Consider the following 57,671-nt stretch of genomic DNA (forward strand, 5'->3'; position numbering starts at 1 on the left):
AGTAGAATACAATATTCCGATTCTTTTAATCGAAAGGATAGTGACGGTGTTGCATCTACAAAATACTCAGCATGGTTTGAAAAATAATCGGAATACATCAAATAACGGAATATGCCCTATCCTCCCAACCGGCAAGAGCCAGCTATATTTTAACCAAAAATTACGAGTTTAAGGACTCAACCAAATTTGACAATTCCAGTAAAAATAACTTGAAAAACGATCGGCGAAAAGAAATAACGCAATTTCTAACAAGTTAATTATCGAGGAAAATTTTAGGCTTCCCTAATTTAGTAAGCACATTAATGTGTGGTAAGATTAAACTATATCTAGATGAGCAAATTTGGAAATAATATCGTATTAATAAATATAGGAAACTCTAGAATCCGAATACCCCTTAAAGACGCTGCCCCTTTTCAAAAATTTCCTTTACCTCTCTAAATCACAATCTTTAGAAAAAGGGTGAAAATCTATGCATTCTTTTCCAAAGAATTTGCTAATCATTATTGCCATTTTTTTAATTGTTGTTTCGATACTCAATTTTGACTTTAACATGGTTCAATTTGAACCCGTGCAATCTATTTCCATAGGAGAAATAAACAATCAGAATCTGCCAGAAGGCTATGATGTAACTATGATACGAGAGAGTGATCTTACCGACAAATCAGAGTTAGTAAAAGGGCTATACCAAAATCATAAGTATGTTTTGATCTATAATGAGGATGGTACCTTAAGTATCGAAAAAGCCTTAAAAGCTCTCGGCCCCTCGGGCGGGAGTCAGGAAAACAATCTGGAATGGAAGCCTATTGCTGTAGGGTTTATTAAAAAGACAGATGGCAATCCCCTGGTACACAACTTCTATTCTAAAGCAGAGTTAGACATTAGGAAGCATCCTCGTCAAATGGAACAACTTTTAAGCAAAGACTTAATGGACGCAAACCAAAGCCAAGAAAATAAATCTGCAGTAACAACAAACTCCGTTAGTACCCAATCCACAACCCCCGGTCCTTGGGATTGCTCAAACACTTATTTTGATCCACCCTGGGGAAACGTAACTTTAACCAGGCATATGGAACCACAAAGGGTTAATGACAATACTAAAACAGTATGGACAATCCATCAGTATATTACTACAAATCCAGGGCATAACGTCTATAACTATGATTCCAGTTATTCTTCAAATGCTTATACCGATTCAATGACATTTAGGGTATCAAAGTATGACATCTATGAAGAAATTACATCTATAGGATCTAATTATTCTGAAAAAAACTTTCCCAATGCTAGTTTAACTTATCCCGGGCTTCCAACTATAGGCTGGAGTCGGCAACAAGCAAGTATAACGATCCATAATGAGTCGTACTTACCAAACTTCGCCCAATGGTTTCAAATGTTTGCCAATTCAGCAAGACAACAAAGTTATCAGTCTGAATTCGGTGAGAGGATGACTATTACCTCAGGTGTAATGCGGGTTGATTATACTGGAGCAGTTAATTGGGTTAATCTTTACGAGCCTGATCATACGACAAGCTTTGCACCCAGTGATTTCGTTCCCGATTACTTATAGTAAAAGAGGCACGCCCAAAAGAGGTAAACACCGTGTAACCGGAACCGCTGGATCACGTACCAAAGACGACGTAAAGATTGCAGCCCATACAAGCGCTACCAACAGTGCATATGAAGTTCTTTCCTCGTATACTTCACAGTCAATAGGATCTTTTGGTATAGATACTGTTATGTGCGGATACTATTCTGTTCCTCAACCGTAAGCATAATTGAATTGTGGGGAGAGGCTTAGGTCTTCTCCCTTCTTTGATAATAAGATGACCTTCATGAAAGGAAGTCCGCTGATGAAAACACGAGGTTTTCTTTTTATTCTTTTTTCTCTGCTGCTCTTATTAAACGGATGTTCAACATCGAGTAGCCAGAATCCCGTTGTTGCTCAAATGGCAATAGAAACCATTCATTATGAACTACCATACAACTTTTCTATTGTGCAAACGAAGGGTTCTTCTACCTATATTAATGAAAAACCCTCATACTCTGGGATCTTTGATTTGGTTGTTCAGGACGGTAAAGGAGCGGAAACCAGCCGCAAGTCCCTTAACCAATACTTTGGGAATATAGAACTAACCATTGTCGGTCCGGTTAACCTTACAGTTAACGATTACAATGCAGATAACTTGCTCGATATCGCCATTGGCTTTGCCGCCGGTGATGGCAGCGAGGAATATAAATATGTAATATTCAGTGTTGGAAAAGATGGCAAGCTTTTTTCATTGCCGGTAAAAGGTTATAAGGAAAACGGATTTGTTTATACGGCCGCTGGCAGCTGTTCGATTGCGTTTACTCAAACAGGTGGCACTGGAGAAGGGAAGAGTCCTAGTATATTGATTGGTGTAGAAAAGCAGGGCGGCGGTTTTGAACCTGCCAAGTATACCTGGGACGGAAAGCAATTTAAGTTTCAACAAGAAAATCCTTTCATTATTTCACAGGCGGAATTGATTCAAAATGGGCAGAGATGTTTTATAAAAGTCATACAGACTGAATACAAAAAACCTCTTACACCTGATGAACCGGGCTTTAGTATCGATGGAAGCATGTACCGGGGCCGTTTTGACCTCCTCAGCCAAGATAGCGCCGGCAAGGTTACCAGCCGAATACCGCTCAACACATACTTTGGCAATGACGATCTGGGCTTTGGAGGAAGTTATCCTCTTGTGTTCGAGGATTATAATACAGACGGCAATTATGATTTTGCAATTGGCCGGCCAGTCAAAAACAGCCCGGAATTTCAATATCTTTTATTCAGTATCAATCCAGAGGGAACAGTTTATAATCTGCCGGTTGTTGGCTATAAGGAAGATGGCTTTGTTTACAGCGCGGGGGGAGAAGCAAGATTTCCTTTACTGAAAGATGGAGAAACCGGTTTCGAAGTCACTCTCAGCAATATGGCTGGTAATGGTTTTACCCAGGGAAAATATGTATGGAACGGCAGTGAGTTTATTTTTACTGACTCCGACTGAATGGAGGCTGGAGTTGATACTTAATGAAAAGGTTTCTTGTATGCTACAGCTGGTCAGACCCTATTACATTTTAGTCTATGGTTATGCAGGTGCGTATGAAATAAACGACGGCTACTTATTGAGCGTTCATTAGAAAAAGGAGGTGCGCCTAATGTTAACTTTTCTTAAGCATAACATCCTAAAATTTGCGGGGATTGCCTTAGTTTTAATGCTTAGTCTTAGCGAATCTACGGCTATGGCTAATAAGATATCTATTCCTATTGAGAACAATCCTGGCACTTTCCCTGAATCTATTGAAGAATCAGTAATAGACCCTGTATACTCTCCGGATGGTACGATGTTATCTTTTTCATCAAACACAGTTAATTCAGGAGCTCTCTGGCTGCAATCAAACTCTGGATCTCCAAGCCAAATATATCAAAGCAAGAAAAAGCTCTATTCCACAATCTGGTCACCGGACGGTAATAATATCGCATTTCTGGAATCAGAGGATGAGACAGGTTCAGGTTATTTACCTAGCAAGGTTTTAATTTATAATCTTAGATCAGGCCTGGTAACTGATACTGGGGCAATGGTTAATGGCTATAAGCGTTTTGAATATCAAGATCCTGTCCTCGAATGGAGCCTTGATAGTAAAAAAATGTTAATCTGTTCCAATCCAATTGTGGTCTGGGATACTGATTCTTTAACCACAATTCAGATTACCGAACCCGGAGCCAAGGTTCAATTAGCCTCTCTTTCACCATCCGGTAATAAGGTTGCCTATAAAAAATGGGGAGATAATGGTGAAGATATTCTGACTGTATATGATCTAAGAGAATTAAAATCCTCTGTTATTTCAAGAACGCCCTTCTATAAGATAGTGGAATGGCATGCCCCGGCTCCTCAATGGCTTGATGAAAACAATTTAGTAATGGAAGTTGAATATCCTGACGGTCGTTTAGGAATAAATAAGGTTAATTTAACCGACAAAACATCAACCAAAATCTCATATCCAGCTTCAAATCCTCAAGTGGCTCCTAATAAAGAATACTTGGCTTTCATCCGCCGAGATGATAAATCTGCTGGAATATTTGAAAACGCAACTTTGGACTTAAACACAATGAAAACCTATAATATTCCTGAAAGTACAGGGCAAGTCATGAAATGGTCAAAGGATAGCACAAAATTATTATTATGGGATCTTGAAAAAGCCATGGTTGTTACTAAAGAAGGTAAGATGCTTAAATCGCCTGTACCGGTAAAAATTTACGGTTGGGCCCCGGCTTGGGCCCCCGATGGGTCACATTTAGTCATATCTGGCAAAGAAAATGGCAAGACCAAAATGGATAAGTTACTAATTCCCTAACAAAAGTCTATAAGTATATCTCTTTATAGTTCTAAAAGGGAATTACATTATGAAGAAAGCCCGGGAAATCCCGGGCTTTCTTTTCCTAAAGAGCAAGTTCAAACAAGGAAAACGTCTATGTAAAGAATTGTTTTTATAAGCGACAGCAATCTGAAATCCGTTGCCTGGAAAGGACTCTTATTTTTTGTCTCAATCGAATTCCTGCAGTTTTTGGAAAACATATTGAACTTATCTGGCTATATTGCACGGAGGTTCGATGTTAATGATGTTATCCTAAATATCACAGGTGTACTTTTGGAGTTTGCCCTGTTCCGTATGCTTCCTTGGGCCTATTATAAAAGCATGTCCCCTAAAGATACAGTGGAAGGGGTATGGGAACATATCCATACAGTCCTGACAAAGGGTAAATGAGTTATCTTATTTGGCAATGAAGGAGAGTGACCAGACCGATACGAATTTGGAGGGGTTATCTGTTACTTATGCTTGTCCTGCAAGAAACTTATGCGGACTGCGCAGCTACATCGTTAATCCGGATAAGGGGATCGAGATCCAGCCTTGGTCTTGAAACAACTATCTGGTCATCTTTGGCGGACTAAAAAATGCGACTTATATACTGAGGAAAAAATACAAAGAACTTCAGAAGAAGTTCAATCTTACTTAAGGCTCTACCCGGGACAAACCCCGGGTATTTGGTGTTCCTTTTGCAGAAAACAGATTTATCATCTCTGAGGGTTAATCCGCGACCTAGGCCCAATGTCTATTCTTTTTATACGACTGTCTTCGGTCAACTCCTGCGTATTTATCTCCAAGTTAAGAACAAATTCATCGCCGATCTCGAAAATCCAATATTTTGTATTAGAGCTGTCGCGGAAATTTTCGTCCATCGGATAATGGGCTTTATAGTAGTTAATCGCTTCCATGGCATTGCTTCCGGCACCATAACCTTCTGAGGTTTCATAGCCTTCTCCGTCCATTCGAATTCTCCATATTTGGTGCGTTTGCATATTGTTGAAAATATCGATGCCTTTTCCTAATATCATCTTGTCCCTGCTTCCGATAGTTTCTCCATAATGGATGAAACCCCGCTCTCCGGCCCTTATCTCATAATAATTCAATCCTAAAGCAGCAATGGCTTTCTCTAACGGTTCTCCAATCTTAATTCCTTCTATGCTGATTGGAAGATCGAGTTTAGAATAATCTTGACCTGTATACAGGTAATCTTCAAGATATTCAACTTTGAGAAATCCATAATTGTTTCTCCCTCTTTCAGCTGCAGGAAACTCGACTAAGGCCCAGTGTTCATTATCTCGATTTCTTACAGTACTAATGACCGTTACCTCTGAAGAGAAGCCTCTATTCAGTTCCGGAGCATTTGAATAAGGTAGTGCTCTCAACGGTTCATCACCATTATAATGTTTATACCCTAACATAGTTTGAATTTCATCTTCCTGGTAATAGTAATTGTCTAAAAAGTACTGATAGTCAGTCCTGGTTAAGGCAACCAGATTATCTTTAAGGCGTTGATTTTCCTGCCTTAACTGGTTTAGCTCTTCCTCAAGCTTGGTTAGCTGAGTTTGATATTCATAAATGTCCAAGTCTTTATGTAGACTTTGGTCTTGGATTGTTTCATTACTGCCGGTATTAGTGGCACAGCCGTTTAACAATGAAAGTGATAAATTAAACAATAGTATAAAAATCAAAAATGCAGATTTTTTAGTCCTCACAATATTTATCACCCTCCACTAATCCGATTGTCAAATCGAAATCAAACCTAGTAATAATTATTAAAAATATTGAATCTATATATTTATTCACAGGGGAGAAATGCCTGTCATAAGGAAAGAAAACTGGAGCTGGTATATCAAGATAATTGGGCCGGGATTTAGGTTTTCTAATCCCGGCCGCTAAATATCCTATTATTTAGACCCAGGTGTAGAAAATACTGTATGGGCTGTCAGATGATAGTATATTGTCATCCGAGGTATGACAGTAAGTCTGGGATTGATTATGATAAACCTGTAAATGAAGGTGTATCCCATCTGTATTTACGTTTGATTCTTTTCCTATAATTTGACCAGCATTAATAGTACTGTAAGGCGAAATATTCACCATATGCATGTAGAAAATTCTGTAATTGACTGCATGAGTGGTTTCAGTAGAACTGATTGCTATCTGACCCCAGGTACTGTCTCTTTGTCCTAAAGACCCATCTACAACAGCCAGTAAATTCTGGCCCTCTGGAGTCCCGTTAAAATCAATTCCTTCGTGCGCACCTGTATGAGCCAGCGAATATGTGCCCCACATATTTGTGGCGTAATATGACCCCCCCGAAGGATAAATTGCCTCAAAAATTTGCTGGGCATCCGCTCCATACATATCGCTATTAATTCCTACATGAGTTTGAGAAGTTTCATGGAACCAGTCATATCCATATCCGGGAACGTAGCAATAATAATAGGTTGCCCCATCAATTATTTTAGAAGTGGCTGAAATTCTAAAACTGGCCTTATTATTGGAATCTTTTTTGTTACGTTCTATTCCTTTTAACGTTTTTGCATAAGTTTCCTTAAACTTGTAATAACCAAGCAAATATTCTTTTATTTCGTCATCCGACAAATTCAGGATCGCTTGATAATTATTGAAATCCTTGAGCATGTATCTTGCGTCAGCTAGAGTAATACCTCTTCCTCTAAATTGATTAATTTGTTCTGGCATAGGTCTATATTTTTCATCATCTTTAATTTTACTATATTTATAGTATTTACCGTAAGTCCAGGTAGACAAATCGAGATTGTTTAATTCCGGATAAATTACCTTCGCAGCCTTAATCACCTCAGGACTTAAGTTCCAAGTATCTTTAAGTTTTAAGAAGTCCCCCCTATCCATTGAATCTATTTTCATTGGATCATAACCTTTTGACAATAATACACTCTTATCGCTAAGGGTTAGCGGATTTGTGTCATGGAGGCTATCAATATCAATATTTATCTTGTCAATTCCTAATGAAGTTGGTAATTTCTTAATTAATTTATAATCGATATTAATATCATTTATGTCAATTGCTTTACCTGCTAGGAAAGGATTTTTATTGAAATCTATTTGAGTTTCTAAAGCTTGAACGTTTGAGTTAAAGCCGAAAACTAAGCCAAACCCTAATATACTCTCTTTCCATGTCTAAAAAAGTTTAATGAGTAAATGCCTATGTCAAAATAGAATCAATGTATGTCCATTACAATTTAACAACTTGTGTTTTTGGCACCAATAATTTTAGGAGGTGGTATTTTACCACCTCCTAAAATTTCACGCTTAGACATCCAGTACTTTCCTGGGATCTTCAAGTGATATAGATACACCCGTCACTGAATCCAATATCCATTGAACTACCGGGCAAGGTTGACCACACTCTCTCCGGCAGTGGCCAGTTCTTACACTGTGACAGCCCGCCCGCTTACGGCCGTAACCATTTCTGACGCGGATATGGTATCCAGCCTTAAATCCGGCCCTTCCTTTGGCTCTTCGCCTCGTATGTCCGCATCAAGAGCAAGATAAGTAGCGTGACTATAATAATGACCGTGATTAAGGCATTGACATCCGGCGAAACCCCTGTTTTGACCTTATTGAAGATATAGATGGGAAGAGTCACACTGTCTATGCCTGTGGTGAAAAAGCTGACGATGACATCGTCGAGCGAGAGCGTGAGCGCCAACATGGCCCCGGAGAGGATGCCCGGGGCGATAATGGGCAGGGTGACGCGTAAAAGGGTGTGGAGGCGGGTGGCCCCCAGATCCATCGCGGCTTCTTCCACGGACATGTCATAGCCAGCAATCCGCGATCGCACCGTCACCACGACGAACGGCATCGCAAAGGTGACGTGCGCTATGATTAGCGTCAGGAGACCGAGACTAAGGTTTAGAATGTGGTAGAAGGCCAGAAGTGAGATGCCCATGACAATCTCGGGAATGACAATGGGAATATACAGAAACGAATCGACAATTCCTTTGCCCTTAAATTCATACCGGTACATGCCGATAGCGGCCAGGGTGCCAATTATCACTGATATGACGACGGTGGAAATGGCAACGATTACGGTATTTTTCAGGGAGGACATGAGACCGGTGTTCTGCAGCATGACGCCGTACCATTGGAGGGTAAAACCCTGGAAGACGATGTTAAGTTTCGACGTATTGAACGAGAAGAAAATAATGACGACAATGGGCAGGTAAAGAAAGATATAAATCAGTGTGAGAAAGACCATCGTCAGGAGCTTGGTTAATTTGTTATGTTTTTTAATCAAAAACCTCGCCCCCTTAAGAAGTTATATTTTCAATTCTGCCGCCGAAGTGATTGTACAGCCTGATCAGTATGATGGTAAATACAATCAAGAGAATCGACAGCGCAGCGCCGAACGGCCAATCCCTGGCTGCAAGAAACTGGTTCTTAATGAGGTTGCCAACCAGTACGGAATTGCCGCCCCCCAACAGATCGCTGATGAAAAAATAGCCCAGCGTCGGGATAAATACTTGAATGCAGCCGGCAAAGATACCCGGAGCAGTGAGCGGGAGTGTCACCCGCAAAAAGGCCCGGCCTGGTTTGGCGCCGAGATCGTTCGCGGCCTCCAGCAGGGAGTGGTCGAGCTTCTCGATGGAGCTGTAAAGCGGCAGCACCATAAAAGGAAAAAGGGTATAAACCATGCCGACCATGACCGCGCCGGTGGTATAGAGCATTTGCAGCGGCTGGGAGATCAAGTGGGCGGATTGAAGTATGGTATTAAAGGTGCCGTTGGTACGCAGCAGCATAATCCAGCCGTAGGTGCGTATGAGCGAATTGGTCCAGAAAGGCAGCATAATAAGCGTCAATAGAATATTTTTGTTGCGGCTGCTTGCCCTGGCTATGATGTAAGCGAAGGGATAGCCTATGATCAGGCAGAGTGCGGTCGTCGCAAGTGCGATAAGAATAGATACAAGGAAAATGTTTAAGTAGAGGGGGTCGAATATCCGCAGGTAGTTCTCAAAATTAAAGCTGGCCACAACCCCGCCGTAGGTGCCCTTCTTCAAAAAGCTTATTACAAACACATAAACAAGAGGAGCAGCGACAAAAATCAGGAGCCAAAGGATGGCCGGACCTACCATTAGAATGAGCGGAGCAAGCCGGGAAAGAGGGATATGTTGCCTTTGAGGGTTTGCATTGGGTCGCAGCCGGATCTCGGGAGTAGTCGCTGTGCTCATGCCCTCACCTCGATTTTCGGCACCTGCTCGCTGAGATTATAAATTCTCTCCTCATTGGCGTGCAGAATAACGGTGTCTTCTTTTTCCCAATAGACCCAAACAGTTTCCCCAGGCGGGATCAGCGGCGTACCCGTGAGCGAGCTCATGATCAGCTCTTGTCCATCAGGCAGCTCGATAATCGTCTTGATGATCGAGCCGACATAGATATGCTCTTTGACCACGCCTTTGAGGTTGAAGCCGGGCACAGCAGCAGCGGCGCATTTAAGCTTTTCAGGGCGCACCGAGATATACACCGCCTCGTCCTTTGTGAACCCTGTGGCCTTGACCACGGCGTAGCCTGTTTCAAAGACAACCTTAAGGTTGGCGCCGTCTGCGATTTCCACCGCAGCTTCGAGGATATTCGATTCGCCTATGAAATCGGCTACGAACTTGGTTGCAGGCTGGTTATAGATCTGATCGGGTGAACCGATCTGCTCCAGAATACCGTTGTTCATCACGGCGATGCGGTCGCTCATGGTTAAGGACTCTTCCTGATCGTGCGTGACATAGATAAAAGTGATGCCGAGCTTGCGCTGAAGGTGTTTGAGCTCGACTTGCATCTGTTTGCGAAGTTTCAGATCCAGTGCGCCGAGCGGCTCATCCAGGAGCAATACTTTAGGCCGGTTGACTAAGGCTCTCGCAATGGCAACACGCTGTTTTTGGCCGCCCGACATCTGCGAGGGCATCCGTTGCTCATATCCTTCCATCTGCACCAAGGAGAGCATCTCGGTTACACGCTGACGAATTTCCTGTTTATTTACTTTCTTCTCCGTCAGTCCAAAGGCAATATTGTCGAATACATTCATATGGGGAAACAAGGCATAGCTCTGGAACACGGTGTTGACGTTGCGCCGGTAGGGTGGTTTGTTTACGACATTTTCGCCCTCTATCATGATCGTGCCGGTCGTTACGTCCTCAAAGCCCGCAATCATTCGCAGTGTCGTGGTTTTGCCGCAGCCGGAAGGGCCGAGCATCGTCAAAAACTCGCCCTCCCGTATCCGCAGGTTCAAATTTTTCACAACCTTGTTTTCACCGAATGATTTATCCACATTGTGCAATTCAACCATAACCTTCTCAGACATTGGTGCCATGTATGCGCCTCCCTTACTGCTTTGATCCAGGCTTATCATGCTCGATAATGGCTGATTAGCCCTTGAATTCCGTCCAGATCCGGTCGAATTCACCCAGGGAGCTGCCGACATCGTCAAGCAGTTCGCTATTCTTGATTTTATCGAACGGGATGTTGCTGGCTGGGTTGTCAAGGTAGTCTTTTGATAAGAGCGAATGCGCTTCTTTGTTAGGATTAGTGTATGGGTACTCGTCGGAAAGGATCTTGCTCACCGCTGGGTCAAGCATGTAGTTGATAAAGAGCTCAGCTTCCTTCTCGTGCTGGGTACCTTTAACGATAGCGAAATTGTCAATGGTAAGCCCCGAAATGCCTTCCTTAGGCCAAATAATTTCAATATCCGGGTTCTCTTTAATTGCCAGCGCCGCCTCGCCGTTGTAAATTAGACCGACCGAGCACTCGCCGGTGATTAAGGCTGTCTTGGGGCTGTCGGCATCAAATACCTTGATGTTGGGCCTAAGCTTTTTCAGCCAATTTTCGGCATCTTTAAGATCATTGGCACTGGTAGCGTTGAGCGAGTGACCCGTGGCCAGCAAAGCTGCCCCGATGATAGGCCGCTCATCGTCCACAACGACTATCTGGTTTTTCAGGGAAGAATCAAGCAGGTCATTATAACTTTCTATGGGCTTTGTTACCTTTTTGGTGTTGACCGCGAGCACGACCGGACTTGAAAGATAGGGAACCGTGTATTGATTCCCAGGGTCGAAATCACGGTTGAGAAAGCTTTCGTCAAGATTCTTGAAGTTTGGAATATTGTCCTTATTAATGGGCTGGATTAGGTTTTGGGCAATCATGGCCTTCACAACATAGTTGCTCGGCACGACCACATCATACTCCGAGAGCCCGCCCGCCTGAAGCTTGGCAATCATCTCCTCGTTTGAGGAGAAGTTTGCCATCTTGACGGTGATGCCATACTTCTCTTTGAAAGAATCGAGTACCGACTGAGGGGTATACTCAGTCCATTGGAAAAAGTTGATCTGTTTAGCATAGCTGTCGTTGGACGAGGTGTTACTTGATGTGGTGTTACCAGACGTGGTATTTGCGGAGCCGCAGCCTCCGAGAAATACCAATCCAATCGCCAACAACGCCATCATAACCAGGGATAGAATACGTTTCATAATCTTTCCTCCTCTTTATTTGGACTTGCCTTTTAAAAATCAGCAAGCCTCATCTAGAAACGAATATGCTGAATGTTTTTAATTTTATAGCAAGATAAGTGCCAAACCTCTAAAATCTAATTGTTATTGCAATAGTGGTAATATTGCGAAACATCACATTAGATTTTTATGCACTGTTGAATAATTATTCATTCATGTATAAAAAGATGGTAAACACGGATATAATGACTTAATTTACAAGCTAATTTTATAAAGGACCCCTTTCATTTAAAGGGACCAAACTTATTTTCAAATGGACTCTACAAAAGGATGGGTTAGATACCCCGTTTTTAATAATTGATCAGTTTGAATTATGCAGTGGTGAATATCACTTTTTCTTCATTTTATTGTGTGCCAGATAAAAAGGCAAGTGTCGGAAATAAGTGTGTCTAAAATAAGTGGTTTGAAAATGATTAAGAGGTGGTAAACATACCACCTCTAGTTTGACTCTTCCAGCTCATAAGGGGTTTCCTGATACACAAAGTAATTGAGCCAATTGGAGAAAAGTAAATTCGCATGGGAGCGCCACTTATGCACCGGAGTTCGACCAGGATCATCCTGCGGAAAATAGTTCTTCGGAATCTTAATGTCAAGTCCTTTGGCAAGATCCCGCTCGTATTCAGCTTTTAAGGTATTCAGGTCGTACTCTGAATGGCCGGTGACGAAGATCTGACGGCCATCGGAAGACGCAGCCATGTAAACTCCTGCTTCGTCCGATTCGGCCCAGATCTCTAACCCCGGCACCTTCTTCAGATCCTCGCGCCGCACTTCCGAATGGCGCGAGTGCGGGGCATAAAATTCATCGTCAAACCCACGTAAGAGTTTTAAGGCATTCGGGCTGGTCTTGTGAATTTTGTGAGGGAAAACCCCAAACATTTTCTCAGGAAGCGGATGCTTCGGTACACCATAATGATGGTAAAGCCCGGCCTGCGCCCCCCAACAGATATGGAGGGTGGACGTCACATACGTGCGGGTCCACTCCATGGCTTCCTGGAGCTCTGGCCAGTAAGTCACTTCCTCGAACTCCAGCTGCTCAACCGGAGCCCCGGTAATAATCATGCCGTCAAATTTCCGCCGCCTCACGGCACTGAAGGTGGTATAGAACGTGTCCAGGTATTCTTGGGCCGTGTTTTTCGACACATGGCTTTCCATGTGCAGAAGGGTGATCTCCACTTGCAAAGGGGAATTGCTTAACAGCCTGAGAATCTGAGTTTCAGTCACATCTTTATTGGGCATTAGGTTGAGAATCGCTATTTTCAAAGGCCGAATATCCTGGTGATACGCCCTGGTTTCAGCCATGACAAAAACATTCTCGGAATTCAAAATCTCCATCGCCGGCAAATGATCCGGTATTTTTATCGGCATATCCAATCACTCCTAGCCGCTTAGAGTCTACTTCTGGCTGGCGCGGAGTGCCGTATCAAGATCCTCAAGCAGATCATCAACGGTCTCCAACCCGATGGACAGGCGAATCATATCCGGGCTCACCCCGGCCTTAAGCTGGGACTCCTCATCCAGCTGCTGGTGGGTGGTGCTGGCGGGATGAATCACCAGGGATTTGGCATCCCCGACATTCGCCAGATGGGAGAAAAGTTCCAGGCTGTTAATAAACTTCTTGCCTTCTTCCAGCCGGCCTTTGAGTCCGAAGGTGAGGATAGCCCCTGCGCCCTTGGGCAGATACTTTTGGGCCAGGGAATAATACGGACTTTGTTTAAGGCCGGGGAAGTTGACCCAGGTCACCAATTCATGCCGTTCCAGAAATTCGGCCACCTTCTGGGCATTTTCCACATGGCGCTCCATCCGCAGATTCAAGGTTTCCAACCCTTGCAGCAGCAAAAAGGCATTGAACGGTGAAATGGCAGCCCCCGTATCCCTTAAAAGCGTCACCCGGGCCTTGATGATATAAGCCAAAGGACCGACCGCTTCGGTGAAAACCACTCCATGATAGCTGGGATCAGGCTCAGACAGCCCGGGGAATTTGCCGTTGTTCCAATCAAACTTGCCGGAATCCACAATCACCCCGCCGATAGAGGTGCCGTGCCCGCCGATGAATTTGGTCGCGGAGTGCACCACGATATCCGCTCCATGCTCGAACGGCCGGCAGAGATAAGGTGAGGCAAATGTGTTGTCCACGATTAAAGGAATCCCATGTACATGGGCAATCCCAGCAATCTCCTCCAGGTCAGCCACATTGATGCGCGGGTTGCCGATCGTCTCTACGTAAAGCGCCTTGGTCCTGTCAGTGATGTGCGCGCGAAACTCCTGCGGGTTGTCCACATCGACAAAATGAACGGTAATCCCTAATCTGGCAAGGGTATTGGCCAGTAGGGTATAGGTGCCTCCGTAGAGGGAACTGGAAGCCACAATTTCGTCCCCGGCCCCGGCAATATTTAGAATGGAATACGTAATCGCCGCTTGTCCGGAAGCCGTAGCCAAAGCCGCGACACCCCCTTCCAGGAGAGCCACTCTTTGTTCGAATACATCCTGGGTTGGGTTCATAATCCGGGTATAGATGTTGCCGGATTCTTTCAGGGCAAACAAGTTTGCCGCATGGTCCGTGTCATTAAAGACATAGGATGAAGTCTGATAAATTGGCACTGCCCGGGAATTCGTAGCCGGGTCCGGTGTTTGCCCTCCGTGGAGAGCCAGGGTCTCAAAGCCAAGTTTCCGTTCGGTTGTCATCTCATTTTCCTCCTCATAATAGTAACGCTAATTTGCGCCGGAAAGCTTTTTTCGGCAGAAAGAGTAAAAGCCTCTTCTGAGAGAAGAGGCTTACTGCACACTTAAGGCAATTACCGCTCTCATCTCTCAGAACCTAGGTTCTGCAGGAATTAGCACCTTGCAGCATACGCTTGCCGGTTGCCGGGCATCATCGGGCCAGTCCCTCAGCCGCTCTTGATAAGAGGTTGTATTTAGTTTGGTTATGCTCTGGAAAAAGTATAGGGCCTAATCCCTACTTTGTCAATAGGTTTAATTAATTTTCTTTGTCCGAATTTCCTCCTGCACCAAAGCAATGAAGTCCTCAAGGGACATTTTCTCCCCGGAATTCCCTTGGCCATAGCGGCGGACAGCCACGCTCTTTTGCTCTTCTTCCTGATCCCCGACAACCAGAGCAAAGGGGATTTTTTCCGTCTGGGCTTCCCGGATCTTGTAATTGATTTTTTCCCGGCGCTTATCCACTTCCGCCCGGATCTCAAGTTCGACCAGCTTATCCGCTACCTCCTTGGCATAGGCATGGTGCCGTTCACTGATCGGCAGCACGCGCACCTGCACCGGGGCCAGCCATACGGGGAAGGCTCCGGCGTAATGCTCTGTCAGCAGGGCGATAAAGCGCTCGATGCTGCCGTAGACTACGCGGTGAACCATAACCGGGCGGTGTTTCTGCCCGTCTTCCCCGATATAGGTCAAATCAAATTTTTCCGGCATCTGGAAATCAAGCTGAATGGTTCCGCATTGCCAGGTGCGGTCTAAGCAGTCTTTCACGTGGAAATCGATTTTCGGCCCGTAAAAAGCGCCGTCCCCGGGATTGATCTTATAGTCCATACCTTTGGCTTCAAGCGCCTCCTTGAGGGCATTGGTCGCCATCTCCCAGGTCTCATCCGAGCCCATGGAATCTTCCGGCCTTGTAGACAGCTCGACATGATACTCGAAACCGAAAACTTTATAAAAATAATCCACCAATTCAATAACCCCGATGACTTCGTCCTTGATCTGGGACGGAAGCATAAAGATGTGGGCGTCATCCTGGGTGAAGTTGCGCACCCTCAGCAATCCGTGCAGAGCCCCGGACAGTTCATGCCGGTGCACCAGCCCCAGCTCACCTATGCGCAGGGGCAGATCCCGGTAACTGCGCAGCTTGGTCTTATACATAATCATGCCGCCGGGGCAGTTCATGGGTTTTACTGCATAATCCTGGTCATCGATTTCCGTAAAATACATATTCTCCTTATAGTGGTCCCAGTGGCCGGATTGTTCCCACATAATCCGGTTAAGAATGATCGGAGTCTTAATCTCCTGATAACCCCGCTTTTGGTGCTCCTTGCGCCAGAAATCTTCCAGGGTATTGCGCAGAATCATTCCTTTGGGATGGAAAAAGGGGAAACCCGGTCCTTCATCATGCAGGCTGAACAAATCCAACTCCAGCCCCAGCTTGCGGTGGTCGCGCCGCTTCGCCTCTTCCAGCTTAAAGAGATAGTCTTCGAGGTCTGAAGCTTTGGCAAAGGCCGTCCCGTAAATCCGCTGCAGCATTTTGTTCTTCTCACTGCCGCGCCAGTAGGCACCGGCCAGGTTTTGCAGCTTAAAGGCCTTAATCAGGCCTGTCGCAGGGATATGGGGCCCGGCGCAGAGGTCGGTAAAGTTCCCCTGCGTGTACATGGAAATGGTGACTCCTTCCGGGAGGTCTTCAATCAGCTCGACTTTATACTTCTCCCCACGCTCCCCGAAGAAAGCCAGGGCTTCGGCACGGGATACTTTCCGGCGTTCGTACGGATAGTTTTCCTTGGCCAGGCGGCGCATTTCCGCTTCGATTTTTTCTAAATCTTCCGGAGTAAACACATGCTCAGAATCAAAATCATAATAAAAGCCGTTGGCAATCGCCGGGCCGATACCCAGCTTCGTCCCCGGGAACAAATTCAGCACAGCCTGGGCCAGCAAGTGGGCACTGGAATGGCGCAGGACTTCGAGCCCATCCTCATTGTCAAGGGTAATAAGCTCCACGGACGCATCCTCCTCGAGCGGGTAAGAAAGGTCATGCACTTCCCCATTGACTTTCCCGGCCACACTTGCTTTGGCCAAACCGCGTGAAATCCCTTCCGCAACCTCTTTTAAGCTTGTCCCCCGCTCCACCTCGCGTACGGAACCGTCTTTCAGACTAACTTTAACCATTAAACTCAACTCCCTAACTTAATCTCCAAACATCGATAACTTAACCGTAACTTGAAAACTAAAAAAACCCTCATCCCTATAAGGGACGAGAGTTGCTCCCGTGGTTCCACCCAAATTATCCGGACATTCTAAATCCTGTCCTTCCTCAAACCCCTTAACGCGGGCAACGGCTGAACTTACTCAAGTTTTCAGTTCAACGCTCCAGGGCGGTCTTCACTTGCAATTTCGTGAGTGATGCTTTCAGCCACGGCATCCCTTCTCTGGCACGAACTTCTCAAGTTACTCTTCCTGTCTTAGCTTTAAGATATTAAGTTACGTGGAAAATAGGCTTTTGAACTGTTGCTCCAAAGTTTGTCTAAGAATATTTTACTACACCGGGAACTGTTTTTCAAAATATCTTCTAAACTTTCTTTTAAAGTTTCCTACGTTATCACTGCCCCGAAAAAAGGCAAGGGACAATTACTTAGCGAACCGTCCGAGAATCCTGAATGCTGACTCCTGCGCAGTATGAATATCCTATCTCTATCACCTGAGATCATAGCTCCTCGCAAAAGGAGCAGCCGGTGCAATAGCTTACTCTGTCCTCGAATACCTCTTTAATCGTTTGCAAGGTGTCCCTGTACCCTTCAAAACAGATATGGAGCACCACCTGTTTCGGAGCCGCAGCGATCAGTGCACTGATGAGCAGATCTTCATAAGAGAAATCGCTGTTTTGCCCGTCCAGGGGAGAGTCCTCTAAAAACTCCTGCGTGACTTTCACACCCTGATCGTTGTACAAATGAAAACTTCCAAATGAATTAATCACTACGTGCATGGTCTCAAGGCGTGGGATTTGCGTATCCAGAAAGTACTTTAAAAGGCGGATAAATTCCAAATACTCTTTCTGGAGCACATAGTCATCCACTGCATAAGAGACAGCCTTGTCCAACTCTTCTTTATACTGATTTGCCCGGAAACGCAAAAACCCCTCAACGTCAAAAGCTGAAGCACTGTCCAAACTCGCGAGGATTTGTTCCACCAAATGAGTTTTGCGGTGGACCCGGTATCCTTGACCCTGGACCGTGTTGAGGCGCTCCATGGCCTTGGCTACGACATCTTCGCTCTCCCTGTCTTTCAAGCGGTATTTGTGCCGTATCATCCGTTTCACATAATCCGGCTCCCAGTGATTTAGAATAATCTCAGCCAAGGCATTGGCGAGATAATATCTATGGATTTTGGTCAGCGTCTGGGATTCTTCCGGGCCGCTGTCTTCTAAATTAAAATGACAGTTAAAAAAGGAATGCCCCCCCTGGCGCGTCTCGACAAATAGGATGGGGAGATTTTCTTCATCGCGCAATTTCAGGAGACGATCACATAGGCTCTCCCGGTAGTATTGTGTTCCAAGCTGCACTGAATTTTCCACCGATATCCCTCCGTAGTAGAGTATATGACCTGGTTTGAGTCATATTTCGTTTTTGCCCCTGGGAAGGAAAATTTCCTTAACAAATTTTCTGTCCAAAGGGCACCACGGCACATACTACCTACTATTTCCGAATCGGTGGTCTCTTATTCTTATTCAGCTGTTAAGGTAATTTACTAAACCTCAAAAAAGTAAGCCTCCTGGACTAAACTATTAATCCAGAAGGCTTTAACCTACCAAGCTTGATATTTTTTAACCTATAACTCACCCTTAACAATTTCTGTGAAATCTGACCAATCCTCAACTTTGAACGCCCTAATATCCCGTACTGATTTCTTAAACCAATCGATTTTTTGAAGCTTATTTATTGCTCGGTAAACATTCGCTAAGTTATTATCACTGACAGAGATATAAAGACTGCCCTGAGTCCATTCAAATCCAATGGATTCCAGTTCCTGCCTTATTTCCAGGTATGCATTTCCATACGACTCACCGTAGTATTTCTTTAATTCATCTACTTTCATATCAAATGCGAGAGCATACATAGAGCGCCCTCCCTTCAAATCCTTTAACATATACTACCATTCCTTTCTTGAAGAATCAATAGTAATTGCTTATTATCACCAAGAAAACGATTATATATACATGAAAGGAACCCATTTCCTTCGGATTAGGGTTCCTGTTGATAGCGGTTTAAGAGCCGGTTCTATTTCCCGGCGCCTGCTAAGAGCTCTCTTACATAGTTCGGCAAGGCAAAACTCCCTTTATGAATATCGGTGTTATAGTACTTTGTTTTGAGCCCAAGACTGTTCCAAGCCTGCTCGTCGAGGTCGGCCACTGGATCGTACTTTTTTGAGGCAAAGCCAAACAGCCAGTGCCCCGAGGGATAGGTCGGAATATGCGCCTGGTAGACCCGGCAGACCGGAAAGAATTCCTGAATCCGTTGATGCGCTCTTTGCATGGATTTAGCATAACTGTCATAATAGGGGCTTTCATGCTGGTTGACGAGAATGCCGTCTTCTTTCAACGCTTTATAGCAATTTCCGTAAAACTCCCTGGTAAACAGCCCTTCTCCCGGCCCAAAGGGATCGGTGGAATCCACGATGATTAAGTCATAGGTGTTTTCCTTGGAACGAACGAATTTGAGCCCGTCTTCAAAATACAGCTTCACTTTGGGATCATCCAACTTGCATGCGGTCTGGGGTAAATATTCCTTGCAGACGTCGACCACCATTTTATCAATTTCCACCATATCAATATTTTCTATACTTGTGTAGCGAGTCAATTCCCTTACCGTTCCGCCGTCTCCGGCGCCAATGACCAGGACATTCTTAATTTTAGGATTCGTGGCCATCGGGACGTGGACAATCATATCATGATAGATAAATTCATCCTTTTCCGTCACCATCATTAAGCCATCCAGAGTAAAAAAAGTCCCGAATTCTTGTGCCTTAAAAACATCAATTCGTTGAAATTCACTTTGTCCCGAATAGAGATGCTTATCCACTTTAATAGAAAACCGTACATTATCTGTGTGCTGTTCCGTGTACCATAACTCCATGATTTATTCCTCCACAATCCTGATATTTTCAAGAGACATGTCCTCTGTCCCTGTCAGAGAACTACCCTTAGCCTTAGCATAAGTAATATATTCGATGATTTCAGCGGTTATCCGTTCTCCCGGAGCCAAAATCGGAATACCCGGCGGGTAAGCCATGACAAACTCCCCGCTGATACATCCTTTGCTATCTTTCATCGCAACCGAATGCTGATCGGCATAAAAGGCCTGCTGCGGCGCCAACACCACCTCCGGGCTAATATACTCATAATCAAGCATTCCCTTTTTATCCCTGATGTACAATCTTTTAATTTCAGACAACGAAGAAACAAGGCGTTCTAAGGCCAACGCCCGATCTCCAACAGAAAGAATCGCCAGGATGTTGCCGATATCACCGAATTCAATCTGAATACCGTAATCATCACGGAGAATGTCATAAACCTCAATTCCAGCCAACCCTATGTCCCGCGTGTGAACAGCCAGCTTGGTCCGATCAAAATCATAGACGGAATCTCCATTCATCAGTTCAGAAGCGAAAGCGTAGTATCCGCCGATTTTATTGATTTCATCCCGGGCATAGTCGGCAAGAGTACAGACCTTTTCAAAAATAGTCCGGCCGTTTAGAGCCAGGTTGCGACGGGAAATATCCAGGGAAGACAGCAGTAGATAGGAACCGCTGGTGGTCTGGGTTAGGTTAATCATCTGCCGCACATGCCCGACGCCTAAACCCTGATTGATGAGTAAAAAGGAACTCTGGGTTAACGATCCCCCGGTTTTATGCATGCTGACAGCAGCCATGTCTGCCCCCGCTGCCATCGCACTGGTGGGCATGTTTTCGCCAAAATAGAAGTGTGTTCCATGAGCCTCATCTACCAGAACATGCATATGATGCTCATGGGCAAGGGCTGTGATTCTTTTTAAATCCGAGCAAATCCCGTAGTATGTAGGATTATTGACAAAAATCGCCTTAGCGTCCGGATTTTCATGAACGGCCCTTTCGACGTCATCCAGGGACATCCCTAACGGTATACCCAGCCTTGTATGAATACCGGGATTCACATAGACAGGTATTGCCCCACTGATGATCAAGGCGTTAATGGCACTTCGATGGACATTGCGCGGCATGATAATTTTATCGCCTTGTTTGCATACACTCAAAATCATAGCCTGTACCGCTGAGGTTGTGCCATTAACCATGAAAAAGGCATGATGCGCACCAAAAGCAGCTGCAGCCAGTTCTTCAGCCTCTTTAATGACAGAGACGGGATGGACAAGATTATCCAACGGTTTCATAGAATTAACATCCACCGCAAGACATTTTTCCCCAAAAAATTCTGCCAGTCCGGGATTCCCTCTGCCTTGCTTATGCCCAGGAACATCAAAGGGCACCACTCGTTTCGATTTATATTTAAGCAGGGCTTCATAAATCGGAGCCTTGCTTTGCCACTCAGAATGCATACAAATCACCGCCTTTTAGCCCTATTCAAGAGCATGCTGAAAGTAACAAAGTAAATATATTAAAGAAACTGTTTAAAGTCAATGCAATGCCCTTATACCTTAACGCTGCCTTGGCGGCCGGTCAGAGGTACGCAAAAAGCTTCTCCGAAGAGAAGCTTCAAGTATCATATGGTGGGTTTGAGAGGACTCGAACGTACACAACCCAAACCCAAACCCGCTTGTACCAAGGCTCCCAGAAAGTTTGGCAGACTTTGGCAGACTTGGGGAAATACCTTATTTTAGAAGTTTATTAATATCACCAGCCTTTTTAAGGCATGGCTGTATGTCCCTGCAATAGTTCCGGTACTTTCCTAATTGTTCGGCAACACTGGTAAATGATGCACCTACGTCCCACATTATCGAATCAACGTCATGTCTTAAATCATGAATTCGATTATAATGAAGCCTTTTTCAAAACCTTATTTTTTGCTGTCCATCCTCACTTTAGAAAACACAAAGTCATTATCATTAGTCCTTTTTACAAGTGCCATTAATAGCTTATGCTCAAGAAGCTCTTTAACTGTTTCTTCATTAAGTTGAAGCTCTCTCTTGCTATTTTTGGTCTTGGTATCTTTCAAATATCTTGACCGGGAATTAACAGCCTCAAGTGACACTCTAATCTTTATTTATCCTTTTCTTATTTAGGTAAGAGTGTTTGGTAATATATATTTTTAACGCTATAGATGCCAAATACGAAAGTCTTAAAAAAACCAGGAAAATAATTAGATAAGTAATTGGTAAAGCAAGAATAAAAAGTGTGTTCATTCAATCACATCCTTATTGAGGAAAGGTTGGAAGATATACAAGAAGTCTAAATTAGTTTAATTAGTTTTAAACCCCTGAATAAGTAGCCCATGAAGTTCCGCCATTGATAAAGAAGTCTACTTTACAGGTAAATTGAGCTGCCCCTTGGTAAACAATATATTGCCAAGTAAGTCTTGCATTTGCATAATAATAGAAGGATTGATACTGTGTTGGTATGGTTAATTCTTCCCCTGTACAAGTACCCAAAATAGACCATTCATCAGCGTCAGAAACACTAATAATATAGCCATAACCACCTGGATTTAGGGCGTAAGCACATTCAAACCCTCCACCAGACAAAGTACCATCCATTTGTATCCAGGTATTACGGTAAATATATGGCTCGGAGCTAACAGTATAATTACTCGAGTACATTAATAATTTATTTGCTTCATCTACCCCGATTGCATCAATTAATTCTTGTTTGTTCTCAAGTGTAATTGGTATCTCTTTATTTACAGTCATGGTATTCTTAATGTATGAACCATCTGGGAAAACATACTTTTTAATAGGGTTGTTTGGATCTAATTGGAAAAAATATTCTGGAACTGAAGCGAGTTTAACCGGATCCATAGAATCTAGAGGAATACCTTTTTGCAACTTGTTAATAAGTGATGTTTGCTGAAGCTCAGATACTCCCTCATGAGTTAATTTTATTTTTAATTCAGCAATTTGCTTATCTGTATAAGTAGGGTGAGATTTAGACTCAGCAAAAGCTGGTGTTGTGGTTACCAATAAAATCAATAACATTGCAATAATTATTGTTAGAGTTGAATTAGTTTTTTTTATAACTTGCCTCCTAAAATAATCTATCCCAACCTTTCCAATAAATATATTATCACATAATATATTAACTAATTTATCTTATAATGTCACGAAGATTGTTATATTGTCGATATTGAAAGCCAAAAGCTTCTCCGAAGAGAAGCTTCAAGTATCATATGGTGGGTTTGAGAGGACTCGAACCTCCGACCCCCGCGATGTCAACGCGGTACTCTAACCAGCTGAGCTACAAACCCATATTGGTGCCGAAGACCGGAATCGAACCGGTACGGGCTTTAGGGCCCGCGGGATTTTAAGTCCCGTGCGTCTGCCAGTTCCGCCACTTCGGCATAATTGTTTGGAGGCGGCACCCAGATTCGAACTGGGGGATAAAGGTTTTGCAGACCTCTGCCTTACCACTTGGCTATGCCGCCAGCTAAATAAGACAATGCGTTTTCTTCATTCCAAGGCCAGCAGAAGTCATTTTTCCACTTACGCGCCTAGAAATACTCCTAAATAAAAAGAAGATAAGAAAACTGGAGCGGGTGACGAGATTCGAACTCGCGACTTTCACCTTGGCAAGGTGACACTCTACCACTGAGTTACACCCGCATGGTGCCTCAGGACGGAATCGAACCGCCGACACGAGGATTTTCAGTCCTCTGCTCTACCAACTGAGCTACCGAGGCAGGTATGGCGACCCCGATCGGACTTGAACCGACGATCTCCTGCGTGACAGGCAGGCATGTTAACCACTACACCACGGGGCCATGGTGGGCGATGACAGGATCGAACTGCCGACATCCTGCTTGTAAGGCAGGCGCTCTCCCAGCTGAGCTAATCGCCCAAGTGACGAATTTTAGTATACACAAAAATACTTTGCCTGTCAAAGGCTTTTTACGGGATAATTAATCCAAATTTTAGTGATTTTTGCGTTTTTTAATTATTTGTTTGCAACAAAACCTAAAATAACTTCACGCACCAATTTTGCCGCTAATAGCGCAGTTCTTTCACTGCTGTCAAGCGCGGGTGACACTTCTACCAAATCGAACCCCACAACCTTAAGCTCGGACAAAGCGTGAACTGCTTTTAATATCTCCCGTGAGCTCGCTCCTCCCGCTTCCTGAGTTCCGGTTCCTGGAGCAAAGGCCGGATCCACCACATCAATATCAAGACTTACATAGACCGGTTTGCCCTTTAATTCGGGAAGCACGCGCTGAAGCGGTTCCAGCACATCCTCGATGACGAGATGGGTATGCTCCTTGGCATAGAGGAACTCTTCCCTGGTGCCTGAGCGAATGCCGAATTGATATACATGTTTAGGCTTTAACATCTCCGCCACTTTACGCATCACGGTGGCATGGGAATTGATTTCCCCGAGATAATCTTCACGCAAATCGGCATGGGCATCGAAATGAACTACACACAATTCAGGGTATTTCTCAGCGAAAGGCTTAATCAACGGATAACTCACCAGGTGTTCCCCGCCAAGGAAAATAGGGAACTTACCATCGTCAAGGATCAGACGCGCTGCGCTTTCAATGATGTCCAAGGACTTTGGGACATTCCCGAAAGGAAGAGCCAAATCGCCCAGATCACAATAAGAATAATCGGCCAAATCTTTATCCTGATAGACACTGTATTCTTCGATTCCAATCGAGACATTGCGAATGCTTAAAGGACCAAGGCGGGTCCCGGGGCGAAAGCTCACCGTAAAATCCATCGGAATTCCCAAAATCACCGCATCCGCTTCCTCGTAAGAAGCTACTGCGCCCATGAATAACCCCGGCTTGTCGATAAGTTTCATCAGATCTTTTTGTGCCATCGGTTCTCTCCCATTAGAATATCAGGAGGAAGGCACGGCCTTCCTCCTCTAATTTACGCTCAGGCTAGTTGGTAGATACTCTCTTCTCCCGTATAACGTCTTCATAGCTGATCGAGCGCGTATGCTTGGTATGGGACCATTCTTTGTCCTTCCGGTTCAAGAATCCTAAGAAGACAATCGGAATCCAGCTATAGATAAAGATCGGATATAAGATTAAACCGAGGTAGGACCGCCAAGGCAATCTGTCTAAGGCCAACGCGGCAACAGGGTAAACATATTGAATTGCGGATAGAATCTGCCAGCCGGTCCAGGGCATGACCATCGAGAAAATCTGAGCGTATTCCGGAAGAAAAGCAGAAACAAGATTCGTCAGCATAAAGAAAGTTGCAATCATGACCAGAGCCGGTTGGAACAGGTGAACGGCAGCATCGATATACATAATTTTTCGTTCGCGTATTCCTTTAATAACCAGAGGAATAAGATAACGCCCGGCTACATCCACCTGGCCTTGGGCCCAGCGTTTGCGCTGGCGCCAGGATTGGGCGAACGTCAGCGGCTTCTCATCATACACAACCGCATCATGGGCCCAGGTTGTTTTGATCCCGTGGGAAAGAGCCTTCATGCTGAATTCCAGGTCTTCCGTAAGGGAGGTAGCCCCCCAGCCCATTTGTTTTAAGACATCCGTTGAAATACACATCCCGGTTCCGCCCAAAACGTTGGACAGCCCTAAGTTATAGCGGGAAAGCTGCAGCAGGCGGTTGGACAGCCAGAATGCGATCGAAAAGGTGTTAGTAACCCAGGTGTCAAAAGGATTTTTGGAATCCAGATAACACTGAACGATTTTATCCCCCTGACATAGTTTGGAGTTCATCTCGATTAAGAAGTTTTCTTTCACCAGGTTGTCCGCATCAAAGATAATGACGGCGTCATATTGGCGCTCCATTTGAAAGAGCCTGTTAAACATCCATTCCAAGGCATAGCCTTTGCCTTTTTTGACATTGTTAAAGCGCTGATGGACATAAGCCCCGGCCCTGCGGGCGATAAGGGCTGTTCTATCCGTACAATTGTCCGCCACCACAAAGACGTCAAACAGTTCCCTGGGATAATCCATCTGAAACAGGTTTTCGACCAAAGGTCCGATGACCTGTTCCTCGTTATGGGCGGCCACAACCACCGCAAATGATTTTTCCGGGATTAAAATCTTATTTTCCCGTTTGCGGTAAAGGCCGAACATAGAAAGCACGAAATAATAAAATGTAAAAAAGATAATCACAACTTGAGTGGGAACCATTATGACATTAAAAAAATCGGTGCCGGTTAATCCCGAAAACGAATCCACGTTCTCAAACCTCCCCTTTAACCGTTAAAATTCTATCATAGCAATTTCCAGAGTGCAAGAAACAATTCCAAAATTAGCCACGAGTTGGCGGAAGAGTTGTCCGCCTTTTTACCCAAGGTTGTCCCCTCTATATGTATGAGTCAAATAGCCCGTTAGAACTATTGGGCTAATATTATCATGATCAAAATGATAAAATAATAATTCTTGCTAAAAGTTAAGGAAAAATTAAGGAAAATTAACGAATCAGAAAGTTGAAACCTAACGTTTAGACGTCAGCTTGACTATGATAAAAACAATCAAAGAAGTACAGAATATGAGAAACACAAAACTGGCTTTTAAGCTAAAGGCAACGGAAGACCAATAAACCTTACCGACTTGTGAACCCGCTACCCAAGGGATAAGGTTGCGGAAGACTGCGGCCAGCCCCTGCCAAATCATGATCATAAAAACAATCCCGGATATTAAAGCTATTATGCCCACGACTCCAACCGGAGTATCCAAAGGCCAGCGGCGTAATAAATCCCTTTTTAACCAATAAAATTCTACCGCCAAATCCTGAAAGATCTTCCTCAACATAAAACCTCACCTCTTGATAGTTTATGTGCGGAAGGTGCCAGACAGAATTTCGCCGCACTGATGTATTAACTTTAACGAATTTGTCTATAACTAGAGCCAAGGGGGTAGATAGTCATGCCAAAAATGAGTGAAGACGGCAAATTCGTGCATTGTGCGTTTTGCAACCAGAAATTCCGTTTTCAGTATGACGCACTCCAGCACGAAAAAGAAAAACATGCAGATCAAATGTAAACCTGCATGCCACTTGCAAACAACGATTCGCTGAACTCATCCAACACTTTATTCCTGCAAAGAAAACTCGGCTTGCGCCACGTTAGTCCCGGTGGGACTAACGCACTTGTTGCTTTAGCGAAGGCGGAAGCCCGTTAGTCCGTGAACGACTAACGCACTTGTTTAGTTGCACTTGTGCCACCCAAAAATTATACTTTCTGATTGGTTGAGAAACTTCGGTACCTTCTTTGTGCTTAAGCCACTTGGCTTAAGCATTTTCTTTCTAGGCGAGCCGATTCTAGGCAGCTACCACCTGTGACACAATGATGGCAATCCCTATGAGTAAGCCGGCAATTACAATCGCCACCGCACTGTTGTTTTTCTCCAACTCCTTATTAAAATCCAAGGGAATCAGTTTATCAAAAAGTAAGTACCCTACCGCCAGGATCAGAATTCCTACTACTCCGAATAAAATGCTTAGGCCCAAATTTCCTAAGATAGCAGCTAACGACATATCTAACACAACTCCCTCCAACTACCATTGATTTCCTATATGATTTATTATTCCATAAGCCGGCTCATTATTCAAGCCTTATGTAGATCAAAACATAGGCCCTGTTCTTTACTCGCAGCGAACAGGGCCTATATCTAAGAAGCAATAAATTACTTTATCCCGTAATCCCCAGTTTGGCCAAGGTTTGCGCAGACGGGCTGCCGTTTTCATCCCAACCGCGCAGCTCATAATACTCCTTGAGCATCCGCTCGAATTCCTCCCGGGGCAGCAGCTTGCCGGCTGTGGCCCCGGTTTTCAGCGTTTCCTTGAAAATCCGTTCCGGGAGATTGTCTTCCTTCTTGCTAAAGCCCTCCCGGACATTGAACTGCCTGGCTAGATTTACGATCCGTTCCCCTGCCCGGCTTAAATCCTCTTCCCTGATTTCTCTTCCCAGCACTGCGGACAGCATTTGGGCCATGGTCTCCAGGGATAGGGCCCAGAAATCACACAGAATCAGGGAAAACTTAACGGCATTGTAATGCTGCAGATCCATAACCAATTGGGCCTTGCCCTCAATCGTAAAGGGATCCCTCTCCCCATACGCTTCCTCTGCCACCGGCCACGCCCGCATATGGCAAGCGCCCCGGTCGGAGGTAGCGTAAGCAAGCCCCATGCCCCAGGAGCCCCGCGGTTCATACCCTGGGAACTCCAAGCCTTTGACATGCATGGCAAACTCACTGCCGCCGTATTTCTGCGCTAATTTTTTGACCCCGAGGGCTAAATCCGCGCCGATTCCGTCCTTGTGAGCGATTAATTTCGGTACATGCAAATACCCTTCGCTATCCCCGAATCTGAGGCCGAAGTCCTTGATCCCTTTTTCAGTCAGCTCCATGGCAAACGCGGTCACATTGCCCGCCGATATCGTATCAATCCCGTAATTATCACATAAGTCATTGAACTTGATGATAGCCTCCAAATCCTCGATGCCGCAGTTGGAGCCGCCGATGGCCAGGGTTTCGTATTCAGGCCCCTCGACCGAGGCCCGGCCTGTCTTGGAGTAGTTGCCGCAGCCCAAGGCACAGCTTAAACAGCCTTTTTTCCCAGCCCGTACGTTCTTTAAGGAATCGGAATTGATGTTTTCAAAAGCTGCGAAAGTTCCCTGCTGAAAATTGAGCGTGGGCAAAATGCCCGTATTCTGGGATAGATCCACCAGCATGGGAGTGCCGTCTGTAAAAGCCCAGAGGTTGGTATCCGTAAGGGTATCCGTGCGCATGAAATCTTTGACCAAGGCCGTGAACTTATGGATATCCGGCACGGTGACGCTGCCGTTCCCGCGCACAGCCACTGCTTTCAGGTTTTTGCTTCCCATGACCGCTCCAACCCCGCCGCGGGCCGCCTGCCTGTATAACTCGGATGTGATGCAGGACATGGTGACCAAGTTTTCTCCCGCCGGCCCGATGGCCAGGACTTTAATCTCTTCACTGAGTTTGGCCCTTAAAGCCAATTCCGCATCCTGAGCCCCCTGACCCCAGAGGTCAGCGGCATCCCGCACCTCAACCAACCCATCTTCAATATAAAGAAAAGACGGTGCCGGCGCTTTTCCTTCTAATATAACCGCATCATACCCTGCGAACTTCAGTTCCCCGGCGAAATGGCCGCCAATGGAGCAGTCCAGAATCGTCCCGGTTGCCGGGGATTTGGTGATAATCCCGAGCTTGCCGGAGACGGGCACAACCGTCCCGGTAAACGGGCCGGTCATCAGGATCAGCTTATTTTCTGGAGACAGCGGATCAACCCCGGGTGCAAGTTCTTCATAGAGATACTTGATACCAAGTCCCTTGCCGCCGAAATAATCACGGGCCCACTTCTCATGAAGCGGCTCAATCGTGTGAGCGCCGGTTGCAAGGTTTACCCGGAGAACCTTCCCTTGATAGCTCATCTTAGCCCACCTCCCCATTGGTTAAGGCATTGTGCGGGCACCACTGGACACATTCGGGTGCACCTTTACACAGGTCACAGACTGCAACCCCGTGATCCCGCGCTTTGATGATCCCTTCGGGGCAGGCCTCAAGACAGAGCCCGCAATCCGTACACTCCTTTTCCCGGAAGGACAGCCTATCATTTTCGTACGAGATGGCCCCGGACGGACAGGCAGCTACACATGCCAGGCAGAGGGTGCAGACTGCACTCTTGATATTGAGCCCGGACCGGTCGTACACCGACACGATCCTTAAGCGCGCCAGTTCCGGATTAAACACCCCTTCTTTAGCCGCGGAACAACCCAGCTGGCACAAACGGCAGCCGATACAGTTTTCACTATCCAATTTTAAGGCCACAAAGACATTCCTCCCTTGCCGAAAATTTTTATGCATTTGGAATCAGCCCCAGCTCCAACGTTTCAATTCATCCCGTATTGGTTTTCCCGGGAGAATACTATCTTGCAGTTTTTCATTTTCCACTACAACTTCACCGTTGACCACGACATAGTCTATGCCTTCCGGTGTTAAGTCGGGTTGCCCAATTCCGGGGTAATTGGCCCTGTCTGAAATTGTGTTAAGGTTGAAAATAACAATATCGGCATCACAACCTGTTTTTAAGCGACCCTTAGTGTATAAACCAAGTCTGTTTGCCGGCAGCAGCGTGCATTTTTTCACGGCTTCCAGCAAAGATAAGGCTCCTTGCTCTCTGACCATTTTTTGAAAGAACCTCGGGTATGTCCCTACGTCTTGGGGATGCCCCGTACCGGGCGTTGGTGATCCTACCGCACCATCGGTAGAAACCATGACATATTCCGGTAATAAGGCTTCATACACTTCTGCTTCCTTGCAGGCAAAAGCCACCACCACATCATCTTTATAGTTAGCCCGTAATTCGTCGTAGATTTCCCTGGTACAACGCTGTCCGGCATATTTTCCGGTTGCTACAAACAGATGGTTGAAATCACAGCCCCACTTTTCAAGGCAACCTTCGTTGTAGACAGCTGATCCGATAAATGTACCAAAGGCATGGTACATTCCGCTGTCTGCGCCTATGTCAAGACCTTTTTCAACTGCATCATTCAGTACCTCAAGGGCTTCCTTCATCATGCCCATACCGACTTGATACACTAAGTGGGATACCTGAACCCGTGCGCCAGTCAATTCTGCAATCCGTACAACCTCCTTGACAGCGCCAATCCCAGCCCAAGAGTCTGTGCGCGTATGGACAGCAACAAGTTTGTCATTCTTAGCCGCAATATGACTGAGAGCTAACACTTCCTCAATAGAAGCCCCCGGGGAATACTCCAGGCCAAAAGACAGGCCAATGGCGCCTTGGGCAAAAGCAGCTTCTAATAGTGCCATCATCTTCTTAACTTGTTCCTTTGAGGCTGCCTTATAAGGATCCGTTGCCCCCACTTCTTGCCTGAGGGTTGTATGCCCTATCATCATAGCCTGATTAAGCGGAAATTTGCGAGACCCTAATTCCGCAAAAAAATGTTCCAAGTTAAAGACACCGAAGCCGCAATTACCGCCGACTGAAGTGGTTATTCCCTGAAGAACCGCACACTGAGCGGAATATAAATAGCCATCGATATGAGCGTGGATATCTATGAATCCGGGGGTAACAATATTCAATCCTGCGTCAATTTCTTTTTTCCCGTGTATGTCATCCCTTGTAATAGCCGCAATTTTTCCATCATTAATCCCAATATGACCTACAGTCATTTGGTTCCTTTCAGGGTCTACCAATGTCCCGTTTTTTATCACCAGATCAAATTCACTCAAGCTAAAACCTTCTTTCCAACTTAATTTATCTTAGGTATCCTGAAGCATAAGTTAGAATTTAGGTAAACAGTGCAGGCTTTATTATCTTTGGGTAAATCCATCATATGTCAAGATTGGTTTGTACAGATCCGGTCTCCGATCTCTAAAAATGCCCCATTCGATTCTTTTCGTTTCAATCAGATCTAAATCAAACTCAGCCACTAATACTGTTTCTTCAGAAGAATCTGCTTCCACTACTTTATCGCCTTGAGGTCCGGCAATAAAGGAGGAACCATAGAAAGTAATGGTCGAGTCGTCAATGGTTTCTGTTCCGACCCGATTAGAAGCCAGTAAAGGTACTAAGTTGGCTGCTGCGTGGCCTTGCTGGGTAATTTGCCAGTGTTCTTTTGAATTGATCGAGGGATCATGCGGTTCTGAACCGATGGCAGTCGGATAGAATAATATTTCAGCTCCCTGAAGCACCATACACCGCGCCGCTTCTGGATACCATTGATCCCAACAGATGCCAACGCCTATTTTCGCATAACGCGTGTTCCATACTTTGAAACCGGTATCCCCCGGATTAAAGTAGAATTTTTCTTCATAGCCGGGTCCATCGGGAATATGGCTCTTGCGATATATACCCAAAATCTTGCCATCTGCATCAATCACAGCAACCGCATTATATCTGGCATTGTTATTCTTTTCATAAAAACTTATAGGCAGTACGACTTGTAACTCTGCGGCTAGCTTTTGAAAACGCTGAATAGCTTCAGAGCTCTCAAGTTCGGAGGCAAACTTGTAATACTCGCTTTTCTCTTGCTGGCAGAAGTAAGGAGTCTGAAACAATTCCTGAATTAGAATAATTTGGGCTCCCTTGAGCGCCGCCTCTCTCACCAGCTTTTCTGCTTTCCGGATATTTTCTTCTACCCCCCAGGAGCAACTCATTTGCGTTGCAGCTACAATTACTTTGCGCACAGACGTTCCTTCCTTCTCTTATCAAAATTCTAAATGAAACTTCGTATTGCACCGTACAATTCGGGTTTTCGTAGTTTTAAATAATCCAAGGCTGGATCTAAAACCTTCTTTTCGCCTGTGTCCAAATCAGATACATAAAGACCGGGGGCGCGCTGGGGCTCTAACAGCCATTGACCGTTCGGATGGGCAACACATGAACCTCCGCAAAAATCAAGATCCTTTTCTAATCCTGTCCTGTTTGCATAGACAACAAAGATTCCGTTTTCCATTGCCCGCGCCATGGCATAAACCTCATGAAAGCGGGCATAAGGAGCCATATTGTTGGTGGGTAAGAGCAGAATCTCTGCGCCCTCAAGCGCGGCGATTCTTGCCCCTTCAGGAAACTCAAGGTCAAAACAAACCTGAACCGATATTTTGCCCCAAGGAGTATTCCATACCGGAAAAATGTCGCCTGGAGTAAATAACTCCGATTCTCTGCCAAACAGATGGACTTTTGCGTACGTGCCTATTACCCCATCTCCGGTGATCAACGAGGCCGCATTATAAAGCTTTTCTGCACGAAAAGAGGGATGTCCGCATAAAATCCCCACTCTTTCCCGCTGTGCAAAGCTTACCAAGCGCTCCAGCCATATCTTTTCATCCTCTGGGGTAGGTTTCTTCTCCCACAATTCAGGAAGGTAACCTGTAATAAACAGTTCAGGATAAACAATCAGATCTAGGGCGAGCCCGTTTTTACCTGCCCTGACAGTATAGTCTTCGATTTTCCTAAATGTAGCTTCAATGTCACCAAGAACCGGTGAATCTTGAACCAAGCCAAACCTTAGTTTCATAAAGATTTCACCTCTATTCCTCCAACTTCATTTCCGGCGGTAACTTTCTAAAGAAATTAGTTCTGACAGCCAAAACAACGATACCAAGAATTACCCAGATAAGCCCCAACTCTTTGGAACTGATATCCAGGTTGTACCAGATGCTAAAGCAAATCAAGGCGCCGAGGACCGGACCGACAAGGTATTTAAATATATCCGTTCCTGAACGCCGTTTATTTTTTATAAAGTAATGCACAATTACCGAAATATTCACCATTACAAACCCCAGCAAAGCCCCGAAATTGACTAACGAGGCTGCTGTAGCCAGGCTAAAAAACACGGCACTCAAGCTAATCACAGCAATCAAGAAAATATTATTTGTCGGAGTCTTGTGTTTCGGATGCAAATAAGAGAAAAACCTTCTGGGTAAAATTCCGTCACGGCCCATTCCGTACAAGATCCGAGAGGCAGATGCCTGGGAGGCCATAGCTGATGCCAGACAGCCCACTACATACGCCCCGGTAAAAAAGTAACCCATAAAAGAACCCGCAACCTTGTTAATGATTTCATAAGCCCCGGTATCTACGTTCTTAATTTCGCTCCAGGCAGTCGGCCATGCCAATTGCGTAAAATAAGTAACCAGAATAAACACGATACCGGCTCCGACACAAGTAATAATAATTGCCCGGCCCACATTTTTTTCAGGATTAATAGCCTCCTCCGATACCGTTGACACTGCATCAAATCCCAGGAAGGAGAGCGCAAGAATGGCTGCGCCGGAGAATATGATTCCCCAACCCATACCTGGTTGATTAAATTCAGTGGCATTGAAGAAAGCACTCCAGTCAAAGAAGGTACCGGCTCCACCACCGACCGCTAAATATCTAAATATGAATATCAGCAATGCAACAATGAATATGATCTGGATCCAGATGATGCCGCTATTAACCCAAGTGGTTAATCTAATGCCAAAATAATTAACCGTAGTTACAATCGCAATAAAAATTAAAATCCAAGCCCAGGTAGGTAAGCCGGGAATAGCCTCTTGAATAAAAAGGGCTGCAACCAAGTAGTTTAGCATGGGTATCAGCATATAGTCGATTAGGATTGTCCAGCCCGACAAAAATCCTAAATGGGGGCTTATGGACCTGTGCACATAAGTATAGACCGAACCGGCTACTGGATAGGCCTTGACCATATGCCCGTAACTTAACGCGGTAAAGGTCATGGCTATGGTTGCTACCAGATAAGTCAGTGAAAGCATGCCATGGGTCATGTTATTTACGAGTCCGTATGTTGTGAATATTGTCAATGGAACAAGATAAGCCAGCCCGTAATAGATAAGAGAACTAAGTGGAAGCACCCTTTTTAAGTCTTGTTTGTATCCTAATTGTTCAAGATGAGCATTCCCGGCATTAATTGACATACTTTTACCATCCCCCTTTAATTATTATAATTTTTTCGCAGGCTTTCTGGGCGGGTATATGCGGGGGATTACGCCCCCGCTTTCAGTGACTTCACGTCCTCCGCTTATTTGCCCTGCTTTACCTTCTCCAAGGCCAAAGCCAGAGTATCGAAGACTTTATCCGCTTCCTCTTGGCTAATGGTGAGCGGCGGCTCAACCCGGATGACCTGCGCATTAACCAAGGTGCCTGAGACCAAGACCCCGTTGTCAAACATGTGCTTTGAGACTTGGAACCCAATATTGTCATCCACAAACTCCATGGCCATGAGCAAACCTTTGCCGCGCACGTCCACAATCTTGTCTACATGTCCCTTAGCCGCTTCCCTTAAACCCTTGAGCATGTATTCACCCATAGATGCGGCCCGCTCAGGGAGCTTCTCTTCTATAAGAACGTTAATATTGGCAATGGCTGCTGCGCACGCCAGTGGATTTCCGCCAAAAGTTGTGGTGTGGAGGAATGGATTTTCAAATAAGACTGAGAAGACTTTTTCCGTGGCTACTGTTGCCCCGGCGGGCATTATCCCGCCTCCAAAAGACTTGGCAAGACACAAAATGTCCGGTGCGATATCATAATGTTCAGAGCAGAACATTTTTCCGGTACGTCCCATTCCGGTCTGGACTTCATCGAAAATCAGCAGCGCCCCGTACTCGTCGCACAGCTGGCGCACGCCGGGCAAATAATTGTCATCCGGAATATTGACTCCGCCTTCCCCTTGGATGGGTTCCAGCAGAACTGCCCCCACGTCCTCACCAACCATTTTACAGGCCTGCATGGTTTTGCGCAGCATATCAAGGTCATTGAACGCTACGTGGCGAACCCCCGGCAGCATCGGCATAAAGGGCCGCCGGAAGACTCCCTTGGCTGTCCCGGCCAGAGAGCCGTAGCTCTTGCCGTGAAAGGCCTTGGTTGCAGCGATGATCGTGGGCTTTTTCGGATTATAAGCCCGCGCAAGCTTCAGCGCAGCCTCAACAGATTCCGTTCCGCTATTGACTAAAAAGGAATACTTTAAATCCCCTGGAGTGAGTTCTGCCAGAATCCGCATTAACATAGCCCGCAGCGGGTCGAGCAAGTCCTGGCTGTGCAAAGCCTGACGGTTAAGCTGGTCTGTTACAGCCTTCATGACCTTGGGGTGACGGTGCCCAACGTTGTAAATGCCGAACCCGCCAAGGCAGTCAATATATTCCTTTCCATTTATGTCGCGAAAACTGTTCGGCCCGGCGTCAGACCACTCAACCGCCGCATCCAAGGCGCCCAGGGTAACCGACTTGCGGTATTCCAAGAAACCCGGATTAACATACTCCCGAAAACCCGTTAAAGTTTCTTGTTTGACCCATTCAACCTCCTCCTGGTTGATCCCCGGTTTTTCAATAAGGTCCAAGACTTTTTGCGTATACCGGTAGATCTCATCGTAACTCTTCACTGTAACCCTCCTTCGGATTTAGCATTTATTCGCTGTATAATACACATTAAAGCAATTTCTATGCCAATATCGGAAAGCTTGGAATTATTGAAACTGTCGGAACATTGTGCTATATTGAATTCATTAAGTTATACATCTGTGTATTGCCTATTCATGCATGCATAAAAGGAGCGGGGGACATGGATTTAAGGACATTTTTGCGCGATCCGATATTCATTGGAGATCACGCGGCCTTGGCGGCAATCGCGGAGCAAACTAAGACTGAGGAACACCCCTTCGTGTTCGTGCACCATGAGGACAAAATCTATGCGCTCAAAAGCTTTGACTTGCTGTTAAGTCCCGATCCGGACTTAGGAACAATTATGGCCAAAGTTGTTACTGATGTTCCTTTAACTCCTGTGCCATTCAATGACCTGACCTCGCGCGCGCTCGATGTGCTGGCTGAACTGGTTACGCTCGTACAGTATGAGGGCCAGCTAAAATACATCGTGCGGGAAGATTTCCTCCTGACTATGGTATCCACGGGTACGAGCAGCGAGTTGGCCTGGCTGCGCAGCTTGTTTGCTTCCATTCCGCGTGGCCTCATGATCGTTGATCTGAGTTATGCGGTGGTGAATAGCAACGCGGAAGCTTTGCGGATGCTGCGCATTAACCATTCTGATCTACCCCGGCTGCGCATGCACGAAGTTCTGGGTTTAAATAACTTTCAGTACGTCTACCGCACGCAGAACTCGCTCCTGAATCAGGTGATAACAACTCCTCTAAGTCCGGCGGCAGTCCTGGTCGATTTCGTGCCCTTAGTCATGTACCAGGTCGTCACCGGCTTTGCCCTGGTGCTTCAGGATTTGCCTTCCCTCGAAGCCATGGCCATGGAACTTGACTCCGTCAAACAGCTGAACCAGGATCTGGAGGCCATCTTCTCCACCATTTACGATGAAATTATTGTCGTTGATGCCAGGGGCAAGCTCCTGCGCGCCAGCGACCATTATATCGCATCCCAATGGAAACGTCCCCCACAGTCCTTGATCGGCCAGCAGATTTTACGCTTAAAAAAGGTGAATGATTTAATTCCTAAAGTGATTCGCGAGGTTCAAAAGAAAGAGCAAAAAGTCTCCCGCATGCAAAATGAAGGAGACTCTCCCCTGCTTGTTGTCGGCAACCCGATTTTTGACGCTGCCGGGGGCTTGGAACGCATCGTCGTCGCCTCGCGCGATCTTACGGAAATGGCCCGCCTCAAACGGGAACTGGAACAAACCCGGCAAGAAAGTGAAAGCTACCGCCAGGAGCTGGAGCAGCTGCGGGAGCGGGTCACGCAAGCCCAGGGCACCCTGCCGTTATATGCCAGCCCCCTCATGCATGAAGTCATGCGCGAGGTAGAAAGGGTGGCCCAGTTTTCAGCCACTGTACTCCTGCACGGAGAGTCCGGCGTTGGCAAAGAAATCATCGCCAATACCATTCACTCCTTGAGCGACCGCTCTGAGCAGCCGTTTATCAAAATTAACTGCGCTGCCATTCCGGAATCCCTTATGGAAAGCGAACTCTTCGGTTATGAACGCGGCGCCTTTTCCGGAGCGAACCAGCAGGGAAAAACCGGCCTGATTGTCAAGGCCCACCGGAGCTGCCTCTTCCTCGATGAAATCTCGGAACTTCCTTTACTCATTCAGGGAAAACTCCTGCGTGCCATCCAGGAACGCGAAGTCTACCCTGTCGGCGCCACCGCCCCGGTTAAATTTGACATTCAGATCATTGCCGCCACCAATAAGAATCTGGCGGAACTGGTAGCCCAAGGGAAGTTCCGGGAAGACCTGTACTACCGCATTAATGTCTTTCCGATTGAAGTCCCGCCCTTACGGGAGCGCAAGGAAGATATCGCGCTCCTGGCCAACTCTTTCCTGACCCAGTTCAATCAAACCTACCAGCGCAATCTGCGCTTATCCAACTCGGCCCTTGACCTGCTCGAAGCTTATCCTTTTCCCGGAAATGTACGCGAACTGCAGAACCTGATCCAGCGTGTCGCCATTAAAAACGACGGGGAAGTCATCGATGCCGGTGCCATTGAAAAAATCCTGATGCGCTCAGACACTGCCACCGTCTCCGGTAAAACCGGAAGCAGATTCACCCAGGTTATTCCGCTGCAGCAGGCTTTTGCGCAAATCGAGGAAGAACTGGTCACACTCGCCATGAAACAATACCAGTCCACCACCAAAGCAGCCAAGGCGTTGGGCGTAAGCCAAGCCACCGTCAGCCGCAAGTACCGCCAGATCTTGGCCCAACAGAAGTAAGGGTAGCAGAAGCCCTGTGATAAGTTTTAAGTTACGAGGAGTCAGGAGTCAGAATAGGAAACCGGCTTATCAACTTTAAGAGCTTGCATGCTTAAGTTTTTCAAAACGTGACACATATTTAGCGATTGACAACAAAGTCCATACTGTATATATTGTATATATACAGTATGGACTTTGTTGTCAAAGGAGGATTGGCATGCGCACATGAACATGATCATATCCAATGCTTCGCAAGAACCTATTTACCAGCAGATCATAACCCAGTTGAAGAACGCGATGGTTCGAGGAGAGCTGGCGGCGGGAGACGCCCTGCCCTCGATCAGAACTCTCGCCAAAGATTTGCAGATCAGCGTAATCACGACCAAAAGGGCTTATGAAGAGCTGGAGCGCGATGGGTATATCCATACAGTACCCGGCAAAGGTTCATTTGTCGCCGCCCAAAATCAGGAGCTGCTGCGGGAAACCCGCCTGCGCCTGGTCAAGGAGAAACTGGCCGAGGCTGTGGAGGCTGCCCGCAGAATCGGACTCAGCCCTCATGAACTCCGCCATATGCTGGACCTAATGTACGAAGAATAATTATTATTGTTTCATTTTTGAAGGGAGGCTTCAAGAACAAAATGTTTGAAAGCCGAAATGTCCTCGAAATCAATGGCTTATCCAAAAACTTTAATACTTTTTCCCTTAAACACCTAAGCTTCAATGTTCCCAAAGGCTATATCATGGGCTTCATCGGACCCAACGGGGCAGGCAAAAGCACCACCATCAAGCTCATCCTCAATCTGCTGAAAAAAGATGAAGGAAACATCAAGATTTTCGGCCTCGATCACCTGCAAGCGGAAAAACAAATCAAGGACCGGATTGGGTTTGTCTTTGACGAGAATTATTTTTATGAAGAACTGACCATTGCCTCGATGGAGAAAATCATCGCTCCTTTTTACAGTCGCTGGAATCAAGCCGCTTTTGACCAATACCTTAAAACGTTTGGCATGTTCTCCAAAATTAAAATTAAAGAACTGTCCAAAGGCATGAAAATGAAATTTTCCCTGGCCGTCGCCCTCTCCCATCAGGCCGATCTTCTGATCATGGATGAACCCACAGGGGGGCTCGACCCCATCGTGCGTGCCGAGTTGCTTGAGATTCTGGCCGATCTGATTCAGGATGAGGAAAAATCCGTCTTATTCTCGACCCATATCACAACCGATTTGGACAAAATCGCAGACTATATTACCTTTATCAATGAAGGGAAGCTTGTCTTCAGTGCTGCCAAGGATGACATTCTGGAACAGTACGGAGTTGTGAAAGGGGATAAAAACCTTTTGGACCGGGAAGCCGAAAAATTGTTTGTGGGCTTGAAAACCAACCAATTCGGTTTTGAAGGACTAGTCGCGGATAAGTCTCTGGCCCGCAGAACGTTCCAAGAACGGGCCCTGGTCGAGAAGCCGACCTTAGAAGACATTATGCTCTATACAGTGAGGGGGGAAAATCATGGCTACGCTCATTCTTAAGGACCTCATGAATGTGAAGAAAGTTCTGGCTTTCGTCCTGATTTACGGTTTTATCATGATTTTCGGTTTTCAGAATGTCCCGGATGCCGCTCTAACCGCTTCCACCGTCGCCATCTCCTACCTGCTCATGCTTCAGGCCTGCCTGCGCGATGACAAGAACAAATCGGAAATTATTTTGAACAGCCTTCCTTTAACCAGAAAAACCATTGTAGGCGCAAAATATCTGACTATCTTTTTATATACCGCCTTGGGGCTTGTGTCTTATCTCTTTGCTTATGTTATAGTAGAGATAGCCGGAATCCCGTTTCACGTTTACCCGCTTACTCTAAGCAATGTGGTCGGAGTCGTGATTGCCGCAATTCTCATGAGCGCCTTGTTTTATCCGGTGTATTTTAAGTTTGGGTATCCCAAATCCAACATCTACGGCATGATTATCTTCCTCGCCTTTTTCTTCAGCCGGGGAATAGTCCTCAGCATCGCCAAGCGCCTTGGCAATTATTCTCTGCCGCATAGCATTGAGCGCATCATTCAATGGCTTTCCGGGCAAACGGAATACAGCCTCGCTCTGATCATGCTGATCGGGGGCCTGGCGCTTTTGGGACTGTCATACCTGTTATCCCTGCGCTTTTATTCCACAAGGGAGTTTTAGGCGAAGGAGTCAAAAGTCAGAATTCAGAATGAAAGTTCATAAAAATATATTTCAGTGGAAGAACATCTCGGTAAAAATTATTTAATTTTTAACCAACTATTGGATGTGTTGAATAGTGTCATTACTAAAGGTAGAGGGACTTACTAAAAAATATGACAAACATTTCGGGGTTGAGGATCTGACCTTCACCTTAAATTCCGGGGAAATCTTAGGGCTCGTCGGACCGAACGGCGCCGGGAAAAGCACCTCAATCAAGGCGCTCCTGGGCTTAATCCAGCCCGAGCGCGGTCAGGTGCTCGTCGGACCGGAACAGCTCTCCATTGCCGGGGTTGCCGCCAAGCAGATGATCGGGTACATCCCGGAGTTCCCGGTGCTCTATTCGGATCTGACGGTCAGAGAGCACGCGCATTTCCTGGGAATGGCTTACGGCATCCCCGAACCGGAATTTCAGGCATATTATGGGGAGTTGGTGGAACGGTTCCACCTTGAAGGGAAGGAGGACAAAGCGGCCGTACACCTGTCAAAAGGAATGGAGCAAAAGCTGTCCATGCTGTGCGCGCTCATCCACCGTCCCCGAATCCTGATTGCCGATGAGCCGTTCAACGGGCTCGACCCTCAAGGGCAGCGGGAGTTTAAAGACCTTTTGCGGGAGCTGGCCAACGAAGGCGGAGGCGTGCTTCTGTGCACGCATCAGCTGGATACGGCAGAACGGGTCTGTGACCGCTTTCTCATTCTGAATCAAGGACGGCAGGCAGCCGTAGGAACATTACCAGAATTGCAGGCTGCCTCCGGTTTGCCCGGCTCCTCCCTGGAAGATGTGTTTCTGGCTCTGACCGGAGGGGGAAAGCACGCATGAAAGCCCTGATCCTTTTGCATTGGCGGGTTATGCGCAACCACCTCAGACGCCGCCTTCATTATATTAGTGTCTATTTTGACTGGGCCGGGACCGTAACTTATCTTTACCTCTTAGCCTTCGTTTTGATAGGGATCGGGTATTACTTATATGATCCGTATAACCGGATTCCCTTCCCCGTCCTCCTTGGCCTTGAGCGCTTGGCCCAGGGAATTCTGGGGACAGTACCACTTTTGTGGCTGCTGGCGGCGTTTGTTCTTTCCGGGAGAACGGCAATCCTTTTAAGTCCGGCAGACGTCCATCATCTGCCGCAATTCCCGTTCCCCAAGTCAACCGTATTTCTGGAGCAATGGCTTTGGCCCGCCGCCAAAAGAATTGCCCTCGCTCTCTTAGGGCCGCTCTTAATCTTGCCTTTCTTAACTCTCCTTCGGGTAAAGTTCCCTTTCGGAGACGTCTTGCTTACTCAGGTTGTGTGGGCCTTGTCAGGCCTTTTGGGGCTGACCCTGCAGTGGCTCTTGGCTTTTGTCCTAAGCAATGTGCGCGGATTGATCCTCTGGCTGAAGCGGGGAATCACCATCGGCACCTTGGTCCTTTTGGGAATCAGGCTGCTGAACGGCGGACTGCTTGACAGCAGTCAACTTGGCGGCAGTCAGCTTGGCGACATTCCTCTTATCCTCACTCCGAATTCCGGGGCCGGCGCATCCAATAATGGAATGGATGCCCATCTGCTCACCACTGTCTCCCTTCCTTGGTTCAGTTGGCCCCTTTGGGCCTGGATTGTGCCGGCTGCCGTCCTAATCATCCTGGTCAGGCTGACCATTGCTCTTTATGCCCGCCGTCCGTGGGAACCGACTTTACGTCAGAGCCAGGAGGTTCATACCCTGCGCACCCTCATACGGGCCCGTGATCAGCGGGAACTAAAGCGCTACCGGCAGGCAAGGAAAGGGCCTGGGTTCATCGGCCGCTTGCTAGGACGCAGTTATGTTTCCCCAGCTTGGGCTTTATCTTGGAAAGGACTGCTCACCTGGCGCAGCGCCAACTGGACCCAGGTCTTCATCTCCTTTCTGCTTCCGCTCTTCGCCATCCGCTTGTTCTTTCCCAGCTTTTTAGGGCTGCTGCAAAGCGGGTCCATCGACCGGATAATTGACGTTCTGATCCGTTTTGAGCTCCCTCTGACCCTCTTAATCCTCCAGGGCTATACCCAATTCCTCTTCTCCTGGCAGGATGACCTCCAGCACATGGAATTGTTTCGCCTGCTTCCGATCCCCCCTAAGCAGGCCATCCTAAGCACACTGGCTCCTCCCGCCTTAACTATCGGCCTGATGATGGTGCTAATTAGCTTGATCTTTACAACTCCGTTTTTAGCGGAACGAGAACTCATTCTCCTGGCCGCCTTGGCCTTGTCGGAGGGGATTCTGGGAGCGGTCCTGGTCGCCCGGGAAATGCTAAAAGACCCCAGCTCCACCACTTCAGCCCTCGGCCCGGAACGCTGGATCTCCGCTTTTTCTCTGGTGACCGCACCGGCTGTCGTACAGTTAAGCGGATTCTGGGGGGTATCGACGTTTGACGGCCTCACGAGCGGTCTCGTGGTAGCCGGGGGACTCACGGTCGTGTTCTTTATTCTGATGGTCAATGAATTTGTGCTCTTACGGTCGAGGTATGGGGTTTAGAGACTCCACCTCGTCAATTACCTAAATAGCTGTTCAGTTCATCCGGCGTGCATCCCTCACTTCCTTGCTAATTGCCCTGTCCCCACGAAAAATTATCGTGGGGTTTCGCGTTATTTCTTGTAATTTCGCGGAACCTAGAAAGTATTTAGACGAGCAGACAAGCCTCGTTAAAGTAAATGTTACTTGTTTTTAAGCAACTTGGAATTGTAGTAATTTGTCGGAAAATTCTTTGTAAAATTTGTAACGTTTTAGGACTGAAAAGTGTCTATATAGTAGAATGGGAAATCCGACCCCATGACCGGAAGAGTGATTAGTGCTGTCCGAAAATTTAAGTACAACCGCTGTTTCTAACCCATTTGTTTCTTTTAATTTAGCCACTAGGGAAGGATTGGTCGGTTATACAACAGCTAATGGTCACGTCATTAAGTCAACAGACATTTTTGTAGCGCTCCCTAGCCGTAAATCCTTAAATTCATCGGATACCGATACCACATATACTGTGAACGTATCCTACAATGGAACTACCTACTATGATGTTCCAGTTTGGGATATAGGTCCATTCAATGAGAACGATGACCACTGGAATCCAAATTATGTATGGGTAACCCCCTCAATTGAAATGCGCGTGAGGGATAATTGGGGATATGAAGAATACGGTGATCTAACTCGTGGCACTAGTGAAACATGGTTTGCAAAATACGAGAACTTCCATAATGGTTGGACAAGCTCCCATAGAATGGTTTCGAAGGATAAATATATATCTGACAGTAACCCAGGCACACAAGTTCACAATACTTTGGCTAATCCGTTATATCCTAGTAATCCGCTAAGAAATAACGGTGCAGAAATTGATCTTTCGGACGCTTTATTTTATGGACTTGGATTAAGTGATAATGCTTATGTGACTGTAACCTATAACTGGGTGAATAACTAACTTTAGCATGGAGTGTACTTTTATTGAAAAAATAATAGTACACTCCAATGCCACTGGTAACAGTTATATTAGTTCTCATCTAGGGTTAGCCAATCATTCCTTTCAGTCCTTTGAAAAGAAGGTTTTAGAGTGGTTTTTTTGCGTAGAACTAAACTTGCTAGACTTCTACTTTTATTGATATCTGCAGCTATCTTTGTCATCTTCTTTTTAGCATCTTGTACCCCAAACAAGATAACACCAATAGGCCAATCGAACTACACTCAACCGTACATTCCAATAGATCAATCTCCTAAGACGGAAACACCGAATAGCCCCCAAGTAAATGCGCTTTATGAAAATAGCTGGATTTTAACTACTAAACCTTTTAACGGAGAACAGAATGTTTCTCAAAAGACAGATATTTCTATCACCTTTAATCAAGATATGGATATATCCACCCTAAATCCTGAAAATATAACGGTGATGGAGGGTATGCATAGTAGTTTTATCACTTATATGTTTAATTACCAATATGACGCAAAGACCCGTACTCTCCAAATCAAATTTAAAAACCCCGAGTCAGATTACGGTCCAGAAAATGGCATCCTGGTAACTGTTACAGGGAATGTTGCCAATGCTGAACACAAAAAGATGGGAAAGAATTCTGAGTTCGGTTTTAGCGTAGCTCCGGATTAAGTGCTCTTAATATCCAGCAAGTCGCGCACAACTTCCCCTGCTATCAGGAGGCCTACCACCGAAGGTACGAAGGAAATGCTTCCCGGGATCTGCCTTTTCTTGGCACAATGGGCATCCCCGCCGGGGCATATGCAATTCGTGCTGCAGTCCGGCATATCCTGCCTGGGCTCTTGCGGCAGATCGGGTGAATAGACAACCTTGATTCCCCGGGTAATACCCTCTTTGCGGAGCAGCTTGCGCATGGCTTTAGCCAAGGGACAACCGCTGGTTTTGGAAATGTCCGCGACTACATAATTCGCGGCCGTGAGCCGGTTGCCGGCCCCCATGCTCGAGATGAAAGGGATCTTCCTAGCCAGGCATTCTTTAGCAAGACTGATTTTGCCGGAGACGGTATCAATCGCATCTACTACATAATCCTGCTTCCGGCCCAGGAAACGGTCCGCGTCCTCTGCCGTGTAAAACGCTTTGATCGCTTCGACCCGAGCCTGCGGATTAATATCCAGAATCCGTTTTTTCATAACCTCGACTTTGGCTTGACCGACGGTTGAATGCAAAGCATGCAACTGCCGGTTAATATTGGTCAGGCAGATCTCATCAAAGTCCACCAGGATTAAATTTCCTACCCCGGCACGAGCCAGGGCTTCGGCGGTAAAAGAACCTACTCCTCCGATGCCGAAAATACTGACCGTGCTTTGACTTAAGCGAGCGATCCCTTCCGGGCCAATTAAAAGTTCGGTGCGGGAAAATTTGTGCTGCATAATTTCCTCCAGTGTTGCTAATTCGCTGATTCATCTAGGGAGATTTATAGGGTTAGGTAGCTTAATATACTTCAAGTGTCTCTAATAAATAGTCTTTCAACATCGGCTCAATAAAATGATACGTTCCGCGACCGGATTTTTCAATAATTCCTTTAGAGATAAGAGTGTCAACCGCTCGTTTGATTTCGTTGGGGTTATTGCTTAAGCCCGAATAGATCCGCTTACCCGCAGCTAAGCCCATTAAGACATTGCGGGTAAGGGCTGTTTTTCCTAATTCGTCCAAAATTTCGTCGAAGACCGGAGATAAAGTTGCTAAAGCCCTTGCATGGCCAAGTTGTACGAAAGCAAATGTCAGTTTATCTTCACCTGCTTCCAGTAAGGCATAATAGATTTCTGAGCATAAAAGCATGGTGTCTTGGGGATGGCCTCCGGTTCTGCTAAGAATCTCTGTTACGGTCTGATGGCTGATTGTTATTTTCTTTTCCGCAAACTTTTTTGAAATATAGGTTCCCCAGGCAGCCTCAGACACCGCAGGAATCGGAAGGATGGTGGCAAAACGGTAGAATGCTTGCCGTTTATCGCCAAAAATTGTGTTCATCATACCTTCCTTTGATCCTAAAAAAAGATAAGCAGCGTTCTCCTGAGTTTGAAAATATGAGCGCATCACTTTGAGCGTCTCTTCTCCGGCAATCCGAATGACTTCTTGAAATTCGTCAAATACGAGTACGATCTGCCTGTTATCCGTTTGAGCAAGAACTTCCGGCAGTTTCAGAGCGTAGGTTAGTAACTCATCATCGTTTCTATTTTCTGCCGGCAAGCCTAAAGCAATTTCCAGATCTTGTATCTTGGCCGTTAATTTAGCAGAGCCGGTTATTTTCTTAAGGCCGTCTTTCAAAGCGGTTGTTGTCTTTTTAATTCCGCTGCGATTCTCATAGCACGCATTGATGATACCCAAGGCTAATTCTTTTTTTGAGTTATAGCGAAACAGATCTATCAAAGCCGTATAACAACCCTTGGTCCTAATCCGTCTTAAGACCTCCAGGGCTATCGATGTTTTGCCGATTCTCCTCGGACCGGCTAACATAATGCTTTGGCCCTCAGACAAGCGCGTTTCAAGAGAAATTAGAAAGTCTTCGCGATCCACAATATCATGCTCAGACACCGGCCCGCCTAACGGGAATAATTTACCCGGCATAACACCACTCCAATATTACACATGATGTAATATTATATTACACAATACGTAATATTGCAATTTTTACGCTGAAATATTTGGGCAGGGGAATCAATAATGACTCCCCTGCCACTTTTTGTCGTGATCAATTCGTCAAATATGTCTTACACTTTCAATTGAGTTTAATCCCCGTTACTGGAACCTCAAATTTCTTCCCGGTTCAGGTACTCTTCCTCAATGGTGAAGGGTGAGTTAAAAGAATAAAACTTACCGCTTGTACCAAGCAACCCCAAAACTTTGCCCTTGGGTAGAAAAGACTTGTCCGGTCCGCTGTTATTTGAAAAAGCAAGGTGAACGCCGGCCAGTTTATTGGCTGAGTTCTCAGACCCAATCGAAAATCTAATTTGGTAATCGCTATACTCCAATTTTTACCCGGCCGGCGAACTTTGTCATCTCAATTGAATGGTTCAGCAGTGTTTCATCAAAGATCCTACTAAGGAAGAAAACACGACCCAATCGAAAACGGCATACAGGACGTCCAAACTTTCACCTCCCCTTGGTCTTGCTGTTATCCAGAATGCGTTTGAGTTCGGCAACCTCCTCTTCAGTCAGTCCTTCTTCTTCGAGAATGTTGGTCAGCAGGAGGTTCAGGGAACCATCATAAACTTTCTTAAGGAAAGAATTGCGGGCTTCGCTGCGGTACTCTTTTTGGGATAAAAGGGGTTTGCATAGATACGGCGAGGAACCTTTCTCAATGGCCACCACCTTTTTCTTAACCAGCCTGTTAATTAAGGTGTAAATGGTGGTAGGACTCCAACCGGTCTTTAAGCGCAAATTTTCGACGATTTCGCTGGATGTAACGGGCGCCTTTTCCCACAATATTTTCATAACCTGCCATTCGGCATCCGATATCTTAGGAATCTTATTCATCTTCATCTTCCTCTACACTTGTAGAATCTGCTTTTATTCTACAAGTGTAGAATGGAGTTGTCAAGCTATTCTCACTACTTGGATTTCTCAGTAGCGAAGTGCACGTAAATGGCGAACCGCTTCCCCGCCCATACAAAAAAGCGAGCCTAATATCGGCACGCTTCATAAGCCCAATTCCTTCTCCACTTCCTCCAAGGTATACACACGCCCTGCCCTAATATCCTCTTCAGCCTCAGCAACCGCTTGTTCATCTTCTTCCGTCCATTGATCGTCATCTCCAATTTTCATTAAAGGAATACTATCTTCATATAACTCATACGGACATATATCCTGACCACCCTGCCATACAACGGTTCCGTTCGCAGGCTTCACGGATCGAAAGTAATCCATATTTTTTAGTTCGTTAAAAAGGATACTCTAGATACGGTTTGACATCAAATACACGAATCTCACAATTTTCAAAAGTTAAGATTAATGTATAATCGTCCTGAGCTTTAACACCTATAACTTCTGGATTCATAAGTTACCCCTCCTAATGAACCTAATGATCAAATATGGAGTCGTCCGATACTTTGCACCAACGAAATGGCAACTCTTATGCCGTGATCAGTTCGACTAAACTATCCCTTATGTTTTGAAGCTGCTGCGGTTCCAATGCTCCTACGTAGGTAGTTATCCTTTTCATATCAACCGCTCGAACCTGGTCAATTAAAGCTACTGATGGCCTTGGCAGCCCACCTGCGCCGGGAGGTATCTGATGGTAGAGAATTGGATTTTGGTTAGCCCAATTTCCGCTTTGTGAAGTCACCGGAACAACTAAAACAATCGGGTAACGAAGATATCCGCTTGGAACAGCTACTATAATTCCCGGCCTGAGGCCTTCCTATTCATGTCCTTGAGGTTCATGCTTAGGAAGGTTGACCAATACTACATCTCCTGGTTGGATACCGGTACTCAATTTTTCTGACTCCCTTCGATTTCCAGCCCTTTGCCTTCTACAAAACGCACGGGCTTACCCTTGGGCACACCTTCGGGCCCCCAATCATATGGAGGCCAATCAGCCAGTTCAGCATTTAACCAGTTAATGCCCTCTAATCGTGATTCCAGTATGATAGACTCCATGAACCTTTTAGCTATCGATATAGCTTTTTCGGGCAATAGATCTACCAGACGGTGGAGCTCTTCCTTAGGCATACTCATCTAGTATCACCGTTCCTTTATGACGTGTTCCTACCTTACATTATATCATATAGTATTAGGTAAAAAACAGAATGGCCACCATAGATCTGAATCACCGGGTATATCCCCTACTAAGCGATCCTATGGAACCCGTAGTCTGCTTTTATATCCTTTAGCTCATCAAAGAAGTAAACATAATCTCCATACACATACACACCGGCATAAGGCTTTCGTTAAAATTCGGTTTAAACCTTTGTAACTAAGTCATTTTAGCATAACTTTTTTAACTGACAAAATAACTTAAGAAATATTAACAACTGCATGTATGACCTCTTAAGCCTCATTTGTGCCTCGTATGTTGCTTCCAACTACTAGGCACGTCTGCAATTATGTTCTATCCCAAGCAAAAAAAAGGGGGGGATACCCTCGTGGAGACTGTCTTACCCAGACTGATTGACAAAATTGTAAAAGTTGAAACACCTGAACGATTGGAGAAGCACATTCATACACCTGGATTCGTGTATGCAGACGCTGCAAAGAGACAGGTAATCTATGAACGATAAAGTATATTGCCTGTATTAGCCAGCTCCACGAAAAAACTTTCGCGGGGTTTCTCGTTATTTCGTGGAGCTTTGTGAAAGCCCCGAAAAGATTTATATTACTTCAGCTACAAATTTACTCACTTCCCAAGGCAGAGATGCAACATGGGCTCCGGCAGCGGTGAGGGCTTCAACTTTACTTTGGAAAGTCCCCTTCCCTCGTTCGATAATTGCCCCGGCATGTCCCATCCGTTTGCCGGGAGGGGCGCTCTTGCCTGCGAGGAATGCTACGACAGGTTTGCTCATCCCTTTAATATACTCTGCCGCTGTTTCTTCCGCATTTCCCCCGATTTCTCCCACCAGCACTACGGCTTTGCTTTCAGGATCAGCTTCAAATTTCTTGAGAATATCAACAAAAGAAAACCCTACGATCCTATCCCCGCCCAAGCCTACTACTGTGGACTGCCCAATTCCCGCTTTGCTAAGCTGAGAAACTATTTCATAGCTTAAAGTCCCGCTGCGGGCGACCACCCCGACCTCTCCCGGGAGGAAAATAGTGTTGGGCATGATCCCGATTTTAGACTTCCCGGGCGAGATGATGCCAAAAGTGTTAGGTCCTACTATTCCTACACCTTCTTTTTGAGCCAAGGCAACAATCTCCATAGCGTCATGAAGCGGTACATGTTCTGTGATGATGACCAGAGTCTCAATCCCGGCTTCCATAGCCTCAAAGGCAGCTTCTTTGACTAATTTCGCGGGGATAAAGATTACGGAAGCATCTATTTTCTCGTTTGACACTGCTTCTTCCACACTATTATAAACCGGCACTCCGTGAACGTGTTGCCCGCCTTTGCCCGGAGAGACTCCGGCGACTATTTTGCTCCCGTAAGTGAGCATTTGCGCTGTATGAAACTGCCCTTGGTTACCGGTAATTCCTTGCACTAAGATTTTGGTGTTTTGGTTTAGGATAATTGCCACGATTTAAGCCCCCTTTGCACTTGAGCGGGCTAATGCCACTACTCGTTTGACCGCTTCTCCGACTTCTTCGTATGAATCTATGCCGTGATCACGCAGGATGGCGACGCCTTCGGCCTGGTTTGTGCCAACCAGGCGTATGACGACCGGAATTTTAATATCCAGGGAGTTTTTCACTTGCACATACGCCCGGGCGACATCATCACAGCGGGTGATACCGCCAAATACGTTGATAAGAAGGGCTTTGGGCTCAGTGGAAAGGAGAATTTCCAAGGCGTGGACCATCGCTTCTGTGCTCGCGCCCCCGCCTGCGTCCATAAAGTTGCGCGCTTCCCCGCCGAAATATTTAATAATGTCTATGGTAGCCATGGTAATCCCGGCACCGTTAGCCATGACCCCAATGTCCCCTTCGAGTTCCACATAAGAGATACCAAGCTCGCGCGCCTTGACTTCGCGCTCAGTCCGCTCTTCAACAATCGGGACATCCTGAGGATAGCGGAAAGTTGCTTCATCGTCGAGAGTGATTTTTCCGTCAGCAGCCAAGACCCGCCCTTCGGACACTACCAGGGGATTAATTTCAACAAGCTCAGCATCATAAGCGCAAAAGATTTGGTACATTTTTAGAATGATTTCACTTACCTGGGCCGCTTCCTCCCTATTCAAGCCGAGGCGGCGGGCAATCTCTTTAGCTGCGTAGGGTCTAAGCCCAATGTTAATATCAATTAAGCGCTTGATTAATTTTTCGTCCGGGACTTCCTCAATTTCCATGCCCCCTGCGGCAGATGCAAGCAGAAGCGGACGTTTGGCTGAACTGTCAACGGTAATGGCAACATAGATTTCTTTATCAATCTGAAGTTTTTCTTCCACGAGGATTGTCTCTACTTTTAAGCCCTTGATCTTTAAGTTTAAGAGTTGGCGGGCGCACTCTACCGCCTCTTCCGCATTGTCGGCAAATTTAATCCCTCCGGCTTTGCCACGCCCGCCGGAGAGCACCTGAGACTTGATCGCCACCTGTGCATGTTGACTAACAAACTCTACCACATCTTCCGCCCTGGTATAGACCGCCCCTCTGGGGACGGCTATGCCGCTCTTGTGGAAAATCTCTTTCGCCATATATTCGTATAGCTTCATATTGGGCCTAGTCCTTTCGTAAAGATTCCTGTTAGTTAGTGTCTCCTGAAAAACTCGGTTTTGGCATTTGACAGGGACTACATCATTGAAGATATAGGCGCAAGAACCCCAGGTTTCCTTTAATCCCCAATTTTCCCTGGCAGCAATCATTGCCTGGTGGCAATCATTGAGATAAGGCTTGGCAATATTTCCTTATAGTCACCAACAAGACCCAGATCCGTATTTTCCATGATCGGCGCTTCCTTGTCTGTATTGATTGCTATTACAACTCGTGCTCCGGCAACACCAGTCATATGCTGAATTGAGCCCGAAATGCCTACGGCAATATAAATATGAGGGTTTATTTTTTTTCCGCTTATACCAATCTGTGATGTCACGGGAGCCCATCCCGCATCCACCACAGCTTTGGAAACCCCTAGGGCGGCTCCTATTTTATGCGCTTGATCCTTTACGAACTGCAATCCTTCGGGACTCCCAACACCCCTCCCTGCACCTATGACCAGTTTTGCCCCAAGGAGATTAACCTCGCCGTCCCCACTCATCACCTGTCTTCCAAGTAATCTTACCCTCTCCTTAATGTTTGGTACCGTCACCTCTTGAAAGACAAACGACCTGCTGCGTTCTTGGACGCCCTTAACTTCCTGCCGTTTATCCCTTATGGTGACAACCAAAGGATCGCAAGCGGAGTAGGTCGCGATCACTTTGCTTCCGTACAAGGGCCGTACTAAGCCATTTAAATCTCCCTGTTCGATTTTCAGCGATACACAATCAGTTACCAGACCAGCTTTCAACCTAAATGCCAAACGAGCAGCAATTTCCACGTTTGACTGGTTATGCGGCATCATAATTATGGAAGCATTGGTTTTTCGTGCAACTTCAAATACCCAAGCCGCAGCCAGTTCATTGTTCTCCTTAAAATCGGTCTTAGGCGGAACAAAGAGTTGATCGGCAACACCGCAGACATCCTTTATTTCATCTACCTTCGGACCGCTAACATTCCCCCACACGGCCAAATCCACAGGGGCAGTCAGTTCCTCCGCATAACCTGTAACGGATGTAAAGAAATCTCCCTGCAACACTAAATCAGTGTTTGCTCGGCTCACATATACTGCTAAAATCTTTCTCATTTCACACACCCTCACATCAGCCCCATAGAATCCAGCTCACGAACCGCTTCCTCTGCTATCTTTTCCGCCTCGTTAGCAGTGATTAGGTGACACTTCCTGTTGGTTCTCAATAGTTCCAACTGGGCAATAGAGATCTTACTGCCCCAAGTCTCCGGACGTTCTTTGACGGTATTTTCCGCAAGCATCTCGTCCATACGCCTAACAGGCAACCGTTGGGCCATAATGACATCTTTTAGCTTGGGATACCTGATCTGGTTCATCGGTGTCGATTTTACCGTTACAACCGCCGGCAAATCTACTTCCCAAGTAGACTCAATGTCATCCTCCTGGCGTATGACAACCAGTTTATGATCTATAAGTTGGATATCAGTCACCAGGCTCACACATGGCCATCCAAGTAATTCGGCTACCAATGGACCGATATGCCCTGCGTCAGTGTCGGCGGCCTGGGATCCGCAGAGAATAAGTTCAGGAGAAAAATCCAACGTTTGAATACCGCTATGCAGCCCGATAGCCACCTGGTAGGAATTAAACGGGTCAATACCGTTATCTCCAACCAACACCGCCTCATCAGCTTTCAAAGCCAGTCCTTTACGCAACGTTTTTTCCACGCTTTTGTCGCCCAGACTGATCACTGCCACTTTCCCGCCAGCTTTTTCTTTCATTTGCAGGGCCATCTCCAAAGCGTTTTCATCATATGGACTAGGCACTTGTGCAGCTTCACCAAATTCTATTTGTTTCCCGTCCCTGGCTATCCGCAGTGAAGAAAGCCGCAATTCAGGGTCGGGAACCTGCTTAACGAGAACAACACAGTCCATCGTTTTCCCTCCATCGGTGTTATGTCGTGTTATGTTATGATAATAGTTCCGTAAGCTCGTTGATGTTCTTGACCTCTTCGATATTTAGTACCAGTTCAATCAGTTGCTTAAGTTTATTTGGGGCAATAGTCTTCTTCGCATATCGGGCATTTCTCCAGTATTTTTCCAGTATTTCATCTTGTGTCATCGGTCTTTGCAGCGAGGCTTTCAGCGCATCGATCCTTTCCACAAACACGGTTCCGTCTTTCGTAGCAATTCTTACTTCAACCGGTACTTTCAATGCGGCCTCCGGGTGCACACTGACAGTTATCTTCGAAGCAACTTCCATTATCCTCGGATCCAAAACAGCCTCCCTTTCAAAGGCGTCAATATAACCGGACCGGTGAACTATGGCCGCCGAAACAACATACGGTATACTGAACTGAGCAGCTATCTCAGGTGTTTTGACAGCCAGCGCATCATAAGGCTTGCCGTAATCCCTGACTGCCCGCGGACAGGCCAAAACCTCGATGCGTTCTATCCTCTCTACCGACAAATCATGTTTCTGGGCTAAATTCAGAGCCGCCTCCAGTGGTCCATGCGTAAACCGACAACTGCCGTAAGGTTTAATAATTAACTTGCCAACTTCAAACGTTTCCCCCAGGCCATTAACAAGTGCTCCACGGTCATACTCCGCACCATCCAGACGGTGCCGCAGTTCGCCCGGAGCATAGTAATCGCTGTCATAAAGGCGAAAGAAATTGTACTGCCCTTCAAATACCTGTTTCGGCCCAGTAATTCCCGCCCTGGCCAATTCAGCGCTAAGCACCCCCGCCTGGGCGGCGAAAGCGGGTTGCAGCCTTTTGGCCATGGCACCTTCTCTTCCTGGCTGCAGATTGCCTGCAGCCCGCGTGAAGGCGAGCCCCAAGGCATTGACTATGCCTTCGCTGTCCAATCCCATCAGCTTACCGGCAGCCGCTGCCGCTCCAAAAGTCCCACATACCGCCGAAAAATGCCAACCTCTAAGAATCTTTATTGACATTCCCAACCGGCAGCTTATTTCAGAGCCCGCAATCAGGGCGCTAAGAAATTCCTTTCCCCCTGTACCTTCTTTTTCGGCCATCGCCAAGGCGGCCGGGAGCACCGCCGCAAACGCATGGATGCTTGCTTCTTCGTGATCATCGTCTAATTCCCGGGCATGGAGCATGATACCGTTGAGCAGAGCAGCAGACGGTGCCGGCACCTTTCCCCCATAAACAAGAGCCGTCGCCTCCGGTGCGCCTCCCCAATGTCCAACTAAATCAGCCACCGGTTCAGCACCAATTGCCGTTGAGCCCGCAATTAACACTCCAAAGGCATCAACCAGAAGGATCTTAAGCTGGTCCAGCAAACCGTCAGGCAGTTTAGTGGAATCACAGTCCTGCACAAATTTTGCGATTTTTTCCGAGACTAACACAATTCCAACTCCTTGTTACCGGATGGGTGGCGTATTAAACCGCCACCCAAATCCACTTTTTTACTTCAAAACACCTTTTTCCTTATAGAACTTTTCTGCCCCCTTGGCAAGAGGTATGGACATACCCTTAAGTGCATCCTGTATATTCCACTTCTTTGCTTCCGGATTGGCTTTGCCAAACTCCTCGATATTCTCCCAAAAGGCTTTGGTAAGATTATAAACGGCATCATCATTGATATCATCCCTGGTGGCCAGAAGAGAAGCAAAGCCGAGCGTCAAAATGTCTTCTTCGTTATCCTGGTTGGGATAAGCATTCTTGCTGATCTTCGTCACGTAAGTGCCCGGAAGCTGATCCATCACTCTTGTCAACGTAGCCGCGTCCGTTCCGAGCAATCGGATCGGTTTTGAAACGGCGAGATTGGTAAAACTGGCCAGCGGCGGCATACTGAGAGCTGTGCGGGCGTCAATGGTACCGTTCTTAATGGCATCGCTGGCCTGATCTGCCCCCATGGTGATCAGTTTAGAATTCTTGTCGGTTACACCAACCTCCTTTAATAAGGTCGGCAGGAAAAGCTTTGCTCCTGAGCTGCCGGCGGCACCTATTGCTACCGTCTTACCTTTTAGGTCGCTTAAAGTCTTAATATTTTTGCTGGCGAGGGTAACAACCTGAATTCCTCCGTAAGGTATGGCGACAATACCCCGAAGATGTTTATACTCTTCGGCCTTTCCCGTAAAATCTCCCGTTCCCTTAACAGCCATGCCGGCTTCCGGGGCGGCAATCCAGGCTAAATCAAGCTGCATACGCGCCAAGCGGTTCATGTTTTCCTCGAATCCGCCAGTTGATTGCACTGTTACCGTTACACCATAATCCGGTTTATTCGCTACAATACTAGACAATGTACTTGCATATAAGTAAAGGTTAGCCCCCATCGCCCCAGAACCAAGGGCCATTTGAGTTTGGGATTTTGGTTTAGAATTGCCTGTTTCCGTGGAATTCCCGCCGTTTGACGTAGTGTTGGCACCCTGACAACCTGCGAGAACCAGAGATACTGCCAGGAGCGCAGCCATGAGAAACTTGAATTTTTTTTGCACTTTTTTCACTTAATTCTCCTCCTCGTATTTTAATTGTTGTACTTTAATTTACATTTTGAATTATTGGTAAATTTTTTGTCTTATCCGGCTTCCCCTGCCGCTTTTCCGTTACGTCTCTTGGATATGCCACCGTTATAGACGCCCGAAATAACTATCAACAAAACCATGAGCAGAGCGAGCGGCCAGCTCCAAGATACCGGCAAAATTACCAACACCACAGCCACCACGCTAGCTAACCTGCGAAGAAGGCCGATAGGCTTAATTAACCATCCGATTACCGTAAGCGAGCCCGCGAATATCAAAATAAGCGCTTTCAAAAGTGGAAGCAAAATTCCCGGCCACAGATCTCCCATCAATAGCAGCTGCTCGTGCTGGACGAATAAAAACGGGAGCGCAAAGGCAGGCAAAGCTATGCCGAATGCCCGCCAGCCTACTTTGAATGGATCGGTATTGGCAATACCGGCCGCCGTGTATGCCGCCAGGGCAACAGGTGGCGTAATCGGGGCCAGGGCAGCATAATAGAACATAAACATGTGGATCGACAACTCGTTAAAACCGAGGGAACCAAGATAAGGAATGAGCCGGGCTACAGCCACGAACATCACTATATAGGCTGGCAGCGGGGGCAAACCCATGCCCAAGACGATGCCGAACAGGGCAATCACCAGCAGCCCAAGCATCCAGTAAACTTGGGTTACGCTGGCTACCATGGTAGCTATTTTGGGGGCCAAGCCAGTCAAGGCCAGACTGGCCACCACGATACCGATAGCAGCTACCGCGATCATCACCCCTAAGCTGGAGTGGGCAGACTCTACCATAGCATCAACAAATTTCTTCCATCCAGCTTTTTTCATAACGCCGATTAATACTGCGGTGATAATAGCGTACCAGGCCGCCTTTTGCGGTGTAAAATCCAACGCCAGCAATACGATTAACGCCACCAAAGGGATTAAGCTGTACCATCCCTTCTTCATAACGTCCCGTACTAAAGGGAGTTCACTTTTCGGAAGCCCCGTTATCCCTTGTCGCCAGGCTTCCAGCGACACGGCGAGCCCGACGCTGCCATAGTAAATCAGGGCGGGAATTAAGGAGTAGACAGCAATCTTAATGTACGGAGTGCCGGTGACCTCGCTAATGAAAAAAGCCACCGAACCCAAGATAGGGGGCATTATCTGTCCTCCCGTGGAGGACACTGCCTCGACCGCTCCGGCAAAGAATGGGTTGTATCCCATCCTGATCATCATGGGAATCGTTATCGTTCCTACCGCGGCTACGTTAGCCACCGGACTGCCGCTGACCATGCCAAACAGCGATGAACCAACAACCGCGGCCAAAGCCGGCCCACCGGTAAACCGGCCGACCAGGGCTTTGGAAATATTCAGGATAAATTCTCCTATGCCCGTTAGCTTCAGCACCGCTGACAAAACCATGAAAATGAATATCACATTTACCATGACTGCCACGCCGGAACCCAGGATCCCCTCCTGGCTAGTCATGGTATACGTAAAAAATTGTTCTCCGGATATCCTCGGGTGCCCTATCACTCTGCTTGGAATTAAATGTCCCAAAAATGCATAGGCAGCAAACGCCAAAACCAAAATCATCAAGGCGGGTGGCGTCCAACGGCGGGCAACTTCCATTACCACTATAAAACTGATCAACGATGACACCAGGTCATAAATGTTACCCGCACCGATTCTTCCTACAATAGCGGTGCTATTCAGCATCAGATAACCGAACCCGGCCACGGATAAGGCTATAATCAAGATGTCATAAAATCTTGCCAAAGTAGGAAGACGGGTTGATTGGGTTGGCTTGTAAAGAACGCCTAGCACCAACGAAAGCAACAAGGCAAATCCCCTTTGAAAATACATAGGGGTAGAACCGACCGCCGGCACCACAATCATGGCAATGATGAATAGGGTTAGGACAATCCCTAGAGTCTTTATCAACACATTATCCTTCATCATGTTTTTCCTTTCCTTAAAACTACTGCACCCATCTTAATTCGCCTTTCCACCGATCATTATTGATATTTTAGAAGCGGCTTCCTTAAGGACGTGAACGTGTTCTTGGAAGAAGTCAGTGGTACACCGAAATGCAGGACCCGAAACGGTCAGCGAAGCAACTGCATAGCCTCTTGCTCCGATGATTGGGGCGGACATGCCCGCTGCCCCCAGCGCGCTTTCGCCCTCGGTAACATCAAAGCCATTTCGTCTGACAGTTCTTAAATTGTCGAGAAACTCGTCCATCGACATAACTTT

49 protein-coding genes, 7 tRNA genes, 1 pseudogene, 1 riboswitch and 1 other annotated feature (1 of these 59 running past the window's edge) are annotated in these 57,671 nt (G+C 46.3%); of the genes and pseudogenes, 11 read left to right on the plus strand and 46 right to left on the minus strand.

The window, feature by feature from the left end; all coding sequences use genetic code 11:
- Nucleotides 1-469 precede the first annotated feature (469 nt).
- The 3 genes from J0X21_RS12065 (at nt 470) to J0X21_RS12075 (ending at nt 4,371) form a co-directional block, all read left to right on the plus strand.
- Nucleotides 470-1,564 carry a hypothetical protein gene (locus tag J0X21_RS12065; RefSeq protein WP_206812467.1) on the plus strand — a complete coding sequence of 365 codons (1,095 nt, stop codon included), beginning with the start codon at nt 470-472 and terminating at the stop codon, nt 1,562-1,564.
- Between the two features lie 283 nt (nt 1,565-1,847).
- Nucleotides 1,848-3,023, plus strand: a complete 1,176-nt coding sequence (locus J0X21_RS12070) for a hypothetical protein (RefSeq protein ID WP_206812468.1) — start codon at nt 1,848-1,850, stop codon at nt 3,021-3,023.
- A gap of 151 nt (nt 3,024-3,174) precedes the next feature.
- On the plus strand, nt 3,175-4,371 hold the full coding sequence (locus tag J0X21_RS12075; RefSeq protein ID WP_206812469.1) for a TolB-like translocation protein: 1,197 nt from the start codon (nt 3,175-3,177) through the stop codon (nt 4,369-4,371).
- A gap of 719 nt (nt 4,372-5,090) precedes the next feature.
- Here J0X21_RS12075 and J0X21_RS12080 read toward each other — a convergent pair.
- The 32 genes from J0X21_RS12080 to J0X21_RS12235 all read right to left on the minus strand — a co-directional run bounded on the left by J0X21_RS12080 (nt 5,091) and on the right by J0X21_RS12235 (nt 35,681).
- Complete coding sequence (locus tag J0X21_RS12080; protein WP_206812470.1) at nt 5,091-6,095, minus strand: hypothetical protein; 1,005 nt, start codon at nt 6,093-6,095, stop codon at nt 5,091-5,093.
- 196 nt (nt 6,096-6,291) lie between these two features.
- Nucleotides 6,292-7,293: a M23 family metallopeptidase gene (locus tag J0X21_RS12085; protein ID WP_206812471.1), complete on the minus strand. Its 1,002-nt coding sequence runs from the start codon at nt 7,291-7,293 to the stop codon at nt 6,292-6,294.
- Between the two features lie 568 nt (nt 7,294-7,861).
- A complete protein-coding gene (locus J0X21_RS12090; protein ID WP_206812472.1) occupies nt 7,862-8,626 on the minus strand; it encodes an ABC transporter permease in 765 nt (254 codons plus the stop codon).
- Between the two features lie 52 nt (nt 8,627-8,678).
- On the minus strand, nt 8,679-9,596 hold the full coding sequence (locus tag J0X21_RS12095) for an ABC transporter permease (RefSeq protein WP_206812473.1): 918 nt from the start codon (nt 9,594-9,596) through the stop codon (nt 8,679-8,681).
- Nucleotides 9,593-10,717, minus strand: coding sequence for an ABC transporter ATP-binding protein (locus J0X21_RS12100; RefSeq protein WP_206812543.1), 1,125 nt, complete (start codon nt 10,715-10,717; stop codon nt 9,593-9,595). Before J0X21_RS12100 ends, J0X21_RS12095 begins: the two co-directional genes overlap by 4 nt.
- Before the next feature lie 64 nt (nt 10,718-10,781).
- Complete coding sequence (locus J0X21_RS12105; RefSeq protein ID WP_206812474.1) at nt 10,782-11,879, minus strand: polyamine ABC transporter substrate-binding protein; 1,098 nt, start codon at nt 11,877-11,879, stop codon at nt 10,782-10,784.
- A gap of 477 nt (nt 11,880-12,356) precedes the next feature.
- A complete protein-coding gene (gene metA, locus J0X21_RS12110) occupies nt 12,357-13,283 on the minus strand; it encodes a homoserine O-acetyltransferase MetA (RefSeq protein ID WP_206812475.1) in 927 nt (308 codons plus the stop codon).
- A 27-nt stretch (nt 13,284-13,310) separates the two neighbouring features.
- Nucleotides 13,311-14,600, minus strand: coding sequence for a homocysteine synthase (locus J0X21_RS12115; protein ID WP_206812476.1), 1,290 nt, complete (start codon nt 14,598-14,600; stop codon nt 13,311-13,313).
- A 116-nt stretch (nt 14,601-14,716) separates the two neighbouring features.
- Nucleotides 14,717-14,823: riboswitch (SAM riboswitch) on the minus strand.
- Between the two features lie 65 nt (nt 14,824-14,888).
- Entirely contained in the window at nt 14,889-16,802 is a 1,914-nt protein-coding gene (thrS, locus tag J0X21_RS12120) for a threonine--tRNA ligase (RefSeq protein ID WP_206812477.1), read from the minus strand.
- Nucleotides 16,803-16,880: 78 nt separating this feature from the next.
- Nucleotides 16,881-17,106 (minus strand) — a binding site (T-box leader).
- Between the two features lie 231 nt (nt 17,107-17,337).
- Nucleotides 17,338-18,204: a putative sporulation protein YtxC gene (ytxC, locus tag J0X21_RS12125; protein ID WP_206812478.1), complete on the minus strand. Its 867-nt coding sequence runs from the start codon at nt 18,202-18,204 to the stop codon at nt 17,338-17,340.
- Between the two features lie 254 nt (nt 18,205-18,458).
- A complete protein-coding gene (gene vapD, locus J0X21_RS12130; protein WP_206812479.1) occupies nt 18,459-18,746 on the minus strand; it encodes an endoribonuclease VapD in 288 nt (95 codons plus the stop codon).
- A gap of 161 nt (nt 18,747-18,907) precedes the next feature.
- On the minus strand, nt 18,908-19,762 hold the full coding sequence (speE, locus tag J0X21_RS12135; RefSeq protein ID WP_206812480.1) for a polyamine aminopropyltransferase: 855 nt from the start codon (nt 19,760-19,762) through the stop codon (nt 18,908-18,910).
- Between the two features lie 3 nt (nt 19,763-19,765).
- Entirely contained in the window at nt 19,766-21,217 is a 1,452-nt protein-coding gene (locus J0X21_RS12140) for an aminotransferase class I/II-fold pyridoxal phosphate-dependent enzyme (protein ID WP_206812481.1), read from the minus strand.
- 870 nt (nt 21,218-22,087) lie between these two features.
- Nucleotides 22,088-22,810 carry a hypothetical protein gene (locus tag J0X21_RS12145; RefSeq protein ID WP_206812482.1) on the minus strand — a complete coding sequence of 241 codons (723 nt, stop codon included), beginning with the start codon at nt 22,808-22,810 and terminating at the stop codon, nt 22,088-22,090.
- 192 nt (nt 22,811-23,002) lie between these two features.
- Nucleotides 23,003-23,079 (minus strand) — tRNA-Val (locus J0X21_RS12150).
- 4 nt (nt 23,080-23,083) lie between these two features.
- A tRNA-Leu gene (locus J0X21_RS12155) sits at nt 23,084-23,172 on the minus strand.
- 9 nt (nt 23,173-23,181) lie between these two features.
- A tRNA-Cys gene (locus J0X21_RS12160) sits at nt 23,182-23,256 on the minus strand.
- A 103-nt stretch (nt 23,257-23,359) separates the two neighbouring features.
- Nucleotides 23,360-23,434: transfer RNA gene (locus J0X21_RS12165), tRNA-Gly, on the minus strand.
- Nucleotide 23,435: 1 nt separating this feature from the next.
- Nucleotides 23,436-23,511: transfer RNA gene (locus J0X21_RS12170), tRNA-Phe, on the minus strand.
- 5 nt (nt 23,512-23,516) lie between these two features.
- Nucleotides 23,517-23,592, minus strand: a tRNA-Asp gene (locus tag J0X21_RS12175).
- 1 nt (nt 23,593) lies between these two features.
- Nucleotides 23,594-23,669, minus strand: a tRNA-Val gene (locus tag J0X21_RS12180).
- Nucleotides 23,670-23,765: 96 nt separating this feature from the next.
- A complete protein-coding gene (speB, locus tag J0X21_RS12185; RefSeq protein ID WP_206812483.1) occupies nt 23,766-24,647 on the minus strand; it encodes an agmatinase in 882 nt (293 codons plus the stop codon).
- 64 nt (nt 24,648-24,711) lie between these two features.
- Nucleotides 24,712-25,986 (minus strand): glycosyltransferase family 2 protein, encoded by a 1,275-nt coding sequence (locus tag J0X21_RS12190; RefSeq protein ID WP_206812484.1) that lies wholly within the window; start codon nt 25,984-25,986, stop codon nt 24,712-24,714.
- Nucleotides 25,987-26,244: 258 nt separating this feature from the next.
- Nucleotides 26,245-26,562, minus strand: a complete 318-nt coding sequence (locus J0X21_RS12195) for a hypothetical protein (RefSeq protein WP_206812485.1) — start codon at nt 26,560-26,562, stop codon at nt 26,245-26,247.
- A 508-nt stretch (nt 26,563-27,070) separates the two neighbouring features.
- Complete coding sequence (locus J0X21_RS12200) at nt 27,071-27,286, minus strand: DUF350 domain-containing protein (RefSeq protein ID WP_206812486.1); 216 nt, start codon at nt 27,284-27,286, stop codon at nt 27,071-27,073.
- Nucleotides 27,287-27,440: 154 nt separating this feature from the next.
- Entirely contained in the window at nt 27,441-29,204 is a 1,764-nt protein-coding gene (locus tag J0X21_RS12205; RefSeq protein ID WP_206812487.1) for an aldehyde ferredoxin oxidoreductase family protein, read from the minus strand.
- Nucleotide 29,205: 1 nt separating this feature from the next.
- Nucleotides 29,206-29,601, minus strand: a complete 396-nt coding sequence (locus J0X21_RS12210; protein ID WP_206812488.1) for a 4Fe-4S dicluster domain-containing protein — start codon at nt 29,599-29,601, stop codon at nt 29,206-29,208.
- A 42-nt stretch (nt 29,602-29,643) separates the two neighbouring features.
- Nucleotides 29,644-31,029: an amidohydrolase family protein gene (locus J0X21_RS12215; protein ID WP_206812489.1), complete on the minus strand. Its 1,386-nt coding sequence runs from the start codon at nt 31,027-31,029 to the stop codon at nt 29,644-29,646.
- 81 nt (nt 31,030-31,110) lie between these two features.
- Nucleotides 31,111-31,986 (minus strand): N-carbamoylputrescine amidase, encoded by an 876-nt coding sequence (gene aguB / locus J0X21_RS12220; RefSeq protein ID WP_206812490.1) that lies wholly within the window; start codon nt 31,984-31,986, stop codon nt 31,111-31,113.
- A 29-nt stretch (nt 31,987-32,015) separates the two neighbouring features.
- Complete coding sequence (locus tag J0X21_RS12225) at nt 32,016-32,816, minus strand: carbon-nitrogen hydrolase family protein (protein ID WP_206812491.1); 801 nt, start codon at nt 32,814-32,816, stop codon at nt 32,016-32,018.
- 13 nt (nt 32,817-32,829) lie between these two features.
- Nucleotides 32,830-34,221 (minus strand): APC family permease, encoded by a 1,392-nt coding sequence (locus J0X21_RS12230; protein WP_206812492.1) that lies wholly within the window; start codon nt 34,219-34,221, stop codon nt 32,830-32,832.
- 104 nt (nt 34,222-34,325) lie between these two features.
- Entirely contained in the window at nt 34,326-35,681 is a 1,356-nt protein-coding gene (locus tag J0X21_RS12235; RefSeq protein WP_206812493.1) for a putrescine aminotransferase, read from the minus strand.
- Nucleotides 35,682-35,860: 179 nt separating this feature from the next.
- Between J0X21_RS12235 and J0X21_RS12240 the strand changes: the two genes are divergently transcribed.
- The 8 genes from J0X21_RS12240 to J0X21_RS12275 all read left to right on the plus strand — a co-directional run bounded on the left by J0X21_RS12240 (nt 35,861) and on the right by J0X21_RS12275 (nt 44,249).
- The gene (locus J0X21_RS12240; protein ID WP_206812494.1) at nt 35,861-37,963 is read left to right on the plus strand and encodes a sigma-54 interaction domain-containing protein; all 2,103 of its coding nucleotides are present in this window, start codon (nt 35,861-35,863) and stop codon (nt 37,961-37,963) included.
- Nucleotides 37,964-38,167: 204 nt separating this feature from the next.
- Nucleotides 38,168-38,539 (plus strand): GntR family transcriptional regulator, encoded by a 372-nt coding sequence (locus J0X21_RS12245; RefSeq protein ID WP_206812495.1) that lies wholly within the window; start codon nt 38,168-38,170, stop codon nt 38,537-38,539.
- A gap of 41 nt (nt 38,540-38,580) precedes the next feature.
- Nucleotides 38,581-39,468: an ABC transporter ATP-binding protein gene (locus tag J0X21_RS12250; protein ID WP_206812496.1), complete on the plus strand. Its 888-nt coding sequence runs from the start codon at nt 38,581-38,583 to the stop codon at nt 39,466-39,468.
- Nucleotides 39,449-40,117, plus strand: a complete 669-nt coding sequence (locus J0X21_RS12255) for an ABC-2 transporter permease (protein ID WP_206812497.1) — start codon at nt 39,449-39,451, stop codon at nt 40,115-40,117. Before J0X21_RS12250 ends, J0X21_RS12255 begins: the two co-directional genes overlap by 20 nt.
- 115 nt (nt 40,118-40,232) lie before the next feature.
- The gene (locus J0X21_RS12260; RefSeq protein WP_206812498.1) at nt 40,233-40,973 is read left to right on the plus strand and encodes an ABC transporter ATP-binding protein; all 741 of its coding nucleotides are present in this window, start codon (nt 40,233-40,235) and stop codon (nt 40,971-40,973) included.
- Nucleotides 40,970-42,640, plus strand: coding sequence for a hypothetical protein (locus J0X21_RS12265; RefSeq protein ID WP_206812499.1), 1,671 nt, complete (start codon nt 40,970-40,972; stop codon nt 42,638-42,640). Before J0X21_RS12260 ends, J0X21_RS12265 begins: the two co-directional genes overlap by 4 nt.
- A 313-nt stretch (nt 42,641-42,953) precedes the next feature.
- Nucleotides 42,954-43,574: a hypothetical protein gene (locus J0X21_RS12270; RefSeq protein WP_206812500.1), complete on the plus strand. Its 621-nt coding sequence runs from the start codon at nt 42,954-42,956 to the stop codon at nt 43,572-43,574.
- Between the two features lie 129 nt (nt 43,575-43,703).
- Nucleotides 43,704-44,249, plus strand: a complete 546-nt coding sequence (locus tag J0X21_RS12275; RefSeq protein WP_206812501.1) for an Ig-like domain-containing protein — start codon at nt 43,704-43,706, stop codon at nt 44,247-44,249.
- Here J0X21_RS12275 and J0X21_RS12280 read toward each other — a convergent pair.
- The 14 genes and pseudogenes from J0X21_RS12280 to J0X21_RS12345 all read right to left on the minus strand — a co-directional run.
- The gene (locus tag J0X21_RS12280) at nt 44,246-45,007 is read right to left on the minus strand and encodes a tRNA threonylcarbamoyladenosine dehydratase (RefSeq protein ID WP_206812502.1); all 762 of its coding nucleotides are present in this window, start codon (nt 45,005-45,007) and stop codon (nt 44,246-44,248) included. The two genes, J0X21_RS12275 and J0X21_RS12280, sit on opposite strands and share 4 nt — an antisense overlap.
- A gap of 61 nt (nt 45,008-45,068) precedes the next feature.
- A complete protein-coding gene (locus J0X21_RS12285) occupies nt 45,069-46,202 on the minus strand; it encodes an AAA family ATPase (RefSeq protein WP_206812503.1) in 1,134 nt (377 codons plus the stop codon).
- A 525-nt stretch (nt 46,203-46,727) separates the two neighbouring features.
- On the minus strand, nt 46,728-47,111 hold the full coding sequence (locus J0X21_RS12290; RefSeq protein WP_206812504.1) for a BlaI/MecI/CopY family transcriptional regulator: 384 nt from the start codon (nt 47,109-47,111) through the stop codon (nt 46,728-46,730).
- Nucleotides 47,112-47,273: 162 nt separating this feature from the next.
- Nucleotides 47,274-47,483 carry a hypothetical protein gene (locus J0X21_RS15765; protein WP_328812855.1) on the minus strand — a complete coding sequence of 70 codons (210 nt, stop codon included), beginning with the start codon at nt 47,481-47,483 and terminating at the stop codon, nt 47,274-47,276.
- Between the two features lie 223 nt (nt 47,484-47,706).
- Nucleotides 47,707-47,979 (minus strand): annotated as a pseudogene (locus J0X21_RS16205) (type II toxin-antitoxin system PemK/MazF family toxin); the annotation flags it as partial.
- An 86-nt stretch (nt 47,980-48,065) separates the two neighbouring features.
- Complete coding sequence (locus tag J0X21_RS12305; RefSeq protein WP_206812505.1) at nt 48,066-48,311, minus strand: hypothetical protein; 246 nt, start codon at nt 48,309-48,311, stop codon at nt 48,066-48,068.
- A 632-nt stretch (nt 48,312-48,943) separates the two neighbouring features.
- Complete coding sequence (sucD, locus tag J0X21_RS12310; protein ID WP_206812506.1) at nt 48,944-49,807, minus strand: succinate--CoA ligase subunit alpha; 864 nt, start codon at nt 49,805-49,807, stop codon at nt 48,944-48,946.
- Between the two features lie 3 nt (nt 49,808-49,810).
- Nucleotides 49,811-50,935 (minus strand): ADP-forming succinate--CoA ligase subunit beta, encoded by a 1,125-nt coding sequence (gene sucC / locus J0X21_RS12315; RefSeq protein WP_206812507.1) that lies wholly within the window; start codon nt 50,933-50,935, stop codon nt 49,811-49,813.
- Between the two features lie 146 nt (nt 50,936-51,081).
- Complete coding sequence (locus J0X21_RS12320; RefSeq protein ID WP_206812508.1) at nt 51,082-52,062, minus strand: electron transfer flavoprotein subunit alpha/FixB family protein; 981 nt, start codon at nt 52,060-52,062, stop codon at nt 51,082-51,084.
- Between the two features lie 11 nt (nt 52,063-52,073).
- Nucleotides 52,074-52,880: an electron transfer flavoprotein subunit beta/FixA family protein gene (locus tag J0X21_RS12325; RefSeq protein WP_206812509.1), complete on the minus strand. Its 807-nt coding sequence runs from the start codon at nt 52,878-52,880 to the stop codon at nt 52,074-52,076.
- Between the two features lie 34 nt (nt 52,881-52,914).
- A complete protein-coding gene (locus J0X21_RS16095) occupies nt 52,915-54,315 on the minus strand; it encodes an MmgE/PrpD family protein (protein WP_206812510.1) in 1,401 nt (466 codons plus the stop codon).
- A gap of 60 nt (nt 54,316-54,375) precedes the next feature.
- The gene (locus J0X21_RS12335) at nt 54,376-55,416 is read right to left on the minus strand and encodes a TAXI family TRAP transporter solute-binding subunit (protein ID WP_206812511.1); all 1,041 of its coding nucleotides are present in this window, start codon (nt 55,414-55,416) and stop codon (nt 54,376-54,378) included.
- 71 nt (nt 55,417-55,487) lie between these two features.
- On the minus strand, nt 55,488-57,377 hold the full coding sequence (locus J0X21_RS12340) for a TRAP transporter permease (RefSeq protein WP_206812512.1): 1,890 nt from the start codon (nt 57,375-57,377) through the stop codon (nt 55,488-55,490).
- 33 nt (nt 57,378-57,410) lie between these two features.
- Nucleotides 57,411-57,671: the 3' portion of an IclR family transcriptional regulator gene (locus tag J0X21_RS12345; RefSeq protein WP_206812513.1), read on the minus strand. It continues 525 nt past the right edge of the window; the window shows 261 of its 786 coding nt (coding positions 526-786); its start codon lies off the right edge, out of view; the stop codon is at nt 57,411-57,413.

Source organism: Paradesulfitobacterium ferrireducens, assembly GCF_017310645.1.
GTDB classification, from domain to species: domain Bacteria; phylum Bacillota; class Desulfitobacteriia; order Desulfitobacteriales; family Desulfitobacteriaceae; genus Paradesulfitobacterium; species Paradesulfitobacterium ferrireducens.

What these genes read in the sequence shown, in the direction of transcription:
- thrS (WP_206812477.1), bottom strand. Translation starts at nt 16,802, where the DNA reads ATGGTTAAAGTTAGTCTGAAAGACGGTTCCGTACGCGAGGTGGAGCGG.
- J0X21_RS12265 (WP_206812499.1), top strand. Translation starts at nt 40,970, where the DNA reads ATGAAAGCCCTGATCCTTTTGCATTGGCGGGTTATGCGCAACCACCTC.
- J0X21_RS12070 (WP_206812468.1), top strand. Translation starts at nt 1,848, where the DNA reads ATGAAAACACGAGGTTTTCTTTTTATTCTTTTTTCTCTGCTGCTCTTA.
- J0X21_RS12105 (WP_206812474.1), bottom strand. Translation starts at nt 11,879, where the DNA reads ATGAAACGTATTCTATCCCTGGTTATGATGGCGTTGTTGGCGATTGGA.
- J0X21_RS12305 (WP_206812505.1), bottom strand. Translation starts at nt 48,311, where the DNA reads ATGAGTATGCCTAAGGAAGAGCTCCACCGTCTGGTAGATCTATTGCCC.
- vapD (WP_206812479.1), bottom strand. Translation starts at nt 18,746, where the DNA reads ATGTATGCTCTCGCATTTGATATGAAAGTAGATGAATTAAAGAAATAC.
- speB (WP_206812483.1), bottom strand. Translation starts at nt 24,647, where the DNA reads ATGGCACAAAAAGATCTGATGAAACTTATCGACAAGCCGGGGTTATTC.
- J0X21_RS12340 (WP_206812512.1), bottom strand. Translation starts at nt 57,377, where the DNA reads ATGATGAAGGATAATGTGTTGATAAAGACTCTAGGGATTGTCCTAACC.
- J0X21_RS12065 (WP_206812467.1), top strand. Translation starts at nt 470, where the DNA reads ATGCATTCTTTTCCAAAGAATTTGCTAATCATTATTGCCATTTTTTTA.
- J0X21_RS12100 (WP_206812543.1), bottom strand. Translation starts at nt 10,717, where the DNA reads ATGTCTGAGAAGGTTATGGTTGAATTGCACAATGTGGATAAATCATTC.
- J0X21_RS12245 (WP_206812495.1), top strand. Translation starts at nt 38,168, where the DNA reads ATGAACATGATCATATCCAATGCTTCGCAAGAACCTATTTACCAGCAG.
- J0X21_RS12255 (WP_206812497.1), top strand. Translation starts at nt 39,449, where the DNA reads ATGGCTACGCTCATTCTTAAGGACCTCATGAATGTGAAGAAAGTTCTG.
- J0X21_RS12200 (WP_206812486.1), bottom strand. Translation starts at nt 27,286, where the DNA reads ATGTCGTTAGCTGCTATCTTAGGAAATTTGGGCCTAAGCATTTTATTC.
- metA (WP_206812475.1), bottom strand. Translation starts at nt 13,283, where the DNA reads ATGCCGATAAAAATACCGGATCATTTGCCGGCGATGGAGATTTTGAAT.
- J0X21_RS12095 (WP_206812473.1), bottom strand. Translation starts at nt 9,596, where the DNA reads ATGAGCACAGCGACTACTCCCGAGATCCGGCTGCGACCCAATGCAAAC.
- J0X21_RS12325 (WP_206812509.1), bottom strand. Translation starts at nt 52,880, where the DNA reads ATGGACTGTGTTGTTCTCGTTAAGCAGGTTCCCGACCCTGAATTGCGG.
- J0X21_RS12240 (WP_206812494.1), top strand. Translation starts at nt 35,861, where the DNA reads ATGGATTTAAGGACATTTTTGCGCGATCCGATATTCATTGGAGATCAC.
- speE (WP_206812480.1), bottom strand. Translation starts at nt 19,762, where the DNA reads ATGGAGTTATGGTACACGGAACAGCACACAGATAATGTACGGTTTTCT.
- sucC (WP_206812507.1), bottom strand. Translation starts at nt 50,935, where the DNA reads ATGAAGCTATACGAATATATGGCGAAAGAGATTTTCCACAAGAGCGGC.
- J0X21_RS12225 (WP_206812491.1), bottom strand. Translation starts at nt 32,816, where the DNA reads ATGAAACTAAGGTTTGGCTTGGTTCAAGATTCACCGGTTCTTGGTGAC.
- J0X21_RS12230 (WP_206812492.1), bottom strand. Translation starts at nt 34,221, where the DNA reads ATGTCAATTAATGCCGGGAATGCTCATCTTGAACAATTAGGATACAAA.
- J0X21_RS12140 (WP_206812481.1), bottom strand. Translation starts at nt 21,217, where the DNA reads ATGCATTCTGAGTGGCAAAGCAAGGCTCCGATTTATGAAGCCCTGCTT.
- J0X21_RS12145 (WP_206812482.1), bottom strand. Translation starts at nt 22,810, where the DNA reads ATGTTATTGATTTTATTGGTAACCACAACACCAGCTTTTGCTGAGTCT.
- J0X21_RS12205 (WP_206812487.1), bottom strand. Translation starts at nt 29,204, where the DNA reads ATGAGCTATCAAGGGAAGGTTCTCCGGGTAAACCTTGCAACCGGCGCT.
- J0X21_RS12115 (WP_206812476.1), bottom strand. Translation starts at nt 14,600, where the DNA reads ATGACAACCGAACGGAAACTTGGCTTTGAGACCCTGGCTCTCCACGGA.
- J0X21_RS12290 (WP_206812504.1), bottom strand. Translation starts at nt 47,111, where the DNA reads ATGAATAAGATTCCTAAGATATCGGATGCCGAATGGCAGGTTATGAAA.
- J0X21_RS12075 (WP_206812469.1), top strand. Translation starts at nt 3,175, where the DNA reads ATGTTAACTTTTCTTAAGCATAACATCCTAAAATTTGCGGGGATTGCC.
- J0X21_RS12285 (WP_206812503.1), bottom strand. Translation starts at nt 46,202, where the DNA reads ATGCCGGGTAAATTATTCCCGTTAGGCGGGCCGGTGTCTGAGCATGAT.
- J0X21_RS12195 (WP_206812485.1), bottom strand. Translation starts at nt 26,562, where the DNA reads ATGTTGAGGAAGATCTTTCAGGATTTGGCGGTAGAATTTTATTGGTTA.
- J0X21_RS12090 (WP_206812472.1), bottom strand. Translation starts at nt 8,626, where the DNA reads ATGGTCTTTCTCACACTGATTTATATCTTTCTTTACCTGCCCATTGTC.
- J0X21_RS12320 (WP_206812508.1), bottom strand. Translation starts at nt 52,062, where the DNA reads ATGAGAAAGATTTTAGCAGTATATGTGAGCCGAGCAAACACTGATTTA.
- J0X21_RS12250 (WP_206812496.1), top strand. Translation starts at nt 38,581, where the DNA reads ATGTTTGAAAGCCGAAATGTCCTCGAAATCAATGGCTTATCCAAAAAC.
- J0X21_RS12280 (WP_206812502.1), bottom strand. Translation starts at nt 45,007, where the DNA reads ATGCAGCACAAATTTTCCCGCACCGAACTTTTAATTGGCCCGGAAGGG.